The organism is Nocardia sp. AB354, assembly GCF_049538315.1.
In the GTDB taxonomy this organism is placed as follows: domain Bacteria; phylum Actinomycetota; class Actinomycetes; order Mycobacteriales; family Mycobacteriaceae; genus Nocardia; species Nocardia nova.
Genome location: NZ_JBMVFU010000006.1, coordinates 282,924 through 339,953, shown reverse-complemented (window position 1 = coordinate 339,953; position 57,030 = coordinate 282,924). Strand labels below are relative to the sequence as shown.

The 57,030-nt window shown below is 68.0% G+C and carries 54 protein-coding genes (2 of these 54 running past the window's edge); 30 read left to right on the top strand and 24 right to left on the bottom strand.

From position 1 onward, the window contains the following. Window positions 1–648, bottom strand: partial view of a sugar ABC transporter substrate-binding protein gene (locus ACPCUW_RS12015; protein ID WP_423424795.1) — the 5' portion only. Its footprint begins 384 nt before the window's first position; the window shows 648 of its 1,032 coding nt (coding positions 1–648); its start codon is at window positions 646–648; its stop codon lies beyond the left edge, outside the window. A gap of 151 nt (window positions 649–799) precedes the next feature. Between ACPCUW_RS12015 and ACPCUW_RS12010 the strand changes: the two genes are divergently transcribed. From ACPCUW_RS12010 to ACPCUW_RS11985, 6 genes are all read left to right on the top strand, one after another. After that, a complete protein-coding gene (locus ACPCUW_RS12010; protein WP_423424793.1) occupies window positions 800–1,291 on the top strand; it encodes a MarR family winged helix-turn-helix transcriptional regulator in 492 nt (163 codons plus the stop codon). A 94-nt stretch (window positions 1,292–1,385) separates the two neighbouring features. Continuing rightward, a complete protein-coding gene (locus tag ACPCUW_RS12005; protein ID WP_423424792.1) occupies window positions 1,386–1,946 on the top strand; it encodes a carboxymuconolactone decarboxylase family protein in 561 nt (186 codons plus the stop codon). A gap of 80 nt (window positions 1,947–2,026) precedes the next feature. Further along, complete coding sequence (locus ACPCUW_RS12000) at window positions 2,027–2,695, top strand: dihydrofolate reductase family protein (RefSeq protein WP_423424790.1); 669 nt, start codon at window positions 2,027–2,029, stop codon at window positions 2,693–2,695. A 33-nt stretch (window positions 2,696–2,728) separates the two neighbouring features. Next, on the top strand, window positions 2,729–3,145 hold the full coding sequence (locus ACPCUW_RS11995; protein WP_423424789.1) for a PPOX class F420-dependent oxidoreductase: 417 nt from the start codon (window positions 2,729–2,731) through the stop codon (window positions 3,143–3,145). Between the two features lie 91 nt (window positions 3,146–3,236). Beyond that, entirely contained in the window at window positions 3,237–3,512 is a 276-nt protein-coding gene (locus tag ACPCUW_RS11990; RefSeq protein ID WP_146098619.1) for a hypothetical protein, read from the top strand. Window positions 3,513–3,650: 138 nt separating this feature from the next. Next, window positions 3,651–3,968 (top strand): hypothetical protein, encoded by a 318-nt coding sequence (locus ACPCUW_RS11985; RefSeq protein ID WP_146098620.1) that lies wholly within the window; start codon window positions 3,651–3,653, stop codon window positions 3,966–3,968. A gap of 51 nt (window positions 3,969–4,019) precedes the next feature. Here ACPCUW_RS11985 and ACPCUW_RS11980 read toward each other — a convergent pair whose 3' ends face one another. After that, window positions 4,020–4,769, bottom strand: a complete 750-nt coding sequence (locus ACPCUW_RS11980; protein ID WP_305778891.1) for a TetR/AcrR family transcriptional regulator — start codon at window positions 4,767–4,769, stop codon at window positions 4,020–4,022. A gap of 103 nt (window positions 4,770–4,872) precedes the next feature. On the opposite strand from ACPCUW_RS11980, the gene ACPCUW_RS11975 reads away from it, so the two are divergent. After that, the gene (locus tag ACPCUW_RS11975) at window positions 4,873–5,559 is read left to right on the top strand and encodes a hypothetical protein (protein ID WP_423424786.1); all 687 of its coding nucleotides are present in this window, start codon (window positions 4,873–4,875) and stop codon (window positions 5,557–5,559) included. A 54-nt stretch (window positions 5,560–5,613) separates the two neighbouring features. Here the strand turns inward: ACPCUW_RS11975 and ACPCUW_RS11970 are convergent, their stop codons facing one another. Continuing rightward, window positions 5,614–6,108: a LysR substrate-binding domain-containing protein gene (locus ACPCUW_RS11970; protein ID WP_423424817.1), complete on the bottom strand. Its 495-nt coding sequence runs from the start codon at window positions 6,106–6,108 to the stop codon at window positions 5,614–5,616. Window positions 6,109–6,161: 53 nt separating this feature from the next. Here ACPCUW_RS11970 and ACPCUW_RS11965 point away from each other — a divergent pair, with 53 nt between their 5' ends. Together ACPCUW_RS11965 and ACPCUW_RS11960 are read left to right on the top strand one after the other, a co-directional pair. After that, window positions 6,162–6,431: a pyridoxamine 5'-phosphate oxidase family protein gene (locus ACPCUW_RS11965; RefSeq protein WP_423424785.1), complete on the top strand. Its 270-nt coding sequence runs from the start codon at window positions 6,162–6,164 to the stop codon at window positions 6,429–6,431. A 170-nt stretch (window positions 6,432–6,601) separates the two neighbouring features. After that, entirely contained in the window at window positions 6,602–8,119 is a 1,518-nt protein-coding gene (locus ACPCUW_RS11960; protein WP_423424783.1) for a DUF222 domain-containing protein, read from the top strand. Between the two features lie 388 nt (window positions 8,120–8,507). On the opposite strand, the gene ACPCUW_RS11955 is transcribed toward ACPCUW_RS11960, so the two are convergent. Further along, window positions 8,508–8,903, bottom strand: coding sequence for a hypothetical protein (locus ACPCUW_RS11955; protein ID WP_423424781.1), 396 nt, complete (start codon window positions 8,901–8,903; stop codon window positions 8,508–8,510). A 233-nt stretch (window positions 8,904–9,136) separates the two neighbouring features. On the opposite strand from ACPCUW_RS11955, the gene ACPCUW_RS11950 reads away from it, so the two are divergent. The 4 genes from ACPCUW_RS11950 (at window position 9,137) to ACPCUW_RS11935 (ending at window position 12,560) form a co-directional block, all read left to right on the top strand. Then, a complete protein-coding gene (locus tag ACPCUW_RS11950; protein ID WP_423424779.1) occupies window positions 9,137–10,486 on the top strand; it encodes a helix-turn-helix domain-containing protein in 1,350 nt (449 codons plus the stop codon). Then, entirely contained in the window at window positions 10,483–11,082 is a 600-nt protein-coding gene (locus ACPCUW_RS11945; RefSeq protein ID WP_423424778.1) for a GNAT family N-acetyltransferase, read from the top strand. Before ACPCUW_RS11950 ends, ACPCUW_RS11945 begins: the two co-directional genes overlap by 4 nt. A 108-nt stretch (window positions 11,083–11,190) precedes the next feature. Further along, window positions 11,191–12,081 (top strand): HNH endonuclease, encoded by an 891-nt coding sequence (locus tag ACPCUW_RS11940; protein WP_423424777.1) that lies wholly within the window; start codon window positions 11,191–11,193, stop codon window positions 12,079–12,081. A gap of 230 nt (window positions 12,082–12,311) precedes the next feature. Next, on the top strand, window positions 12,312–12,560 hold the full coding sequence (locus ACPCUW_RS11935) for a hypothetical protein (RefSeq protein WP_195074443.1): 249 nt from the start codon (window positions 12,312–12,314) through the stop codon (window positions 12,558–12,560). Window positions 12,561–12,586: 26 nt separating this feature from the next. Here the strand turns inward: ACPCUW_RS11935 and ACPCUW_RS11930 are convergent, their stop codons facing one another. Then, window positions 12,587–13,390 (bottom strand): DUF1460 domain-containing protein, encoded by an 804-nt coding sequence (locus tag ACPCUW_RS11930; RefSeq protein WP_423424776.1) that lies wholly within the window; start codon window positions 13,388–13,390, stop codon window positions 12,587–12,589. A 107-nt stretch (window positions 13,391–13,497) separates the two neighbouring features. After that, window positions 13,498–15,186, bottom strand: a complete 1,689-nt coding sequence (locus ACPCUW_RS11925) for an SEL1-like repeat protein (RefSeq protein ID WP_423424775.1) — start codon at window positions 15,184–15,186, stop codon at window positions 13,498–13,500. Window positions 15,187–15,426: 240 nt separating this feature from the next. Between ACPCUW_RS11925 and ACPCUW_RS11920 the strand changes: the two genes are divergently transcribed. After that, complete coding sequence (locus tag ACPCUW_RS11920) at window positions 15,427–16,197, top strand: SDR family NAD(P)-dependent oxidoreductase (protein ID WP_030512966.1); 771 nt, start codon at window positions 15,427–15,429, stop codon at window positions 16,195–16,197. A gap of 17 nt (window positions 16,198–16,214) precedes the next feature. Continuing rightward, the gene (locus ACPCUW_RS11915) at window positions 16,215–17,051 is read left to right on the top strand and encodes an enoyl-CoA hydratase/isomerase family protein (protein ID WP_423424773.1); all 837 of its coding nucleotides are present in this window, start codon (window positions 16,215–16,217) and stop codon (window positions 17,049–17,051) included. 8 nt (window positions 17,052–17,059) lie between these two features. Here ACPCUW_RS11915 and ACPCUW_RS11910 read toward each other — a convergent pair whose 3' ends face one another. Further along, the gene (locus tag ACPCUW_RS11910; protein WP_423424772.1) at window positions 17,060–17,806 is read right to left on the bottom strand and encodes an SDR family oxidoreductase; all 747 of its coding nucleotides are present in this window, start codon (window positions 17,804–17,806) and stop codon (window positions 17,060–17,062) included. Window positions 17,807–17,919: 113 nt separating this feature from the next. Between ACPCUW_RS11910 and ACPCUW_RS11905 the strand changes: the two genes are divergently transcribed. Then, window positions 17,920–18,525: a TetR/AcrR family transcriptional regulator gene (locus ACPCUW_RS11905; protein ID WP_423424770.1), complete on the top strand. Its 606-nt coding sequence runs from the start codon at window positions 17,920–17,922 to the stop codon at window positions 18,523–18,525. Here the strand turns inward: ACPCUW_RS11905 and ACPCUW_RS11900 are convergent. From ACPCUW_RS11900 to ACPCUW_RS11885, 4 genes are all read right to left on the bottom strand, one after another. Next, window positions 18,522–19,493: an acyl-CoA thioesterase gene (locus tag ACPCUW_RS11900; protein ID WP_423424816.1), complete on the bottom strand. Its 972-nt coding sequence runs from the start codon at window positions 19,491–19,493 to the stop codon at window positions 18,522–18,524. The two genes, ACPCUW_RS11905 and ACPCUW_RS11900, sit on opposite strands and share 4 nt — an antisense overlap. A 247-nt stretch (window positions 19,494–19,740) precedes the next feature. Then, on the bottom strand, window positions 19,741–21,102 hold the full coding sequence (locus tag ACPCUW_RS11895; RefSeq protein WP_423424769.1) for a DUF2252 domain-containing protein: 1,362 nt from the start codon (window positions 21,100–21,102) through the stop codon (window positions 19,741–19,743). A 127-nt stretch (window positions 21,103–21,229) separates the two neighbouring features. Continuing rightward, window positions 21,230–22,033: a hypothetical protein gene (locus ACPCUW_RS11890; protein ID WP_423424768.1), complete on the bottom strand. Its 804-nt coding sequence runs from the start codon at window positions 22,031–22,033 to the stop codon at window positions 21,230–21,232. A 17-nt stretch (window positions 22,034–22,050) separates the two neighbouring features. Further along, window positions 22,051–22,584: a lipoprotein LpqH gene (locus ACPCUW_RS11885; protein WP_423424767.1), complete on the bottom strand. Its 534-nt coding sequence runs from the start codon at window positions 22,582–22,584 to the stop codon at window positions 22,051–22,053. A gap of 148 nt (window positions 22,585–22,732) precedes the next feature. Here ACPCUW_RS11885 and ACPCUW_RS11880 point away from each other — a divergent pair, with 148 nt between their 5' ends. Genes ACPCUW_RS11880 through ACPCUW_RS11865 form a run of 4 tightly spaced genes read left to right on the top strand, consistent with a single transcriptional unit; the run spans window position 22,733 to window position 27,928 of the window. After that, window positions 22,733–24,130, top strand: coding sequence for a hypothetical protein (locus ACPCUW_RS11880; protein ID WP_423424814.1), 1,398 nt, complete (start codon window positions 22,733–22,735; stop codon window positions 24,128–24,130). After that, entirely contained in the window at window positions 24,127–25,137 is a 1,011-nt protein-coding gene (locus ACPCUW_RS11875; protein WP_423424765.1) for a hypothetical protein, read from the top strand. The genes ACPCUW_RS11880 and ACPCUW_RS11875 overlap by 4 nt, the downstream gene beginning before the upstream one ends. Beyond that, window positions 25,137–26,657, top strand: coding sequence for a tetratricopeptide repeat protein (locus tag ACPCUW_RS11870; protein ID WP_423424764.1), 1,521 nt, complete (start codon window positions 25,137–25,139; stop codon window positions 26,655–26,657). The genes ACPCUW_RS11875 and ACPCUW_RS11870 overlap by 1 nt, the downstream gene beginning before the upstream one ends. Continuing rightward, on the top strand, window positions 26,654–27,928 hold the full coding sequence (locus ACPCUW_RS11865; RefSeq protein WP_423424763.1) for a CHAT domain-containing protein: 1,275 nt from the start codon (window positions 26,654–26,656) through the stop codon (window positions 27,926–27,928). The genes ACPCUW_RS11870 and ACPCUW_RS11865 overlap by 4 nt, the downstream gene beginning before the upstream one ends. A 239-nt stretch (window positions 27,929–28,167) precedes the next feature. On the opposite strand, the gene ilvC is transcribed toward ACPCUW_RS11865, so the two are convergent. From ilvC to ACPCUW_RS11850, 3 genes are read right to left on the bottom strand one after another with little or no spacing between them, the layout of a single operon-like run. After that, window positions 28,168–29,169, bottom strand: coding sequence for a ketol-acid reductoisomerase (gene ilvC, locus ACPCUW_RS11860; protein ID WP_195023142.1), 1,002 nt, complete (start codon window positions 29,167–29,169; stop codon window positions 28,168–28,170). Window positions 29,170–29,219: 50 nt separating this feature from the next. Continuing rightward, on the bottom strand, window positions 29,220–29,723 hold the full coding sequence (gene ilvN, locus ACPCUW_RS11855; RefSeq protein ID WP_040720620.1) for an acetolactate synthase small subunit: 504 nt from the start codon (window positions 29,721–29,723) through the stop codon (window positions 29,220–29,222). Next, window positions 29,720–31,672, bottom strand: coding sequence for an acetolactate synthase large subunit (locus ACPCUW_RS11850; protein WP_423424761.1), 1,953 nt, complete (start codon window positions 31,670–31,672; stop codon window positions 29,720–29,722). The genes ilvN and ACPCUW_RS11850 overlap by 4 nt, the downstream gene beginning before the upstream one ends. A 350-nt stretch (window positions 31,673–32,022) precedes the next feature. On the opposite strand from ACPCUW_RS11850, the gene ACPCUW_RS11845 reads away from it, so the two are divergent. Beyond that, entirely contained in the window at window positions 32,023–32,595 is a 573-nt protein-coding gene (locus ACPCUW_RS11845) for a PH domain-containing protein (RefSeq protein WP_423424760.1), read from the top strand. Window positions 32,596–33,103: 508 nt separating this feature from the next. Beyond that, complete coding sequence (ilvD, locus tag ACPCUW_RS11840; protein ID WP_423424759.1) at window positions 33,104–34,945, top strand: dihydroxy-acid dehydratase; 1,842 nt, start codon at window positions 33,104–33,106, stop codon at window positions 34,943–34,945. A gap of 81 nt (window positions 34,946–35,026) precedes the next feature. On the opposite strand, the gene ACPCUW_RS11835 is transcribed toward ilvD, so the two are convergent. Further along, complete coding sequence (locus ACPCUW_RS11835) at window positions 35,027–35,467, bottom strand: nuclear transport factor 2 family protein (RefSeq protein WP_423424758.1); 441 nt, start codon at window positions 35,465–35,467, stop codon at window positions 35,027–35,029. Between the two features lie 3 nt (window positions 35,468–35,470). Then, entirely contained in the window at window positions 35,471–36,427 is a 957-nt protein-coding gene (locus tag ACPCUW_RS11830) for a DoxX family protein (RefSeq protein ID WP_423424756.1), read from the bottom strand. Window positions 36,428–36,605: 178 nt separating this feature from the next. Between ACPCUW_RS11830 and ACPCUW_RS11825 the strand changes: the two genes are divergently transcribed. After that, window positions 36,606–37,736 carry a PQQ-dependent sugar dehydrogenase gene (locus ACPCUW_RS11825; protein ID WP_423424755.1) on the top strand — a complete coding sequence of 377 codons (1,131 nt, stop codon included), beginning with the start codon at window positions 36,606–36,608 and terminating at the stop codon, window positions 37,734–37,736. A 55-nt stretch (window positions 37,737–37,791) separates the two neighbouring features. Here the strand turns inward: ACPCUW_RS11825 and gatB are convergent, their stop codons facing one another. The 4 genes from gatB to ACPCUW_RS11805 form a co-directional block, all read right to left on the bottom strand. Continuing rightward, complete coding sequence (gatB, locus tag ACPCUW_RS11820) at window positions 37,792–39,309, bottom strand: Asp-tRNA(Asn)/Glu-tRNA(Gln) amidotransferase subunit GatB (protein ID WP_423424753.1); 1,518 nt, start codon at window positions 39,307–39,309, stop codon at window positions 37,792–37,794. 93 nt (window positions 39,310–39,402) lie between these two features. Next, entirely contained in the window at window positions 39,403–41,895 is a 2,493-nt protein-coding gene (locus ACPCUW_RS11815) for an FtsX-like permease family protein (RefSeq protein WP_423424751.1), read from the bottom strand. Continuing rightward, a complete protein-coding gene (locus ACPCUW_RS11810) occupies window positions 41,892–42,614 on the bottom strand; it encodes an ABC transporter ATP-binding protein (protein WP_423424749.1) in 723 nt (240 codons plus the stop codon). Before ACPCUW_RS11810 ends, ACPCUW_RS11815 begins: the two co-directional genes overlap by 4 nt. A gap of 82 nt (window positions 42,615–42,696) precedes the next feature. Next, window positions 42,697–43,017, bottom strand: a complete 321-nt coding sequence (locus ACPCUW_RS11805) for a hypothetical protein (protein ID WP_051755193.1) — start codon at window positions 43,015–43,017, stop codon at window positions 42,697–42,699. 183 nt (window positions 43,018–43,200) lie between these two features. On the opposite strand from ACPCUW_RS11805, the gene ACPCUW_RS11800 reads away from it, so the two are divergent. From ACPCUW_RS11800 to ACPCUW_RS11775, 6 genes are all read left to right on the top strand, one after another. After that, entirely contained in the window at window positions 43,201–44,553 is a 1,353-nt protein-coding gene (locus ACPCUW_RS11800) for a sensor histidine kinase (protein WP_423424748.1), read from the top strand. A gap of 172 nt (window positions 44,554–44,725) precedes the next feature. Further along, window positions 44,726–45,379, top strand: coding sequence for a response regulator transcription factor (locus tag ACPCUW_RS11795; protein ID WP_423424812.1), 654 nt, complete (start codon window positions 44,726–44,728; stop codon window positions 45,377–45,379). Window positions 45,380–45,445: 66 nt separating this feature from the next. Then, a complete protein-coding gene (locus tag ACPCUW_RS11790) occupies window positions 45,446–48,040 on the top strand; it encodes a protein kinase domain-containing protein (protein ID WP_423424747.1) in 2,595 nt (864 codons plus the stop codon). Further along, window positions 48,030–48,950, top strand: coding sequence for a hypothetical protein (locus ACPCUW_RS11785; RefSeq protein ID WP_051755103.1), 921 nt, complete (start codon window positions 48,030–48,032; stop codon window positions 48,948–48,950). The genes ACPCUW_RS11790 and ACPCUW_RS11785 overlap by 11 nt, the downstream gene beginning before the upstream one ends. A gap of 163 nt (window positions 48,951–49,113) precedes the next feature. Then, a complete protein-coding gene (locus ACPCUW_RS11780) occupies window positions 49,114–49,989 on the top strand; it encodes a hypothetical protein (RefSeq protein ID WP_063018705.1) in 876 nt (291 codons plus the stop codon). A gap of 156 nt (window positions 49,990–50,145) precedes the next feature. Next, a complete protein-coding gene (locus ACPCUW_RS11775) occupies window positions 50,146–51,177 on the top strand; it encodes an ATP-dependent 6-phosphofructokinase (protein WP_030512937.1) in 1,032 nt (343 codons plus the stop codon). A 25-nt stretch (window positions 51,178–51,202) separates the two neighbouring features. Here the strand turns inward: ACPCUW_RS11775 and ACPCUW_RS11770 are convergent, their stop codons facing one another. From ACPCUW_RS11770 to ACPCUW_RS11755, 4 genes are read right to left on the bottom strand one after another with little or no spacing between them, the layout of a single operon-like run. After that, window positions 51,203–53,026: a protein kinase domain-containing protein gene (locus ACPCUW_RS11770; protein ID WP_423424744.1), complete on the bottom strand. Its 1,824-nt coding sequence runs from the start codon at window positions 53,024–53,026 to the stop codon at window positions 51,203–51,205. Between the two features lie 51 nt (window positions 53,027–53,077). Next, the gene (locus ACPCUW_RS11765; protein WP_036503935.1) at window positions 53,078–53,737 is read right to left on the bottom strand and encodes a response regulator; all 660 of its coding nucleotides are present in this window, start codon (window positions 53,735–53,737) and stop codon (window positions 53,078–53,080) included. A gap of 7 nt (window positions 53,738–53,744) precedes the next feature. Further along, entirely contained in the window at window positions 53,745–54,695 is a 951-nt protein-coding gene (locus tag ACPCUW_RS11760) for an undecaprenyl-diphosphate phosphatase (protein WP_030512934.1), read from the bottom strand. 28 nt (window positions 54,696–54,723) lie between these two features. Beyond that, window positions 54,724–55,971, bottom strand: coding sequence for a sensor histidine kinase (locus ACPCUW_RS11755; protein WP_423424743.1), 1,248 nt, complete (start codon window positions 55,969–55,971; stop codon window positions 54,724–54,726). A 347-nt stretch (window positions 55,972–56,318) separates the two neighbouring features. On the opposite strand from ACPCUW_RS11755, the gene ACPCUW_RS11750 reads away from it, so the two are divergent. Further along, window positions 56,319–57,030 carry the beginning of an alpha/beta-hydrolase family protein gene (locus tag ACPCUW_RS11750; RefSeq protein ID WP_423424741.1) on the top strand. Its footprint extends 1,982 nt past the window's final position, so the window shows 712 of its 2,694 coding nt (coding positions 1–712); it begins with the start codon at window positions 56,319–56,321; its stop codon lies beyond the right edge, outside the window.

The window sequence follows — 57,030 nt, the reverse complement described above, 5'->3', positions numbered from 1 at the left end:
CTGCAAGGTGGTGGCGTTTCCGCCGAATCCGTCGATCGCGCCGGCGCAGCGGTCGTTGGCGCCGATATTGCCGGCCTCGTGGATGACGCAGAGCATCCTGGCCCGGCCGGCCTCACGCAGGCGTTTGCCGGCGGCCGTTCCCGCCTGTCGCTCACTCTGGCCGACATGCCCGATCGCACCGGCAGCCGCGCTCTCGGCTTCGCCGGAGTTGATCGTGACGACCGGAATTCCCGCCGCGACGGCGTGCTCGACGGACGGGCGCAGCGCCTGCGGATTGGCCATCGACACCACCAACCCGTCCACATGCTGGGCCACCGCGTTGTCCACCAGCTTGGCCTGCTCCCCCGGATCCCCCGAGGAGTTGTATTCGACCCGGATGCCCAGATCCTTACCGGCCGCCTCGGCGCCGTTTTTCACCACATTCCAGAACGCGTCGCCGGGGCTGCCGTGCGTGACCACCGCGACCGAGTTCAGCGGAGCCGTCGAAACCGTTGCGGGAGTGTGTGATTCGGAGACATCGGCGCCAGGTCCGCTGCACGCCGCGAGGATCGCGGTGAGAGCCAGCCCTGGCGCGAGCCGGCGTGCGAGGCCGCGAGCATGTCGCGGCGCGGGAGGGCGGGCGGGAATCCGCTGTGGCCGTGTGGTCATCGCGCCTCCGGGCATTCGGCAGAACAAGGTGGGTACTCGTTCCGGAGCACTCCAGGTGTATTGAACACCACCGGACCGGCCGCGACCGGTGACACGCGCCCACGGGTGGCGCCTCGCGTCGGCCTCCGTCACGGCGACTACCCTCGTCAACATGGTTGTCGGAAAACGCGGGAGGGCCCCGGTCGACAGCCCCGGGTTCGAGCTGCCGCTGTTGCTGTTCGCCGGGTTCCGCTCGCTCATCGACGAATTGCATGCCGAGCTGGCGGAGCGGGGGCATCCCGATATGCGCCCGGCCCACGGATTCGCGATGCAGGCGATCGGAGTGCAGGGGGCGACGGCCAGCGATATCGGCCGGAAGCTGGGCGTCACCAAGCAGGCGGCGGGCAAGACGGTCGAGAAGCTGACCGCGCTGGGCTATGCCGAACGTGTCGAGGATCCCGACGACGCCCGGCGCAAGATCGTCTGCCTGACCCCGCGCGGAATCGACGCGTTGCGGCAGTCGGCCGAGATCTTCGAGCGGTTGCGACGCCGGTGGGTGCACGAGCTGGGCACCCAGCGCGTGCGGGATATGGAGGCCGCGTTGCGCACGATGGTCCCGCCGGAATCGTTCCGGCTCGATGTCGCGGGGTGGTTCGGGAGCTGACCGGCTCCGCCCGGCGGCCGTCCAGGCTTGCTCAATTCGACAACCCGGTTTACTGTTTAGACAACTTGGTTGTCTAACTCGAACGGATCGACGCATGCACTTCCCCACCCACACCCTCGACTCCGCACCCACCGAGGCCCGTCGCACGATGACCGCGACCGCCGCGCACTTCGGCTACCTCCCCGCCGCGGTGGGGAAAATGGCGACGTCGCCACGACTGCTCGACGGCTTCATGAAACTCAACGCGCTCTTCGAAGGCAGCACCCTCGACCAACTGTCGCGCGAGGTGCTGGTCATGACCATGGCCACGCGCAACGAATGTCACCTGTGCGTCGCCATGCACACCGCGAAGCTGACCGAGATCGGCGCCGACCCGGAACTGATCACCGCGCTGCGCGAACAGCGCCCCCTCCCCGATCCCCGCCTGGCCGCACTCCAGGAGTTCACCCTCACCGTCGTCGAAACCGCCGGCAAAGTCCCCGACGAACGAGCGAGCGATTTCCTCTCGCACGGCTACACCACCGAACAGGCCCTCGAGGTGGTGCTGGGAATCGGCACCTACACGCTGTCCACACTGGGCAATCGGCTCACCGAGGCGCCACTCGACCCCACGCTCACCGCATTCGCCTGGTCGGCGGGCCTGCACACGGCCTGACAACTGATTGCAATTGACAAGCACCGGCGATAGAGTGCAGGGCAATTGCAATCGGCAAGCACTCCGTGAGAGGACCCGCCATGCCCCGTCTCCGTGTCCACAATCTCTCGATCTCACTGGACGGGTACGTCGCGGGTCCCGACCAAGGTCCGGACCATCCGCTCGGCGTCGGCGGCGAACGCCTGCACGAATGGGTTTTCGTCACCCGCACCGGCCGGCGGATGATCGGCCAGGACGGCGGCAGCACCGGAATCGACGACGAACAGCTCGCCGCCGGTGAAACGAATGTCGGCGCGACCATCATGGGCCGCAACATGTTCGGGCCCGTTCGCGGGGAATGGCCCGATGATTTGTGGACCGGCTGGTGGGGCCCCAACCCGCCCTATCACCACCCGGTCTTCGTCCTCACCCACCACCCGCGCCCGGCGCTCGAGATGGACGGCGGCACCACCTTCCACTTCGTCGACGACACCCCCGAAAACGTGCTGGCACGAGCCTTCTCCGCCGCCGGAGGCAAGGACGTCCGCCTCGGCGGCGGAGCCGCGACCGTCCGCCGCTTCCTGCGGGCCGGGCTCGTCGATGACCTCCACCTGGCTCTCGTCCCCACTCTCCTCGGCGCCGGCGAACGCCTCTACGACGGCCTCGGCAGCCTTCCTGGCTACACCGCGTCCCCAGCCCGCCAAGGCGACAACGTCACCCACTTCCATCTCACGAAAGTGGCCGACCGACCGAACCCGCACACCGCTTGACCTCAACCGCACTCGAGCTCTTAGCGTGGCGGCATGACTTTCACCGCGGCCGAGCGCACCTATCTGACCTCCCAGTCGCTGGGCCGGCTGGCCACTGTGACGGCGGACGGGCGGCCACAGCTGGTACCGGTGGGATTTCGGGTGAACGACGACGGCACGATCGATATCGGCGGACCGAGTCCGAGCGCGCAGCGCTACCGCAATGTGCGGGGTAATCCGAATGTGAGCCTGGTCGTCGACGATATGACGCCGGACGATCCAGCCGAGGTGAAGCCCGGCTGGGGGCGCGGAGTGGAGATCCGTGGCGTCGGCGAGATCCTCGATGTCGATACGCCTCCGGTGGCGCCGGACTGGTTCGCGCACACCATCATTCGCATTCATCCGCGGCGGATCCGTAGCTGGCACATCGATCCCGCGAATCCGGACGGCGGGGCGCGTGATGTGAGCTGAGTCTCTTCTCAGCCCTGGGCGTATCGCGGCCGTGACGTTCGCGCCGAAATCGGCGAGGGTTGCGGGACAAGCGAGTTGAAAGGGGCTGGTCGTGTTCGCGACTGCCACGTCCGTCCGGGTACGCCGAATCCTGGCGAGGACGGCGATAGCGGGCTTGATTCTGATCGGCATGGTCACCGCGACCGCCGGGCAGGGTTCGGCGCAGGCGCCGGTGAGCGAGCCGAGTTCGGTCGGCTGGTACTACCCGGAGGTGACACCGTTCGATCCGATACCGCTGGACTATCTGTACGGCTGGAATTCGTGGTATCGGCCGTACTACTCCTGGTATAGGCCCGTTTACCCGCCGGGGTGGTTCGGCAGCAGCTGAATCGCAGGACTGAGGGTCAACCCTGAGTCCCCGTCATCCTCGCGGCCGATTCCGCCCTGAACCTCGTGCCACCACCCGTGACGCGGTGTCCGATTTGCGAGAGACTGCGTGCGGTGTAACTGATTGGAAGGATTCACCGTGATTGCCAGAACCGAACATCGCACCAAGCGCACGGCGGCGCGCATCGCCGTTGCCGGCGCCATCGTGGCCGCGCCGCTTGCCGCGCTTGCCATTCCGGCCCAGGCCGAGGTCGTGAGCGCCCCGGCGGCCACCGAGATCGCACATCCGGGTCGCGGGCACGGCCCGTGGGACGGCCGGGACCGTGGCGACTGGGACCACCGCGGCGATTGGGACCGCCACCACCGCGGCGACGACTGCAACCCGTGGGACCGGCACGGCAACGGCTGGAACGGTTTCCGTCAGGTCGTTCCGCCGGGATGGTTCGGCAGCAGCTGATCGGCAGCTGATTCGCGGCCCGGCGCCTCCACGGCGCCGGGCCGTTTGTCGTTACCGGCTGTTCGCGGCGATCGTCGCCGCCACGCCGTCGAGGATCAGGTCGAGACCGAAAGTGAAGTCGGAGGCGGGGTCGGCCTCGGCGGGCTGGATGGCGTCGAACAGTCCCGAGTCCAGCAGTGCGGCCATATCGGGCAGCCGCTCTCGATCCACCAGTGCGCGCAGATTACGGCTGTAGTCGTGCAAGGCGCCGGCCGGGTCGAGATCGGCTGCCGCCATGGCGTGTTCGAGTTGGCGGGCGGTGACGAACGCCTCGCGGACGTATCCGCTGACCACCATGATGGCCCCGACCTTCGCCGGCCAGTCCAGCACGGTGTCGCGCAGTGCGCGCAGCCCGGCGTCCATCCAGGCCACAGTGTTCGGTCCACTCGGCGGTCCGGTGATCGGCAGCTCGGTGAGCCAGGGACGGGCGCGGTGCCGCTCGAGTTGAGCGAACGCCCAGGCGCGCAGCATCGAACGCCATGAGCCGCTGGGCAATTCGGGTGGCGCACCCATTCCGGCATCGGACATCAAGCCCAGCAGTTCGTCCTTCGATCCGATGTGGCGGTAGAGCGACATCGGCGTAACACCGAGAGCCGCAGCGATTTTCGGCAGCGTCGCGGCGGCGAGACCGTCTCGGTCGGCCAGGTGGATCGCCGTCGCCACCACCCGGTCCACATCGAGTGCGGCCGGACGGCCGAGCTTGGTGTCCACCGGCAGCCGCCACAGCCGGGCCAGATGGTCGGGCACCTCCCGATCGGTCATCAGCGCGCATCCCGTCGTCGAATAATCATCCTTCCGGAGTTTAGTATGGTCGATATAGTATAAGGCATATACTTACTATTGCCGCCGATCGGAAGGACGCTCCGTGCACACCGAAACCCTCCGCCGCACGGCGGGTATCGCCGCTGTCTGCGGCGCCGCGCTCATGCTCGTCGAACTGCCGCTCTACTTCGTCTACGAGGGCCCGCCCCCGGACTGGAACATCCTGACCCGCGGCCTGATCGGCCTCGTCGGACTCCTCGGCGTGGTGGTGTTCATGTCCACTTTCGCCCACCTGGTGAAGGCCGCCGATCGACGCTACGAATGGCTCGGCTCACTGGCCTCGACCGCCGGTTTGATGTGGGCCACAGTCGCTTTCGTCTCCATGGGCCTCGAGATCGGCGCCACGATCCAGGCAACCGAACCGATCGATCCCACCGTCACCGTGTCCGGCACCTATGTGCTGTACGGAACGGTCAGCCGGCTCCTGACCGCCCTGTTCATGATCACGGCCGCCGTCACGATTCTGCGCACGCGGATTCTGCCCGCGTGGGCGGGGCGGTCGGCCGCGGTCCTGGCAGTGGTGAACGTGGCGTTCGCACCGTCGATGTTCTTCGGGAACACTCCGGCGAACTTCTACGCGGCGAACGGATGGGGCACTACCGCAACGGTTTCCGGTTTCACGATCATCTGGTTGCTCGCGGTGGGAATCGCGTTGCTCACCTCGGCATCGCCGAAAGCCGTTCTCGCCGCGGACGGCTCGCGGACGGTGGCACCGCAGTTGATCGACTGACGAAGCCGCCCGGGCTCGGCTTCCAACACGGAAACCCCTGCGAGTGAATTCTTTTCACTGTCGAAGATAGTCGGCCGCCGCCATGCCGATCGTCTGCGCGACCAGCCCGAGGGCCGGCACGTCCAACTTCCACTGCTGCCAGTAGAGCGGCACATCGACCCATTGCTCCGGTGCGAAATTCCGTAAGGCGTCCGCACGTAGCAGTGGGTCGGCGTGCGTTTCGGGGACCAATCCCCACCCGAGCCCCGCGACGATGGTGTCGCGAAAGCCTTCCGAGGTGGGTACGTAATGCCGGAGCCGGCTCGCACCCGCCTTGCCGGAGGTGACGGTGCGGACGTAGCGATCCTGCAACTCGTCCCGGCGATCGAAAACGATGACCGGCGCCTCGGGAAGCCGCTGCTCCAGAGGCCCTGTCGCGAAATGACGCTCGACGAATTCCGGGCTCGCGACCGGCAGGTACCGCGCCAGACCCAAGAGCCGTGCCGTACATCCGGTCACCGGTTCGGCCAGCGATGTCACCGCCGCCATCACCGTGCCCTCCCGCAGCAGTGCGGCGGTGTGGGATTCGTCCTCGCGATGATTCCCTTCCTCGCGTGGTGCCGGTGCATCCTGTTCTACACCCCGGCCGACTGCACGTGCCCGCGCCCGGCAGCCATACCCGGGACAACGTCGCGGCCCGCCCGGCGGTCAGCCTGGTGTGGGCGCCGCGAGAACCGACGGGATACTCGTTGATCGTCGACGGTCTCGGCACACTGGAAGACGACCGGCTCGTCATTGCGCCCACGCGGGCGATCCTGCACCGCGTCGCCGCACCCGGGCAGGCATCCGCCGAGGGCGATTGCGGCAACGACTGCCGAATTGTTCCGCTCTGAGACGTGGGTTGGGATCACTGGGCGTTGTCGATGCCTTCGAGCCCTTGCGCCCCTGCGCGGGCGAATCCAGCTGCGACACAACCCCTTTCGGTCACTTGTTCAGAATGAGTTCCGAAATCCACACAGACCGAAGGGATGCACATCCCACCCCTACTTGATAGAATTCGAACATGCATTCGAACGCCGGGGAGGACGTCGAGCAGGTCGCGAGACCGCTGCTCGCTGCGGTTTCCCAGCTGTCCGAACAATCACTGATACCGCTGTCGGATGAACAACTGATACAGGCGATGCGGGATGTGGAGAGTTGCGCGCGCCGACTGGCAGCGATACACCATCGCCTGCTGATCGAAGCCGAGGAGCGATCCCTGCCGTCCCGGACCGGCGCGAAGACGGTGAAGCGGTTCCTGATGGAGACGCTGCGGATATCCAGCGCCGACGCCGGCAGCCGCGTCAACGCGGCGCGCTGGGTAGGAACCTTCCACGATCTCGACGGACAGGTGCGAGACCCGCAATTGCCATGCACCGCAGCAGCTTTGACACACGGTCAGATCTCCGCCGATCACGTGCGCGGGATCGCGCAGGTCATGAACCGAGTGCCCCGAGGCGTAGCCGACGCGGACCGCGAAGCCGCAGAACACCTGTTGGCGGAGTTCGCGCGATCCGGCTCGCCGGACGACATCGGCAAGGTCGGCGACCGAATCCTGGCCCACCTGGACCCCGACGGCCGCCTCACCACCGACCACGACCGCGCACGAATGCGAGGCATCGTCGTGGGCCGGCAACGCCCCGACGGCATGTCCCCCGTGCGCGGCGACATCGACCCGGTGCTGCGTGCCCTACTGGACCCACTGCTGGCCAAGTACGCACGCCCCGGCGTCTGCAACCCGGAGGACCCGAACAGCCCCGCCGTCGAGATCGACACCGCCGACCCGGCGATGCTTGCCGAGGCAGCGCGATCCGATCACCGCAGCGCCGCCCAACGCAACCACGACGCACTCACCGCGATCCTGCGCTCCGGCTTGATCGCCGAAGACCTCGGCCGCCACCGCGGCATGCCAGTGACGACGGTGCTGACGATGAAACTCGAAGACCTGGAGAAGGATTCGGGCTCCGCGACCACAGCCACCGGCGGCGTCGTGCCGATCCGCGAGGCGCTGCGACTGGCCGAACGATCCCGCCCCTACCTGGCGATCTTCGACCACGCCGAACTCCCCCTGCACCTCGGCCGCATGAAACGACTCGCCTCCCCGACCCAACGCCTGGCCTTGATCGCCGCCCTGCGCAGCTGCTCCCGCCCCGGCTGCGACGCCCCCGCAAGCCTCTGCGCCGTCCACCACATCCGCGACTACGCCAAAGGCGGCCCCACCGACATCACCAACCTCGTCCTGGCCTGCGACGCCTGCCACGCCCTGATCCACGACGGGCCCGGCGGCTGGAAAACCGTTGCACAGAACGAGCTTTCCCCGTTCCCGGGCCGCACCGCCTGGATCGCACCCGAACACATCGACCCCAGTCGGACACCCCGCATCAACCACCGCCATCACCCCGATGAACTCCTGGCAGCGATACTCACGCGCATCCACCTACGCGACGAACAGGAACGACTGCAACGCCGACAACGCGAACGCGAACAGCACGAGCGCTGGTTGCAGTCGCGCCTGCGTCCACCCGACACCAGCGCGGCCTGACACCCGACCACCGGCCGGGCGCACCGCCGTGCGCGAAGAAGGCTCCGACTCTCACAGCCGCCGGGATCGGTCCGGCCGCACCCGCCCGGCGGCCACGAGAGTCCTCATCGCTACCGCCTTCGCAGCGCATAAGCCGGGATCACATTCCACGTGCAGCTGCATATCCTCGTGCGCCTCCGCAACTGTCGGCACCGATGACCGGGCGGCATGTGTCAAGGAGACCCACAGGATATCCGGCCGCACAACAGCTTTCATAACAGGACGTGCGGCTTCGCCGAACCCCTGATCGCCCCCGACACCCGGCCAAGCACAGCAGACACCTGCCACCGCCAACGCCGCCACACCGACAACCGTCACCACCGATGCGACCAACCCCCAGCCGGACATCTCAATCACCCGACTCGACCCTCGAATCACGCGGAGCCGGCTCCGAAGGAATAGTGGGGCGCGCCCGCGCATAGGTAACCTCCGGCTCGACCGCCTCCACATCGCATGCCGCGCACACAATTCGGAGCCGCTCCCCGAGATGCTCCACGCTCGGAACCACGACCGCCGCAATGTTGTATCCACCGATCCGATCGAGCAGCCGCATGATCGGATCATCGATATCCCCAGCCGTCCGAAACACCACCCGCACCAACGCGTACCCCAACTTCACCGCATGCGCGAGCACCAGCTGCTCATTCGCCGGCCATCCCGGCAAGGTCCGGTCGATATAGCCCAGAGCGCGAGGCGGCCCCTCCGGCAGTTCACCCGACGCAACATAAGCGGTAGGAAGCGTCATACCGACCTCCCCATGGTCACAATGAGATACATTCAGCTCCTTCGGTTTTCGTTGGCAAGCACCCGCCGCCGAGGATCACCGCCGGTTGTGGATGGCGTCACAGATATCCGGACATCGACCCGGCGGCGGGGCCGATTCGAGCTTCACGGAGAAACGCCACAAACCGAAGGCATGGAACCGCACCGAAGTAATACGCTTCCGCTACTGGCCGTTGAGGGTGTCGATCGGGGGCAATGATGATCGTCAGCACATGGACCGGCGCGGAGGTACGTGCTCTTCGCACGGTCGCACTTCGACTCACACAGGAACAGTTCGCGGAACGGCTGGGGTTTCAACCGCCGACCATTCGCAAGTGGGAGAGGGCAACTCATGAGCGTCCGGTGCGCGGCGATTCGGCCGCAGCGCTGGATGTGGAGTTGTCTCGGCTCACCGATGAGCAACGGGATCGCTTCACCGTCGCCGTTGCACCTGACGAACTCCCGCATCGTGTTCGCGACACCGCGATTCCGACCCGCACAACCGATAACCTGGGTGAGCACGATGAGCTGAGCACCTACGGAATCGAGGACGAGGTGAAGCGGCGCGAATTCGGAGTGTTCATGGGTGTCGCCGCCCTGACAGCAGCCGCCGACACGCCACGCTTTTCCCACACTGTTGGGGTAGGCGACGCCCGCCGGTTGGCCGAACGCGTGACTGAACTCGCTCGGCGCGAGCAGGCTGTCGGCGGCACCCCTCTTGTGATGACCGGCCTCCGAGACCTCGCGATCGCCAAGCGGCTGCTCGAAACCGGCGCCTTTTCCGATCGGGCTGGATGCCTGTTCATGAGTGCCGCCGGCGAATTGGCAACGATCACCGGTTGGATGGCCTATGACGCCGACCTCCACCCACTCGCCCGCCAGTGCTACGCCGACGCGTTCGCACTGGCCAATCAGGCCGGTGACAACGATCTGACAGTCCACGTATGCCTCAACGCCGCACATCAATCGATTGCACTCAGCCGAACCGGGGATGGCAGCCCGCACCGTGCACTCGCCCATCTGGAGCGCGCACGCCAACTCACCCGTGGCCGACCGCCCGGCCGAATTCACGCCCTGATCGCGATCCGCGAAGCACTGGCCCACGCAATCCTGCGCGACAAGATGGCATTCGATCGTGCAGTTGCGACCGCGTGGCGCGAACTGGACGCCGCCATCGCCCACGAACCACTTTCCGAATGCCCGCGATGGCTACGATTCGTGAACGCGAGCGAGATTCGGTCACAAGAATCCCGCGGGCTGGGCGACCTCGGCGAGCCCGAGAAGGCATTGGCCCTGCTGGTCGCCGACGAAGACACAGCGGAGACCGGAATCCGCAACCGCGCCAATTACCGCGCGGGTTTGGCCGCAGCACTCGGCAGGACGGGCGACATCAACAGTGCCGTGGCCCACGGCCTTTCCGTCCTGACCGAACTGGAGAGCACCATATCCTCCACACGCACCCTACGATTGCTGGCCCCGGTCCGCGCGACCGCGGACATCATCCCCGATGACGAATTCGCCAGGCGCTACGACAATCTTCAGCGCCAAGCGATAGGCGTCTCATGAGTGCCGACCCACCTTCGATCGCCGGCCTGACTTTCCAGCACTACACGGCCGCCGAAGCACGAGCGGTCCGAGACCAAGTCGAGCAGATCTTCCGAGATTCCTACATCGACACCATCGAATCCGGCGAAGAATTCGAAGCGCCCGAAGCATTCATGCACCGCTTCGACACCTACACCGACCCGAGCCGAACGGGCTTCGAACTCGTAATGGCGCGTACAGCCGACGAGCCCGTCGGCCAGGCGTGGGGATGGCCTCTGGGAGGCAACAGCAAGTGGTGGTCGGGACTGCAACTGGACGAGGGCGATGCAGAGGCCTTCACCTACGAAACCGGGAGCCGGACGTTCGCGTTGAGCGAGCTCATGGTGCGTAAGAAATTCACGGGCAAGGGGATTGCCCGCTCGCTGCACGATGAACTTCTTCACAATCGGGCCGAAGCCCGCGCAACTTTGCTCGTACGCCCCGACAACACCCGAGCTTACGAGACGTACCTACAATGGGGTTGGAAGAAGGTTGGGGCCCTTCGGCCGGACTGGCCTTCGGCACCTCGGTTCGACGTCCTCATCTACGAACGGAACGAGCAACGAGTCGTCTCGTGACGTCCAACAGCGCAAATCGTCGAGATTCCCTGTGCCCAAACAGGTCTGGCACAGACTCGTGACCAACGACGACCAACGCCGGCGAACCGAACATGGCACACTTCACACATGACAAGCGACGTCGAGAGGCAACTTCGCCAGATGGTGTTCGATCACCTCAACAAAGCCATCGAGGCTAAGGGGGATCGGGCCTTCACCCGGCAAGAGTTGAACTCCTTCTGGGTTGGCGACCACCATCGGCGGCTAATCGACGTTGCAAAGGGTATTTGGAATCCCAGGGACCTGCTGGCGACGCTTGCCATCGTGTCCGATCCTACCGGCCGCCGATATGCCGACCAGGAGATCAGCGACTCTCTGCTCTCGTACGACTACCAACAAGACGCAGTGGAGGGCGACAACACGAAGCTACGCCGAGCGCTCGATCTCGGCTTACCGCTCATTTTCTTCCGCAAGATCCGTCCGAGCGTGTACATGCCCGTATTCCCTGTGTACGTCATTGCTGACGACAGGCCGAATAGAAGGTTCCTAATCGCAATCGACGAAGAAATTCGCCGATTCGATGACCCCTTCGACCTGAAGCCGGACGAGCGCCGTTATGTAGACAGAGTAACCAAGCAGCGGCTTCATCAACCTGAGTTTCGCAGCCGCGTACTGACGGCATACAAAAACCAATGTGCTGTGTGCAGCCTCAAGAGGATCAAGCTGCTCGACGCCGCCCACATCACTGCTGATGGCCAGCCTAACGGGACGGCCACCGTGGATAATGGACTCACTCTATGCAAGATTCACCATGCAGCGTATGACGTCAACTACCTCGGTATATCGCCTGATTACCTGGTGCACATCAACAGTGACTTGCTGAACGAAACTGATGGGCCCATGTTGAAGCACGGGCTGCAGGAGATGCACCGACGGCAGTTGATAGTTCCGGCCCACCGAGACGAAAGACCCTCGAAAGAGCGCCTCGCCGAGCGCTTTGCGGCATTCCGGGCGGCATAGCACCGCGGAAGACTGTCCTGATGCGCCTACCTCGTGGAATAACTGGCTTCCGGCAGGTCGGAGAACTACCGTTGGATCGGTTGGATGAGAGCGAGTTCCGCAATGCTTGCTACGCGGTGGCACGAATAGCCGGAGGGGTTGTCTCTCCACCGCCTTCCACTAGCCTGTCCGGCAACTTCTTTCGGTGCACCATCGCCTACTCGGGTACTGAACGAACCGTAGTATGCAACATGTATGCGCCGCTGGTCGCGATCGCCGAGCCGATGCCTTCCTATGAGCTGACGCTGACCTTCTCCGACGATCCTGACCTTGCCGGCGCGTTCAAGTCCCTCTCCCGGTTCGAGGTGTTGTCACGACATGAATTAGGCCGGCTGCTAACGGATTTCGATCTCTCGGAGCTGGGACCAGCCGAACTCGAACAAGTCCGGTATTGGAACCCGCATACCCTCGGGCAAGCCATCTTCAACTGGTGGGACTGACTGCGTCCAACGGAGCCGTTGGCGATCTACGCCGGTCGTGGGCGCAACACCACTATCCCGGGAACACTTTGCAAATACTCGCCTAGCGGGGTGTCCACCACCTTGTTGTTGACCGCGAGGGAGGACGCGTTTCGGAAGACCGGGCCGGTCGGTGTGTTGATGAGGATTCCGACGTGGGTGACGTCGAGGCCGGGTTGGTCGGCGTAGGCGCCGATGTAGTCGCCGGTTCGGAGCCCGCTGAGGACGCCCTCGTCGACCGCTACGCTGGGGATGTAGGTGATGGCGCGGTCGACTACTGGGATGCCTGGCAAATAGACACCTCCGTCGCCCTTTGCGTTGAGGTGTTTGGGCACCGTGATTGCGGCGGGTGACAAACTCCCGGTGTTGTCGGTGGCGGCGACATCGGCAACCTGCGCCCAGTCCGTGAAGAAGTGCTTGCGGTGGGTGTAGTCGACTCGAGCGCCCGCGTAGCGGGTGTCGATCAGGTTGGCTTCGAAGCGGTTTCGGTCGGTGGTTCGGCTCAGGGCCTCCACGTAGTCGAGGAAGGTGAAGCAGTCCACCCGGCGGAAGTCGGCGACGAGTTGTTCGGGCTGGGTTGCCGAGCCGATGAGGGTGTTCGCGGCGTAGGGGGTGCCCAGGAATTGTCGGGACAGCAGGTCGAGTAGTTCGCCTTTGCTCGCTCCGGTCGCGCCGGCGCGCAATGCGACGAGTTCGTCGATGCGGTGGGAGGTGATGTCGTCGATGGCGGCGTCGGCGCTTGCGCGCGTAGGCAGCAGGAGTGCCGCGGCTACCAGAACGAGCAGGACCGGCAGTATGCGGGTGGAGTGCAAGACACCTCCCGGGTGACGAGTGGAATGGCCGGTATCCACCGTAGACCAGGTGGCGGCCGCTCCGGACTGCTGTTCTCATCAGGGGATGCCGAGCGGAACGGGGCTCGTCACCGCATGGGAGTAGCGCCGAGCTCGTCCGCGGCGGCGGCTCTGCGCCTCCAGGTTTCGGCGGCGTCGACACGGCCGGCCATCGCGAATAGGTAGGCCAGACCGGACATCGCGCCGGGGTGGCCGGCGTCGGCCGCCCTGCGCCACCATGTTTCGGCCTCGTCGGTTCGTCCTCGCTGTTCGAGGACGCCGCCGAGGAGAAACATCGCTCTGGGATGACCGGTCTCGGCGGCGCGGCGGTACCACGTTTCGGCTTCCGTCATACGGCCGGTCCTCTCCATCGCGACCGCCAAGTTGCACATGGCGACGGGACGTCCCGCCTCGGCGGCTTTGCGGTACCACCACTCGCCCTCCTCGGACCGGCCCGATTCCATCAGCAGTGCGCCCAGGTTGGTCATCGCAACGGCTTCGCCCGCCTCGGCGGCTTTGCGGTACCACGACTCGGCCTCCCCCACTTCGCCGAAGGCTTCGAGTAACAAGCCCAAGTCGAACATCGCTGCCACGTTCCCGGCATCGGCGGCCTTTCGATACCAGGTCTCGGCCTCGCGTTGCCTACCCGTCTGCCGCAATGTGCAGGCCAGGTTAAGCACTGAGGCCGGATGTCCGGCTTCGCCGGCCCGCCGATACCAGGTTTCGGCGTCCTCCGGCCTGCCCGTCTCCTCCAACGTGATCGCCAGGTTGAACATCGCCTTGGGGTGACCGGCGTCGGCGGCCTTGCGCCACCAGGTTTCTGCCTCTTGTGTCCGGCCCGAGTCGTCCGCGAGCACGCCCAGGTTGAACATGGCAGTGACATGGCCGGCGTCGGCAGCGCGGCGGATCCACAGCTCGGCGGGCTCGGCCTTGCCGGCGTCTTCGAGAAGCAACCCGAGGTTGAACATCGCGTTGGGCTCGCCGGTGTCGGCGGCTCGGCGGTACCAGACCTCGCCTTCCTCGATCTGTCCTTGCTTCTCCAGCAGAACGCCCAGCGTGGTCATCGCGCCGGTGTGCCCGGCGTCGGCTGCCTTGCGGAACCACTCGTCGGCACATTCGGGACGTTCCGTCGCCTCGAAGAGTAGGGCAAGGTTGTTCATCGCCGTCACGTGGCCGAGGTCTGCGGCGCGGCGAAACCATCTTTCGGCTTCCGCCACCTGCCCGGCATCACGCAACCTCACCGCCAGGTTCGACATGGCATTGGCGTTCCCGAGGTCTGCGGCGCGGCGAAACCACCCCTCGGCTTCGGGCGACCGACCCGTATCTTCCAGAAGCAGCCCAAGGTTGTTCATCGCGCCGGGATGCTCATTGTCGGCGGCGCGTCGGTACAGGGCTTCAGCCTCCTGCATACGCCCCGTGTCTTCAGCCGCGACGGCCCCGCCGAACAGGGCGGCGGATCTTGTCGACTCCTCCGCTCCGGCAGGCGCTGCGTCCGGAAGCCCCAGGACCGCCGCGTCCACTCCGCGCAGAACGCACTGGGCCGCTGCCTCCAACGCACGATCATCCGCCGCACCGGCATCGTAGAGATCCTCGGCCAGCGACGCCTTCTTGGCTTCGGAATGTGGCTTCCGCTCCAGCGCCGAAACGTCCACGTCCGGATATCTATCGCTGATCAGTCGCTTCAACTCGCCGTAAGCGTCCGTAACCTGTTGTGCCACAACATCTTCAGCGCTTCCCGACGCTATCGCCGAGGCCACGAGCGTAATAACGAAGTTCATGTCGAGTCCTCCCGCCTCTCCCCACGATCAGTATTGCGGAGCCCACCGACAACTCCGCGGGAGCGAGTCGCCCGACGTCGGTGTGCCGACGGTGCACGGAACCTCGGACGGGCGACAGGACGTGGACCTGCGCGGCGAGCCCCGCCGTTCGGAACACGCCGCGCGACTCGCCTGATAGAACTGGCTGCGACCGTCGTCAGTTCTGCTCGGCAGAGCGACATCAGCAGAGAGGCTCATCCCGTGGACCGCGACTCATTCCAGAAACTTTTCGACCTCAGCGGGCGGACCGCGATCGTCACCGGCGGTACTCGGGGTATCGGGCTCGCGCTGGCCGAGGGGTTGGCTTGTGCGGGGGCGAATGTCGTTGTCGCCAGCCGGAAGCCGGAGGCTTGTGAGAAGGCGGTGGAGCGGCTGCGGGAGTTGGGGGCCGAGGCTATCGGGGTGCCGACTCATCTGGGAGAGGTCGAGGGGGTGCAGGCGTTGGTCGCGCAGACGGTGGAGAGGTTCGGCGGGGTCGACATCGTGATCAACAATGCCGCGAATGCGCTGGCTCAGCCGTTGGCGGTGATGCAGAAGGCGGCGGTGGACAAGTCGTTCGCGGTGAATGTGCAGGGGCCGTTGTTCCTGGTGCAGGCCGCGCTGCCGTATCTGCGGGAAAGCGAACATGCGGCGGTGTTGAACTTCGCGTCGATCGGGGCGTTCGGGTTCTCCGGCGGGCTGGCGATGTACTCGGCGGGAAAGGCGGCGTTGTTGTCGTTCACTCGCTCGATGGCCGCCGAATTCGCCGCCGACGGGATTCGGGTGAACGCGATCGCGCCGGGTGCGGTGGATACCGATATGGTCCGCAACAATCCGCAGGAAGTGGTGGACGCGATGGCCGCGGCACCGTTGCTGCGGCGGCTCGGTGAGCCGGACGAGCTGGTCGGGCCCGCGCTGCTGTTGTGTTCGGACGCGGGCAGTTTCATCACGGGACAGACGTTCGTCATCGACGGCGGCACCGTTCCGCGCTGAACGCGAAGGAGGCAGGCATGTCCGCGCTGAATATCGAATACCGGTCCTCGGGTGTCGTGGTGTTGACCATCGACCGGCCGCACCGGCGCAATGCGCTGGACAACCAGACCGTCGCCGAACTGCATCGGGTACTCGACGAGGTGAACGGGAAGCCGGAGGTGCGGGCGCTGGTCATCACCGGCGCGGGAGCGGGGTTTTCCTCCGGAGCGGATCTGAAGTCGAAGCCGGAGGATTTCACGGCCACCGATGCGAGTCCGACCGCGGCGCTGCTGGGTGCGGCGCAGTCGCCGGTCGCGCAGATCTACGCGAGCCAGGAGTTGATGGCCTCGGCGTTCGAGAAGATCCACCGGCTGCGGCAGCCGGTGATTGCGGCGGTGAACGGGGCCGCGGTCGGTGGTGGGTTCGCGCTCGCGCTGGCCTGCGATATCCGGTACGCGAGTCGTAGTGCCCGGTTCGGCGCGGTGTTCATCCGGCACGGGATCTCGGCCTGCGATATGGGCACCAGCTATCACCTGCCGCGATTGGTGGGCGCGTCACGGTCGGCCGAATTGCTGCTCACCGGAAGGGTTTTCGACGCCGAGGAGGCCGAGCGGATCGGGCTGGTACTCGAGGTCGTCGACGAGGACGAACTACTGGGCCGGGCGATCGCCAAGGCGGAGGAGATCGCCGCCCATTCCCCGCTCGCGGTGTGGATGACCAAGGAGACGATGTGGCAGACGGTGGATGCGCCGAGTCTGCGCCACGCCCTCGACATCGAGAACCGGACTCAGGTGATGTGCAGCGCCACCGGAGAACTCGCGGAATCGTTCGGAGCGTTTCGCGAAGGGGCCGAGTTCGCTTGGGGGCCACTGTGATCGCGTAGCTAACTCTGCGCGGTCGGGCGGACGATCACTTCCCCCACATCGACATCGGCGGGCTGTTCGATCGCGAACGCCACCGCACGCGCGATCGCGGCCGGTGGCTGCGCGATTTCCTGAATCCGGGCGGCGTACTCGTCGTCGATCGAACCCGAACGCACTCCTTCGGTATTCGTCATGCCCGGCGACACGACCGTGACGCGCAGGCCGGGACCGGCCTCCTGCCGCAACGCCTCCGACAGCACGCGGACCGCGGTCTTCGTCGCTGCGTATACGCCCTGCGTGGGAACGATCCGATGCGCCGAGGTCGACGCCATGTGCACGAAATGCCCCGCCCCCTGCGCACGGAACACGGGCAGGGCCGCACCGATCCCATTGAGCACTCCGGTCAGATTCGTGGCGACCATGTCGTCCCAGTCGTCCTGTCGCAGCTCGTCGAATTTGGAGATCGCCATGCTGCCGGCATTCGAGACGAGTACGTCGAGGCTCCCGTACCGCTGTTGCGCCGCCGCGACGAGCCGCGCGAGATCCTCCCTGCGACGCACATCCACACCGAGGCCGAATGCCATTCCGCCTCTCGCCTGGATGCGCGCGACCACTTCGGCGAGGCGGTCCTGGCGTCGCGCACCGAGCACGACGGCCGCGCCCCGTTCGGCCAAGTACTCGGCGATCGCCGCACCGATCCCACTGCTCGCTCCCGTGATCGCGACAATCTTGCCCTGGATGCCGCCGCCGGCGTGCGGTTCCGTCATGTGACCTCCCGGTACGATAAAACGGACAATTGTCCGGAACTGTCCTCGACAGTAGCGGACAACTGTCCGTTTCGCAATCGATATAGGGTTGTACCGAAACAGACGGAGCGGTGATGACGAAGGCGAGTCGACCAGAACAGGCGGCACACAACGCATCTCCCGTGCGCGCGGCGCGGTCGGGACGCCGGGACGCCGAACGCAACCGCGCACTGATCATCGAGGCCGCGCGAGCGGCGCTCGATGCCGACGGCGACGCTTCGATGCACGCGATCGCGAAGGCCGCAGGCGTCGGGCAAGGCACGCTGTATCGGCATTTTCCCACCCGCGAAGCGCTCGTCATGACCGTGCACAGAAATGACGTCCGAGAACTCGTCGACGCCGCTCCACAGCTTCTCACCGAGCACCCGCCCGCAGTTGCGCTGCGCCTCTGGTTCGACCGGCTCGCGCGATACGGTCGCATCAAGCACGGACTCGCCGGCGCACTTCATACCGCGATGCACGCCGAACTCGCCGACGAGGGTTACGGACCGGTCGTCGCCGCGATCAGGTCGCTGCTCGATGCGGGTGTGCGTAACGGTTCGCTGCGCCGCGACGTCACCCCCGACGAGGTATTGCTCATGGTCGGGTTCCTGTGGCGGATCGATCTCGACGATATGTGGGATGACCGCACCCGGCGCATGCTCGACATCGTGATGGACGGCCTCCGGACGCCGTCCTAGTTCGGCGTGATCCGGAAATGGTTGGGCTCGGCGTCTTCCGGAACGGCGTCTGCGGGCGTGAAATCCTCGACCAGCGAACGCAACCCGATCAGGTGACGGGCGTGGGCGTCCAGGGCGACGTCCTCGTCGGAGGCCGGAATCCACTGCCGGATCGAGCGCGCTTTGGCATCCGGGTCCAGAGCCACGACGACGGCCAGTCCGTGGGCCGCCAGTTCCGGTTCGCCGGAATGCGGATCGGTGGAGGTGACGTGCACGCTGATGTGCATGCTGCGGGGTCCGGTGTGGATGAGCCGGGCCGTCGCCTCGACGGCGTGGCCGATGACGATCGGGCGGTAGAAGCGGATGCCGCCGAAGTACGAGGTGAGGACGTGCTGGCCGGCCCACTTCGCGCCGCAGACGTAGGCCGCTTCGTCGATCCACTGCATGGTGCGGCCGCCGTGGACCTTGCCGCCCCAGTTGATGTCGGAGGGGGCGGCGAGGAAGCGCAGGGTCGCGCTCGGCGCCGTCCCTTCGGCGGTGTAGCGCTGGGCGGCCATCGCGGCTTCGATTTCCTTGCGGACGACGATCCTGACCTTCGCCTGCCGGTGCCGCCGCAGTTCCAGAGCCGTGGTCGGATTCCATTGCGGCACTTCGACGGTGCGGCGCTCGTCGTCGACGGCGACGAAGATGGTCAGGCACTGGGCGCTCTGGACCGGCTTCACGCGGGTCGGGTCGGTCGAATAGACGGTGACCAGGATGTGCATGCTGGTGCGGCCGGTATGGACCAGAGTGGCGTGCAGTTCGACCAACTCGCCGACCTCGATGGGACGGTCGAGGTGGATATTGCCGACGTAGGCGGTGACGCAGTAGTGACCGCTCCACCGGGCGGCGCCCGCGTAGGCGACCTTGTCGATCCATTCGAGAAGCTTGCCGCCGTCCACCGTGCCGACAATGCCGGCGTCGGCCGGCTTGACGAGAAACCGGTGGATGACCTCGGCGCGAGATCCGGTCGAGTGGGCGGCGGGTTCGGTAGCGGTGAGTGTGTCGGGCACAGCGACAATTCCGTTCGGGGGACGTGCGGTCGATTCGCTGACACCGTTGTCCTGGAGCACAGTAGAGGCCGCATGCCATACGGGCGAGTAACCGACTTCCCAGGCGAAACACGCCCGGACTGCACACGTCAGTCGCGCCGAGACCCGAACCACCCTCGATCAACGGAGCCGGGCGCGCGCAGTCTCAATACGGGTTCGCCGCCGCTTGCACCCGTCCGGAGTCGATGGCGCGCAACAGTTCTCGATGGTCGGCGGCGGTCTGGTCGGCATAGGTGAGGGCGAATTCGCCCATCGCCTTGTCGAAGCTCTCTCCCCCGCCGAGATAGTCGGCGATCGCGATGCGGTCGCCGGATCTGGCGTGGGCCCGGGCGAGGGTGTAGCCGCACAGGGCGCTGTAATCGCGCAGGCCCGATCGGGTCATGTTCTCGATATCGGCGCTGCCCTTCATATCCCGCAACTGCCGGACGTAGAAGTAGCGGCCGCCGGGGCCTGCGGTCCAGCCGAGGAAGATGTCGCTCGCGGTCTGCAGCAGACGCTGGCCGTGGACCACCCGGTGACCTTCCTGGTGGAACGGTCCGGGCGCCAGATACGGTGCCAACACCGATGATTCGGCTTCTTTGACCTGGAGAAACAGCGGTCCACCGGTATCGCGGTCGACCAGCAGCAGCACGTAGCAGCGGGTGCCGACGCTGCCGACTCCGACGACCTTGCGCGCGAAATCCACGATGCGATAGCGGTTGACCAGCACGCGGCGTTCCTCGGGCAGCGTCCGGCAGTACTCGGCGAAGACCTTGTCGACGGCGCCGGCCTCGGGCGGGTCGAGGGCCACCAGCAGCGGCGGCTGGAATCGGATACGGGGCTCACCGCCGGGACCGGGCTCGGTCAGTTTGCGCAACGCCTGCAAGCTGGTGCGTTTGCGGGCGGCATCGAGAGATTTCGTTACGTCTTTGCGCTGCTTGGGGTTTCGCACCAAATCGGTCAAGGTGTCGGCCTCGACCCGTTCGTACCACACCTCGAGCGAATCGAGACCGGCCAGGCGGCGCATGCACTGCCGGTAGGCCGATGCGGCGGTGCGCGCGAGTTCGCGGGCGTCGCCGTCCTCGTAGCCGTTGGCACGGGCGGCCACGGCGATGCTGGCGACCAAGCGCTTCACATCCAATTCGAACGGCCCCGGCAGGGTTTCGTCGAAATCGTTGAGGTCGAACACCAGTGATCTTTCGGGTGACGCGAAGACCCCGAAGTTGGACAGGTGCGCGTCACCGCAGAGCTGGACGGTCAGACCGGTGTTGCGGGTGGTGGCCAGGTCGGCCGCCATGATCGCGGGAGCGCCGCGCAGGAACGGGAACTCGCCGGCCGCCATACGCGCATAGCGGATCGGGACGAGGTCGGGAAGCCGGGTTTCCGCTTGCCGCTGCAGGATCGCGACGGGATCGCGATCCGGTGCCGGACGGAATTCGGCGAGCGACGAGCGGGGGACGCCGGCTCGTACCGCACGTCCCACGGATAGGGATTCGCTGGGAACCGGGCCGGCCACCGTATTCGTCATCCACCAAGTTTTGCCCCGGAACGCGTTTGTGGCAACCATCTGGCGACCACCGTGATCCGCTTGCCGCCGACACGACCGTGCCGCCCTCCGCAGCACTGGTTCTGCGAAGGGCGGCACACCCCGCGGCTCATGCGTTGAGCGGGATCGCGATGACGACCTCCTGCTCGTTCTCCGGCAGGTAGTGCACCTGCACGATCCGCCCTACCTGCACATTCGAGACGCTCGTCGGCGGAAGGAACTTCTCCGCGTGGGTGCTGAAGGTGCTGCCGTCGGGCCGGGTGACCGCGAGACCGAGGTCGATTTTCGCGTAGCCGTTGCGGATTTCGCCGGGCACCGACAGCGACTGCACGACCGCCTGCGCGGCGACGCCGCGGCCGGCGATATCGAGCTTGGCCCGCGTGGTCACTCCCTTGCGGATCATCGATTCGTTCATCGCCTGCTGCGCCGAGGCGCTGTCGCCGGATCGGTCGACTTCCACCTTGTCGGTCCGTCCGGGCAGATAGCGCACCGGAAGCACGACGCCGGGGCGCAGCAGGGCCAGTTCGGCGAGGGGCACGATCATCTTGGCGGCCGAGTCGAAGATCTCGCCCCGGGCGCCCTCGACGCTGAACTCGATGCGCAGCTGCGGCTGATCGTTCACGCTCACCCCCGTCTCGCGAACCGACTTGACGGTTCCCAGGCCGAGTAGGCCATCGCGGAACTCCGCGCTGTTGCGACCCGTGAGCGCCGACAGCACGCCCTCGCCGGTGAACACGAAGACCATCACCACCGTGGTGAACGCGATGATCGGCAGTGCCAGAAAACCGTTGAGCCAAGCGGCGAAACCCGGTTCCCACGGACTGTCGGCTCGATAGGTGAGCCCGTGCCAGAGGTAGACGCCGACCGCGAAGACCTCGAATGCGACGGCCCCGGCTCGTGCTGTGGTGCGCATGACGATTCCTCCCCTGCTCAGCCGTTGACGATGGTGGAGCAGGCGAAGGTGAGCTCGAACTTCGCGGTGGCGGGCCCGGCCATCGGGTTGGTCATATCCGGGGCGGCGACGCCCTCACCGGTGATCTTGTACGTCTTGCCGTCCTTGCTGACGGTGGCCGAGCCGCCGGGCTGGCCGTTGCCGAAACCGACGGCATACGGCATACCGGAGGTGCCGCCCTTGCTGCCGCCGATGGCGACGGCCTGCACGGTGTCGCCGCCCGCGGTCAGCGTGGCGCTGACGGTCAGCCGGCCGTAGGTGGAGTTGGCGGCATCGTTCAGTGCCAGTGCGAGGGTTCCGGCGTGCTGGGCGCAGGTGGTGTCGAAGTTCGCGCTCAGCGCCTTGCCGTCGACGAGGGCCGCCGACTTACCGCCCGTGGGGGCCTGGGTCGCGGGCGCCGCGGTGGTCGATGCCGGGGCGGCGGTGCCGGAGTCGCCGCAGGCGCCGAGGGCCAGGGTGAGACCGGCGGCGGCGAGGGCGGCGGCGGCGATCCGGATCTGCTTGGTACGCATGGTGTTCGTTCCTTCGTTCTCGGTGAGTCCGGCCCTGTGATCGGGCCGTTGTTCACAAAGTAGGAACGGTTCGCCACCTACCGATCCCAGGTTTCGGGCCCGGGCAGCGGCGGTCGGTTAATCTGACCGAATGCGACGACCGCGCGCCATGGTGCTCGACGAGGTGTGGCGCGGTATCGAGGGCGTCGAGGCGCTCAGCGGCGCCCAGGGTGGACCGTTGCGCCGCACCGTGAAACTGATCCTCGACCCGCTGGTGATCCGGCCTGTCCAGCACCCCGCCTGCGCCGGCCCGATACTCACCGCGGACGGCGCCACGCTGCTCGCGGCCCGCGTCCATGCCGCCGCCGATGTCCTGCGCGCGACCGCGGCCTGGTTCACCCTGCTCAAGCAGGTCCGACGGGCATTGCGCATCACCGACGGCAATCCGCAGGACCTGTACTTCCAGCGCTGTTTCGAGCTGGCGACGGTGTCCGGGGCACCGGATCCGGTACGCGACCGGCCCACCGCCACAGCCACATTGCACGACATCCATCACCTCACAGCCGGGCGCACCACGCAGGCGTTGAAGGACCATCTCACCGATCGGTCCACGGCCGATGAACTCGCGGCGCTGATCGATACCGCGTGGCGCCGGCGACCGCATTCCGCGCCCGCGATCGCCGACCACACCACCGCGCTCGCAGCACTACTCGATTCGTGCGCCACCGCCCGAGCCGACGACGCCGCCCGGGAACTGCGAACCCTGATCACGGAGCGAGCAGGGACGCACACAGGAATTGCGCTGTGGCACAACACTTCCGGAGACTCGGCGCAGGAGCTGGGCCTGACCGCGCACCGCCTGCCGGTCGCCCCCGCGCTCGGCACCGGGGCATCGACCGCGACACTGGCGCTGCCGTTCGACCGCACCATCTACGAACGTGTCTTCACGGTGTTACAAGCCTCCACCGAGCGCTCGGACCTGCCCACGATCCCGGAACTGGTGACCGAGGAGATCGCCCGGAGTTGCGCGCCGTGGGCGTTGCTCGACGAATCACTTCGGGTGACAGCGGCAGCGGGAGTGGCACTGGCACGGGGCCTGGCACCTGTCACCGGAACCCGTGGGTCGCCCGAGAGCGAGCCGGTGGCCTCGAGCGGCGGCGACATGGTGTCGAAAAATTCTGCACGCCAAGGTGTTTCTGTTCTGCGCGGCAGCACCGCCGCGCATCGGGCGATCAACGGGAGGTGGCGCCGCGAGGCGTATGTACTGCAGGCACGCCGCCTCGCCGTGCACGACACCGGGGAGCCGTCCGATCCGCTCGCCGTGATCGCGGCCGAGCTTCGCCGTCCCTGGCGTTCGTATCTGCGGCGGCTGTGGGTTCGCCTGCACGGGCGCGATGTTCGCGGCGCATTCATGTCACCGACCGCGCCGGAGACAGCCGAGCTGTGGGATCTGCTCGACGGGGTCGCACGCTCGGTCATCCTCGATCACCGCGCCCGGGTACGGAAGGCACTGACCGCCAATTCCTTTGCAGGCATGGATGATTCGCTGGAATCGAGGGCCGGATGATGCCCGAGACCGTATTCCTGCACCGTGACGACGAGGTCGTCGTCATCTCACCGGCCGGTGCTCCCACCGTCCACGACGCGATGCCCGGACTCGATGCGCTGGTTCTCGAGGTGATCGGCGGTCATCTGTCGTGGGGTTTGCTGTCCGAGCAGACAGTTCCGGCGGCGGTGCTGCACGATCCGGATGCCGCACAGGAGTGGCTGTGGGCCGTGTACGGCGAACCGGTGGCACTCGCTGTCGCCGACGGCCGGTCGGGAGAGCTGCACGCGACACCGGCCCGTCCCGAATTAGCCGAGGCCGCAAGGCGACTCGGCTATGCGCATTGGGCCGCGCACTGGTGGCCCGCCTCCACCATCGACGGCATTCCCGCGCTCGATTCCGAGGTGCTCGGCGGGGACATCGCGTCTCTCACCGAAGTCTGCGAATCGATCGTCGACGGGGCCGACGCACAACCGTCGCCGGTGGCTCCCTCGTTCGATGCGACCGCGGCGCGCCGGCAGGACTATGCCTTGGCGGCCGGTCCCGCCGGCCCCGGGCGCACCGGATTGGTGCTGGCGACCGGCACCTCGGGCTGGGATTGGCGCCGGTGTCCCCCGGGCGTGCTGGATGCCTCGGAATTCGCCGTCTCGTGGCGTCTGACCAGAGAGTCCGGCAGTACGACGGTCGAGGTGCGCGCGACGGCGGCTCCGCACGTCGATGCCGGTCTGCCCGGGCATCTGTGGCCCCGGGCTCGCGTGGTGACCACCGCCGCGCCGACAGATTTCGGGCTGCAGCCGAACGGTGATACCTGGATCGGTGGGGCGCCCATCGACGCGGACAATGTTGTGCGCGTGGATATCTACGTGCCCGGCGTCGGGCCTGCCATCGGCGCGGCGGACAGTGGGTACGGCCCGGCACAGCGGCAGCGGATCAGGGAATTCGTCGTGGCGCGATTGCGCTCGCCCGATCGGTCCGAGCTGCTGCTCGAGGCCGAGCGCGTGGCCGCGGCATCGGATACGGACTTCTGATGGCCGACACTCCCCCGCCCGGCCTCGAACTGCTCCACGAGGGCGCCGCGGCCTATGCCCGCGGCGAGGTCACCGAGGCCCTGCGGATATTCGAGCACGCCGCACACACCACCACCGGCGGCGTCCGGGTCAGCGCGCTGGTCAATGCGGCGAGTATGCGCGACGAACTCGGCGACCACGCGGGTGCCATCACCGGATTCCGCGCCGCGCTCACCGAAATCCCCGGCGACGCGACGGAAAAGCGCGCATCCACGCTCGTCAACTATTCGCAGGCACTGCAACACGTGGGTGATCTCGACGCCGCGCACACGGCGTTGGAACAGGCGCGCGACCTCCTCACCGGCCACAGTGACCTGTCGACGTTGCGGGTGTCGTGCCTGGTCTCGCTCACCGCCGTCGCGATGCATCGCAGTCAGTGGGCGCGGGCGATCGAGCTGGCCACCGAATCACTGGAGTTCGCCACGCGCTTCGCGCCGCAGCTGCGCGGCTACCCGCTCGGCAATCTCGCGGCCGCCCACTTCGAATCCGGTCGCGGCGAGCTCGGGCTCGACTTCGCCCACCAGGCCCTCGCCGCATTCGAGGCCGCCGGCGACGGGAACGCGGCGGCCGAATCCCGGCAGACGCTCGCGATGATGTACGCCCGGCTGGGCCGCCCCGACGACGCCGAGCCGCATCTTCGTGCGGCCCAGCAGTATGTCGAGCGGGCCGGCCTCGGCTATCGCGCCGGACTGGGGCTACAGCTGATGGGCTATCTCGCCGAACGGCACGGCGACCTCGATCACGTCGAACAGCTGTATCGCCGGGCGCTGACATCGTTCGAGCGATCCGGGGCCGCGCTCGAAACCGCCGGCGTTCGAATCCGTTTGGCGACATTGGATTTCGCGCACGGCCGAGTCGATGAGGGACAGGCGCAGCTCGCGGCCGCGTACGAGATCTACGCCGTGCGCGGGCTCGGCCTGCAGTGCGCGCGGGTCGACTACTGGCATGCCGCGCTGTGGGAATCGCTCATCGGCGATATGGTCACGCCGCCGCCCGAGGAGGTACTCGCCCTCGCTCGGGATCTGGCCGTCACCTCCGCCATCGCCATCGACGCGGTGCGCTACAGCTTCACCAACGGAACCCAGCGGGAGCGGTGGAATCGTGAGATGGCCGCGCCCGCCGCGCGGCTGGCGTTCCGCTTCGCCTACCTGTGCGGTAACGGCGAGCTGATCGCCGATCTGGTCGAAACCGTATGCGCTGGAACTTCTTTCGACAGCCATACCGCCGCCGACAGCGGACCGCCGCGGCTTCCGTTCGACCCGATACCGGCACCCGGCGACGAACTCGACAGTCCCGGCGCCGGTTCCCTGCAGCTGGGCTCGGCGCTGGCCCAGGTTGCCGCCGCGGCCGGGTTGCCCGTTGCGCCACCGCCACGGCTGTCGGTATCCCCGGATGGTCACATCGCCTTGGACACCTACATCACCGCCGCCGAACACCGGTACGGCCGGACCGTCCGGGAAGATCGGGTACTGGCGATATGAACGAGGCACCCGGTGCGCGACCGACGGTGATCGTGCGGATGGCCGATGCGGGCGATCTGTACATGTCCTGGCGCTGGCTCGGGGATACCGCGAGCGCGGGTGTGGCCATGCTGCCCGGCGCCGACATCGACGCCGCGGTGCGCCGGCTCGCGGCGGCGCTGCCCGATCCCGCTCGTCCCGGCGGACTCGAACAAGCCCTCACCACCGGTGCTTTCGCCGATCGTGAATCGGAATACGCACTGGCGCAGGCACTCAGCCGTGCGTTGCTTCCGCAGGCGCTCGCGATCCAACTGCACGACCTGCTCGTGCGCGGAATTCGCCCGCGTATCCGGCTGCAGCCGTCACCGCGGGTCGCGCAGGTGCCGTGGGAGATCATCGCGCCCGATCCGGCCCTGCGGCTGATCGATATCGCGGATCTCGGCCTGCTCGCACCGGCGAGCATCGTCCACGCGCCCGGACGCACCGCGCGCCGATGGGCCGACGACCGCGATATGCCGGTGGTCGCGGTGCTCGATCCGCGTGTGCCCGGATTCCGGGCCGATTCCGAGCTCGGTTCGGTGCTCGGGCGGATGAATTCCAGCTCGCCTCTCACCGAGCGGGTATCCGAATATGTTGCGCGACAGCGATTCCGACCGCTGATCGACGACCCGCTGCACGCCTTCCGGCGCACCGATCTCGACCGGGCCCGCCTGAGCGCGCTACTGCGGGACGGGGCCGCCCGGCTGGTCTACGTCGGCCATGTCACCGCCGAACGTCCGGAATCCGGTCTGAGCGAGAACGCCGGACTGCACCTCGCCTGCACCGCCGACACCACCGGTTTCGCCCGGCCGCTGCGCACGCATCGCCCGCTGTCGGCCAAGGATCTGCTGCTGGGTACTCATACGCTCGAGCCCGAACCCGTTGCGGGACCGCAACTCTGGCCGATTCCGAGCCGAGTCGCGCTGATCGCGTGCGAGAGCGGCGGCGACCTGCGCTTCACCGAGGCACTGGGCTTGGTCGCCGCGATGATCCACGGCGGCGCCGAACTCGTCACCGCCACCCGCTGGCCGCTGCCCACCGACCTGGCATTCCAGCGGTTCGCCGGCGCCACCGACGCGACGCCGCTGCAGGATGTCATCTGCGCGGTCGATGCCGCGCACGAACAGGCCGAACCGGTTGCCGCCCTGGCGAAGTGGCAACGTGAACGACTTGCCGCCTGGCGTGAGACGGGTGCTGTGGCGGACTCACCGCTACTGTGGGCGGCATTCGCCACCGTCGACGCCGGGAGCTGAGCGGGCAATACGACACACCGCGTCGGGACTATCGATGCGGCGCCGCAATAGAACGTCATCTACTCGGTACGCGAAGAGGCCGATCCGCTTGCAGCCCTGGCGAATCGCAGCGCGCACGACGCACCGCCCGGCCTGTCCCGGCGTCGTCGAGCACGGAAACCGGCGCGGCCCGAGTGGCCCCCTGAACACGACGACCCGCCGGGCACACTGCCCGGCGGGTCGTCACGCAGCGTGAAACCTTACGCGGTTTCGGTGATCGGCCGGTCGACCCAGCTCATCAGGTCGCGCAGCTTCTTGCCGGTGACCTCGATCGGGTGCTCGGCGTTCTGCTTGCGCAGGCTCTCGAGCTCCTTGTTGCCGCCCTCGACGTTGGCGACCAGGCGCTTGACGAAGGTGCCGTCCTGGATGTCCTTCAGGATCGCCTTCATGCGCTCCTTGGTGTCGGCGTCGATGACCCGCGGGCCCGACAGGTAGCCACCGAACTCGGCGGTGTCGGAGACCGAGTAGTTCATGCGGGCGATGCCGCCCTCGTACATCAGGTCGACGATCAGCTTCAGCTCGTGCAGCACCTCGAAGTAGGCCATCTCCGGCGCGTAGCCGGCCTCGACCATAACCTCGAAACCGGTCTTGACCAGCTCTTCGGTACCACCGCAGAGGACGGCCTGCTCACCGAACAGGTCGGTCTCGGTCTCCTCCTTGAAGGTGGTCTTGATGACGCCGGCGCGGGTGCCGCCGATGCCCTTGGCGTAGGACAGCGCCAGGGCCTGGCCCTCACCCTTCGGGTCCTGGTCGATGGCGATCAGGGCCGGAACGCCCTTGCCGTCGACGAACTGGCGGCGCACCAGGTGGCCGGGGCCCTTGGGGGCGACCATGCCGATGGTGACGCCTGCCGGAGCCTTGATCAGGCCGAAGTGGATGTTGAGGCCATGGCCGAAGAACAGGGCGTCGCCGTCCTTCAGGTTCGGCTCGATGTCCTCGGTGAAGATCTTGGCCTGCGCGGTGTCGGGGGCGAGCAGCATGATGACGTCCGCCCACTCCGAGACCTCGGCGGGGGTGCCGACGGTCAGGCCGGCCTCTTCGGCCTTGGCCCGCGACTTGGAGCCTTCCTTGAGGCCGATGCGCACCTCGACGCCGGAGTCACGCAGGCTCAGCGAGTGTGCGTGGCCCTGGGAGCCGTAGCCGATCACGGCGACCTTGCGGCCCTGGATGATCGACAGGTCGGCGTCGTCGTCGTAGAACATCTCGACTGCCACTGTGGTTGTGTCCCTTCGTTGATTCTTCTGAATAAGTGTTAGCGGGTCGCGGTGATGGACTTCGGCCCGCGGCCGACGGCCACCACGCCGGACTGCACGATCTCACGGATGCCGTACGGTTCCAGCATCCGCAGCAGCGCCTCGAGCTTGGACCGGGTGCCGGTCGCCTCGATGGTCAGCGCGTCGGGCGACACGTCGATGACCTTAGCCCGGAACAGGTTGGCCGATTCGATCACCTGGGTGCGCACGCTGGCATCGGCGCGCACCTTCACCAGGATCAGCTCGCGGGCGACCGAGGCGTCGGCGTCCTGCTCCACGATCTTGATGACGTTCACCAACTTGTTGAGCTGCTTGGTCACCTGTTCCAGCGGCAGATCCTCCACGGTGACGACGATGGTCATCCGCGAGATGTCCGGAACTTCGGTGCCACCCACGGCCAGGGATTCGATATTGAATCCACGCCGGGAGAACAGACTCGCCACCCGGGCCAGCACGCCGGGTTTGTCCTCCACCAGCACGCTGAGGGTATGGGTCGTGCTCACAGGTTGGTCTCCTTCTGCGAGGCCCGTTCGTGCGCCGCCAGGGTCGCCTTGTCGTGGGACATGGCCTCATGGATGACGGCCGGCTCGGAGGCCTGCTCGTCCTCGTCGAACAGCGGGCGGATGCCGCGCGCTGCCATGATCTCGTCGTTGGAGGTGCCGGCGGCGACCATCGGCCACACCTGCGCGTCCTTGCCGACGATGAAGTCGATCACCACGGGACGGTCGTTGATCGACTGCGCCTCGCGGATCGCGGCCTCGACGTCCTCTTCCTTCTCCACCCGGATGCCGTGGCAGCCCAGCGCTTCGGCGAGCTTCACGAAATCGGGGATGCGCAGGGTGTGGGTGCCCAGGTCGGTGTTGGAGTAGCGCTTCTCGTAGAACAGGGTCTGCCACTGCCGGACCATGCCCAGGTTGCCGTTGTTGATCAGCGCGACCTTGATCGGCACGCCCTCGACGGCACAGGTCGCGAGCTCCTGGTTGGTCATCTGGAAGCAGCCGTCACCGTCGACCGCCCACACCTCTTTGTCCGGCGCGCCCATCTTGGCGCCCATCGCCGCGGGCACGGCGTAGCCCATGGTGCCCAGACCACCGGAGTTCAGCCAGGTGCGCGGCTTCTCGTACTTGACGAACTGCGCGGCCCACATCTGGTGCTGGCCGACACCGGCGACATAGATGGCATCGGGCCCGGCCAGTCGGCCCAGGGTCTCGATGACGTACTCCGGCGACAGCGAGCCGTCGGAGGTGGGGCCGTAGCCGAGCGGGTACTGCTTGCGCACACCGTCGAGGTAGGTCCACCAGGACTCCAGGTCCAGCAGCGGCGCCTCGGCGTTGGTGAAGGCCGGATCGGACTTCAGGGTCTCGATCAGTTCGGTGATGACCTCGCGGCAGTCACCCACGATCGGCACATCCGCGTGGCGGTTCTTGCCGATCTCGGCGGGGTCGATATCGGCGTGGATCACCTTCGCGTGCGGGGCGAAGGAGTCCAGCTGGCCGGTGACGCGGTCGTCGAAGCGGGCGCCGAGCGTGATCAGCAGGTCCGACTTCTGCAGGGCCGCAACGGCTCCCACGGTGCCGTGCATACCGGGCATACCCATGTTGAGGGTGTGGCTGTCGGGGAACGCGCCGCGCGCCATCAGGGTGGTGACCACCGGGATGCCGGTGAGCTCGGCCAGTTCCAGCAGCTCCGGAGAAGCATCGGCCTTGATCACGCCGCCGCCGACATAGAGCACGGGCGCCTTGGCCTCGGCGATCATCCGCGCGGCCTCGCGCACCTGCTTGCCGTGCGGCTTGGTCACCGGGCGGTAGCCGGGCAGCCGCATCTCCGGCGGCCAGCTGAAGGTGGTCTGCGCCTGCAGCACATCCTTCGGGATGTCGACCAGCACCGCGCCCGGACGGCCCGACGAGGCGAGGTGGAACGCCTCGGCGATGATGCGCGGGATGTCGATGGCGTCGTTGACCAGGAAGTTGTGCTTGGTGCACGCCATGGTGATGCCGGAGATGTCGGCTTCCTGGAAGGCGTCGGTACCGATCAGGCCGCGGCCGACCTGTCCGGTGATCGCCACCAGCGGCACCGAATCCATCTGCGCGTCCGCGATCGGGGTGACCAGGTTGGTCGCACCCGGACCGGATGTGGCCATACACACACCGACCTTGCCGGTGGCCTGCGCGTAACCGGTCGCCGCGTGACCGGCGCCCTGCTCGTGGCGGACCAGGACGTGACGCACGCGGGTGGAATCGAAGAGCGGGTCGTAGACGGGGAGAATCGCACCACCCGGAATGCCGAATACCGTGTCGACGCCGAGCTCCTCGAGGGAGCGGACGACGGACTGGGCGCCGGTCACCTTCTCGGGCGGGACCTGGCGGCGGTTTCCGATCGCGGGGGTCGGCTGGGAGGCCGAAGGCGCTGGCCTGCGGGCCGAGGGCCCGGGCCGTGCAGTTGGTGCGCTCACCGTCTTTTTCCTTACTGCTTGTCGTTCATCGCTTCGCTGTCACGCGGCGCCTGCGCGGCGCTCGAGCGACCTTCGAAGCCATGAACACAACTTGTCCGAACACAAAAAAGCCCCCGTCAGCCGATGGCTGAGCGAGGGTGGCGCGTCGCAGTTGCGAGCTGACGTAGTCGACCTCGAGTCGTCAGGCTCAGCGCTGGACGCGCCGGCCGATTACGAGAAGCTCGTTTCGATTCACGCGCTCGACGGTATGCGCGCGAGAGTCGATGAGTCAAATTACTTGACGTGCGGTGTCTCATTATGTGAGACGGGGCGGTTCGAGTGTCGCTTCACCATGATGCGAGGATGGGGGTGTGTCATCGCCGCAGCAGTCCGTGCCACCAGCTCAATCGTCCCACACCGCCGAGGACGGAACCGATACGGGGCGTGTGATCCGTATCCCCCGGCTCGCGCATCTCGGGGTGTTCATTCTGCTGTTCTGCGCGGCGTTCCCGTTCTTCGGCTGGCCCGCGGTGCTGTGGATCCTGTTTCTCATCCCGGCCGCGGTCGCGTGGTGGGTGGAGCGGTCCCGCACCACGGTATCGGCGAGCGGACTCGACCTGCGCACGACCTTCGGCTCCCGGCACCTCGACTGGTCGCAGATCCAGGGACTGCGGATCCCCAAGCGCGGCTGGGTGCGATCGCATCTGAGCGATGACTCCGAGGTGGCTCTGCCGGCGGTGAGCTACGACCGGCTGAAGGATCTGGTCGCGGCATCGGACGGGCGAATTCCGGATCCGTTCGCGCGGCCGGACAAGAGCGCGGCGGACATCGGCGACAAGAACGGCGATCAGGACGGCGTCGAGGCCGAGAGCGCGGAATCCGGCGCAGCGGACAGCCCGTCGGCCGAAGCTGCCGAGAAGCCGGACACCTCCACGGACGGCTGAGCGGGCTCCACTGCAGCTCCGCCACTTCGGCAGATTGTCGCAGCTCTCCCTCGAGTGGGATGTTTCACACTCTCCCGCCAACCTCGAACTCCGGGAACAAATCCGCGCTTTCGCGATGCTGCCCTGACTACGTCCCCACTCGGGGCGCAGTCGCCGCGATCATCGCGTCGCGGTGCGGGTCCGTGGTCGAGACCCCACCCGGTGACGGCCGCTCGGACCGGCTCGACGTGCGTCGTGCTGCCGCGCCACCCCGCAGCCGCACGACCACCCGCCTCCGGTGAGCACGCTCCGGTGGCGGGAGTAACGTTGAAGCGCCGAACAGACACTCTGCTCTTACGAACAGACACCTCTGCCGACGACACCACTCGCCGAAGAGACGCTCCGCACGGTGGCCGACCAGCCCTCGGCCCCGGCCCCGGCGACCCACCGGACGATGAGCACCGACGAGCAGAGCCCTGCCCGAGTAGAGCCGCTCCGGCCACCGCGCCGACCACCGAGGACCTAATTCATGCCACCGCTTCGCTCACGCACCACCACCGCCGGACGCAATGCCGCAGGCGCACGCGCACTCTGGCGGGCCACCGGCCTGACCGACTCCGATTTCGGTAAGCCGATCGTCGCGATCGCGAACTCCTACACCCAATTCGTGCCCGGCCACGTGCATCTGAAGGATGTCGGCGAGATCGTCGCCGACGCGGTGCGCGCCGCCGGTGGTGTGCCGCGCGAATTCCACACCATCGCCGTCGACGACGGGATCGCGATGGGTCACGGCGGCATGCTCTACTCGCTGCCCAGCCGCGAAATCATCGCGGACTCGGTCGAATACATGGTCAACGCGCACACCGCCGACGCGCTGGTGTGTATCTCCAACTGCGACAAGATCACTCCCGGCATGCTGAACGCCGCCATGCGGCTCGACATCCCGACCGTGTTCGTCTCCGGCGGTCCGATGGAGGCAGGCAAGGCCGTGGTCGTCGGCGGCGTGGCGCAGGCGCCCACCGATCTGATCACCGCGATCGCCGCCAGCGCCTCCACCGAGGTCAGCGACGAGGGGCTGAGCGAGGTCGAGCGCAGCGCCTGCCCGACCTGCGGTTCCTGTTCCGGCATGTTCACCGCGAACTCGATGAACTGCCTCACCGAGGCACTGGGCCTGGCCCTGCCCGGCAACGGTTCCACCCTCGCCACCCACGCGGCGCGGCGCGCGCTGTTCGAGCGGGCCGGCCGCACCGTCGTCGAGATCGCCAACCGCTGGTACCGCGACGACGACGAATCCGTCCTGCCGCGAAACGTGGCCAATGCCAAGGCCTTCCGCAACGCGATGGCCCTCGACGTCGCGATGGGCGGTTCCACCAACACGGTGCTGCACACCCTGGCCGCCGCCCAGGAGGGCGAGATCGATTTCGACCTCGCCACCATCGACGAGATCTCGCGCCGGGTGCCCTGCCTGTCGAAGGTCTCCCCCAACTCCGACTACCACATGGAAGATGTGCACCGCGCCGGTGGCATCCCCGCCATCCTGGGCGAACTGCGCCGCGGTGGACTGCTGGAAACCGATGTGACCACCGTGCACACCGCCTCCTTCGACGAGTGGCTCGACACCTGGGACATCCGCTCCGGCAAGGCTTCCGACGAAGCGATCGAACTGTTCCACGCCGCGCCCGGCGGAGTGCGGACCACGGTGCCGTTCTCCACCGAGAACCGCTGGTCCTCGCTGGACACCGATGCCGAGGGCGGGTGCATTCGCGATATCGCGCACGCCTACACCGTCGAGGGCGGGCTGTGCGTGCTGCGGGGCAATATCGCCCTCGACGGCGCCATTCTGAAAACCGCCGGTATCGACGAGGACCTGTTCACCTTCGAAGGACCGGCCGTGGTGCTGGAATCCCAGGAAGACGCGGTCTCGGCGATCCTGGGCAAAAAGATCACCCCCGGCGACGTCGTCGTGATCCGATACGAGGGCCCCGCCGGCGGCCCCGGTATGCAGGAGATGCTGCATCCCACCTCGTTCCTCAAGGGCCTCGGCCTGGGCAAGGTGTGCGCGCTGATCACCGACGGCCGCTTCTCCGGCGGCACCTCCGGCCTGTCCATCGGCCACATCTCCCCCGAGGCGGCCAGCGGCGGCGCCATCGGCCTGATCGAGAACGGCGATCGCATCCGCATCGACGTGCACACCCGCGCGCTCGAGCTGCTGGTCGACGACGAGGTGCTCGCCGAGCGCCGCGCCAAGATGGAGGCGCGGGAGCGGCCGTGGCAGCCGGTCCAGCGTGATCGGCCGATCACCACCGCGCTGCGTGCGTACGCCGCACTCGCGACCTCCGCCGACAAGGGCGCCGTGCGCCGCGTGCCCTAGCTTTTCAACTACGCCGGCAGACGAGAACGGCCGCTCCGATCGGAGCGGCCGTTTCCGTTCGAGGGTCAGTGGGGCGCGGAGTTATCTGCGCAGGTGGTGGCTGACGTCGCCGATGAGGTCCACAGTGACCGCGCGTTGCGCGAATGCCCACTGTCCGGCGGGGCGGTGGAAGCGGTCGTCGTAGCGGCCGCTGACGATGGGTTGCAGCGGTAGGTCGGGGGCGGCCTGCAGGACGGTGAAGTAGGACCTGCCGGTCGCGGTGTCCTCGGCCTCGTCGACCTCGATCACCAGGTTGGTGACCAGGTGTTTCGTGCGAGGAGTGCCGTCGTCGTAGCGGATCACGGTGCCGGACAGCATCTTTTCCACGGCGGCACTGCCCTCGATCATTCCGGTGCTGGACCCGAAGGAGCCCGTGACGAACAGGGCGCCGACACCTGCGAAATCGCCCTGGTCGACCAGGAGGGCGTAGTCGGCGATCAGGCGTTCGATCGCTCGGTAACTCGGTATTGCGGAATCAGGCACGGTTCAGAAGATTCCCACGAACGGGTTGCCGCCGTGCAGGAAAATCCACCCAGCGGCCGCTGCCCCGAGCGCCAGGACCAGGCAGACGAACGAACCCCACGACGGGCGGACGGCCCAGCCGCGGTTGCGGTCGAACGACAGGCGGCCGGGACCGGTGAGGATCAGCGACGCCGCCGCGCCGGCGAGGATCGACTCCAATTCGACCGGGCGGTACTGGAAGTCGGGAGCCATGCCCTGCTTCCACAGCCATGCGGTCGAGATCGAGGCCAAGACGGCGCCGGCCGCGAGCGGAGTGGCCAGACCGAGGATGATCAGCGCGCCGCCACCGACCTCGGACACGGTGAGCATCGCGGTGGACAGCTCGATGTGCTTCCAGCCGCCCTGCTCGAGCATGTGCCGGGTGCCGTCCAAACCGGGACCGTGGAACCAGCCCGCCAGCTTCTGCAGGCCGTGGTAGAGGAAGGTGAGGCCGACGGTCAGGCGCAAACCCAGCAGACCCAGATCCAGTGTGCCGCGGCGGTATTCGCGCGGGCGGCGCAGCCGCTCGGTTTCGCCGTTGGCTCGCGCGGGCGGGATGGTGGCGAAGGCGTAGGTGGGCGCTTCCGAGGCGGCCGGCTCGGCGCCGGGCGGCACGGTGTCAGGATGCTCGGTGCCGGCATGTTCGGTACCGGGTTGCTCGGTACCGGGGTGTGCTGCGCTCGCGGCGGTAGCTCCGGCGGCTGCGGCGCCGGTGGGCTGCGTCCTCTTCGTGGCGCCCGTGTGCTCGGCACCCGCGGACGGTACGTCCGGGTCCAGGCCGAGATCGTCCTCGGTCCGCGGAACATCCTTGCCCACCGCGGGTTTCACCGAGGGGAATTCGCCGGTCGGATTGTCGTAGGGGCTGCCCGCCGTCGGTCCTGAGCCCGACGGCCGCCCCGACGGCTGATTCGATTCCGGTGTTTGATTCGGCTTGTCCGTCACGGGCACAGAGTATGACGCCAAACGCGTGGGCGCGTGGTCTGTTCCCGGCGTGTCAGCCCCGCCCGGCCGGTCCCGCGGCGCGCCTCGCCAGCACGAACCGTAGCCGCCGGGACAGCCCGTGCGGTGTGGTCCGGACCCCTGCGAGCGCGCGCGGCGGTATTTCCGTAACGTTTGGGCAATGAGTGTGGTTGTCGTCGGCCGTGTCGCGTCGATCCTCGCCGTCACCGCCGGCCTGGTGGTCGGCTGTGCTCGCTTCGACGATTCCGCGTCCAAACCGTTCACTCCCGCGCCCACCATCGAACCCGAGGGGCAGGGCCCGACCAGCGAACCGAAGACTCCGCCGCCGACCGGGCAGCGTCCCACCGGGCCGTGTATCGATCCCGATCCCGCGGTCGTGGTGTCGTGCCTGGACACCACCGGCGGGCTGACGGTCCTGCCGGACGGGCAGCAGGCGCTGGTCACCGAACGCACCACCGGCCGCATCCTGAAGGTCACCGCCGTCGATCCGAGCCAGGCGCCACCGCAGCCGCTCGAGGTCACCCGCGTCGATGTCGACGCGGCCGGCGACGGCGGGCTCAGCGATGTCGCGCTCTCACCGAGCTACGGCGAGGACGGCCTGGTCTACGCCTACATCACCACCGCCTCGGACAATCGCGTCGTCCGTATCGGCGCGGGCGGCGATCCGAAGCCGATTCTCACCGGAATTCCCAAGGGCGCCAACGGAAACCACGGCTCGCTCGCTTTCGTCTCACCGACCAAACTGGCGGTGCTGACCGGCGACGCCGGCAATCCGGGTGCGGCGAACGACCCCGGATCGCTGGCGGGCAAATTGCTCGAGCTCGACGATCCGGCGCCGGGTAACGCGAATCCGAAGGTGGTCGCGTCCGGCATCGGCACCGCGGGCGGGGTGTGCCCCGACCACAAGGACACCATCTGGTTCACCGACCGCACCGCCACCGAGGACCGGCTGCAGCGCCTGGGACCCGACGGCGCCGTCGCCACGGCGTGGACCTGGCCGGACAAGCCGGGTGCGGGCGGCTGCGCGGCCGCCGTGGACGGCGTGGCGATCTCGATGTCGGGCGCCAAGGCGCTGGCCTTCGCCGACGCCGATCCGACCACGCATGCGGTAACCACCGCCCCGACGATGGTGGCGCAGGACAAATACGGCTCGCTCGGGGGCGCCGCGCTGGGCGGCGACGGTAACGTCTGGGTGGGTACGGTCAACAAACCCGCCGCCGCGGGACCGCTGGACGACCGCATCGTGCGCATCCCACCGCCCAAGGGCGGCGCGGGCGGCGGACCGGACTAGGCGCACACAGACGAATGCCCGGCCCCACCGGACCGGGCATTCGACACCGTCACACTCAGGCAACGCCGCAGGCGGCGAGCACCAGTTCGCGGACGCGGGCGGCGTCGGCCTGGCCCCGGGTGGCCTTCATGACGTCGCCGACGATCTTGCCAGCGGCCTGGACCTTGCCGGAGCGGATCTTGTCGGCGATGTCCGGGTTGGCGGCCAGAGCCTTGTCGACCTCGGTCTGCAGGGCGGAGTCGTCGGACACCATGCCCAGCCCCTTGGCCTCGACGATCTGTCCCGGATCGCCCTCACCGGCCAGCACGAAGTCGACGACCTGGCGGGCCACCTTGGAGTTGATGGTCTTCGCGTCGACCAGCGCGACCACCTCGGCGACCTGCTTCGGCGTGATCGGCAGATCCTCGAGCGCCACCTCGCGCTCCTTGGCCTGCTCGGTGAGGTAGTTGACCCACCAGGCGCGGGCGGCGTCGACCGTGGTGCCCGCGTCGACGGTGGCGATGATCAGATCCAGCGCACCGGCGTTGATCAGATCGCGGAACACCTCGTCGGACAGACCCCATTCGGCCTGGATGCGGGCGCGGCGCAGCCACGGGTATTCGGGGATGGTGCCGCGCAGCTTCTCGACCCAGTCGGCGTCCGGGGCGATCGGCTCGAGGTCCGGCTCGGGGAAGTAGCGGTAGTCCTCGGCGGTTTCCTTGACGCGGCCCGGGGAGGTGGAGCCGTCGCCCTCGTGGAAGTGGCGGGTCTCCTGGATCACGGTGCCGCCGGAGCTGAGCACCGCGCCCTGGCGGCGCATCTCGTAGCGCACCGCGACCTCGACGCTACGCAGCGAGTTCACGTTCTTGGTCTCGGTGCGCGTGCCGAATACCTCGGCGCCCTTGGCCATCAGCGACACGTTGGCGTCGCAGCGCAGCGAACCCTGCTCCATCTTGACGTCGGAGACGTCGAGCGCCTTCAGCAGATCGCGCAGTGCGGTGACGTAGGCGCGGGCCACCTCGGGGGCGCGTTCACCGGCGCCGGTGATCGGCTTGGTGACGATCTCGATCAGCGGCACGCCGGCCCGGTTGTAGTCCAGCAGCGAATGGCTCGCGCCGTGGATACGGCCGGTGGCGCCGCCCACGTGCAGGGACTTACCGGTGTCCTCCTCCATGTGGGCACGTTCGATGTCGACCCGGAAGACCGAGCCGTCGTCGAGCACCACATCGAGGTAGCCGTCGGTGGCGATCGGCTCGTCGTACTGGCTGATCTGGTAGTTCTTCGGCTGATCCGGGTAGAAGTAGTTCTTGCGCGCGAACCGGCCCCACGGGGTGATCGAGCAGTTCAGCGCCAGGCCGATGCGGATCGCCGACTCGACGGCCTGCTGGTTGACCACCGGCAGCGAACCCGGCAGACCGAGACAGACCGGGCAGACCTGGGTGTTCGGCTCGGCGCCGAAGGCCGTCGGGCACCCGCAGAACATCTTGGTTTCGGTGCCCAGTTCGACGTGCACCTCCATGCCCAGCACCGGCTCGTACCGGTCGATGACGTCGGCATAGTCCATCAAGTCCACCGTGGGTGCAGTCATGTCCATCAGTTTATGTAAGGGTGCCGACGACGCTGCGCCGACCCGGAATCGGAGCAGTCCCACGCGCCCGGCCGCGTGGGACTTCCCCTCCTGACACGATCAGTCGACGGCGATGGCCTCGACGATCGGCATGCGGGCCGCGCGCAGCGACGGCGGAATCGAGCCGAGCAGGGCCAGGACCAGCGCGGCGGCGGCGTAGACCAGCAGCATCGGGCTCGGGCGGTACACCACGTCGATGGTCATCGCGTGACCCATCGCCACGGTGGCCAGATACTGCACGGCCGCGCCGGTCACCAAACCCAATGCGGCACCGGCCAATCCGATACCGGCGGCCTCGGTCAGCACCGTGCGCAACAGGAATCGGCGGCTGGTGCCCATGGCGCGCAGCACGCCGAGTTCGCGGCGGCGTTCCAGGACCGACAGCATCAGCGTATTCAGCAGCGCAGCGGTCGAAACCAGCACCACGATCCACAGAATCGAGCCGGACAGCGACGTACCCTGCTGCACCCCTCGAGATACCGCCGCGAGCGCCTGAGCACCGGTGTCCACGTGCAGGGCGGGCGGCACCACCGCGCGGATCGCGTCGATCACCTGGGCTTTGTCGACGCCGGGCGCGAAGTTGACGCCGAGGATCGTCTCTCCCGGGCGGTCGTACCACTGCCGCAGGACGTCCAGATCCATGAGCACGATGCCCGACAGCGCCGAGAAGTACGGGATCACCCGCAGGACCCGCACGGAATGGACGCCCGTCGGCGTGGGCAGCTCGAGCTGCGCGCCCTCGCCGACATCCAGCGAGCGCGCCACGTCGCGCGAGAGCACGACGCCTTCGCCGGTCGACATCCGTTGCAACACATCGGGTCCCAGATCCGTGAGGACCGACGACCGGATATTGGGCTGATAGGCCTGCAGCATCACCCGATCGCTGCCGACGGTGGCGAAGGCCATCTGCGCCGACCCCACGTCGGCGACGCCGGGAACCCGGCGCACGGTTTCCTTCAGATCCGGCGGAAGGATCGGCCCCGTGGGGAATTCGGCCAGCGAGGTGGGGCTGATGTAGGCGTCGCGGCGACCCAGATCGGAGAACGAGTCCGTCGCCGAATCGACCAGATTGCTCGACGCCCCGCCCATCGCGACGGTCGCGGTGACGCCGATCATCACCGTCATCGCCGTGGCCCACACGCGTCGCGGAGCTCGTTCGATGGTGGTGGCTCCCAGGGCTCCGGGCGCGCCGAAGATCCGGGCGACCCCGGCCGCCAGGCGCACGATCGGCCCCATCGCGGCGAAACACAGGCCGACCGCGCCCGCGATGGACAGCGAGATCGCGGCGAGCGAGGCCCGGCCCAGATCGGCGCGCGCGATGACGACGGCGCCGCCGACCATGGCCAGGCCACCCACCAGCGCACCCCAGCGCAACCACGGACCGACCGAATCGGCCTTCGACACCCCCACCGGCGCCAGCGCCTCGATGGGCTGCACCTTGTAGACCTGGCGGGCGGCGATCGACGCGGCGGCGACGCTGGCCAGCACGCAGGCCGCGATCGCGAACGGAATCGCGTAGCCGGGCACCATGTATTCGGTGCGGGTGTCCACCGCCGCCACCATGGCCGAGGGAATCGTGTCGATCGACATACGCCCGGCGAAGATCCCGACCACCGAACCGATCGCACCGCCGATCAATCCGATGACGGCCGCTTCCACGACGAGATCACGCACCATCGGACGCCGCCGTCCGCCGATCGCGCGCAGCAGCGACAGCGTCGGGCGGCGTTGGGCCACCGCCATACTCATCGCGTTGTAGATCAGGAAGCCCGAAACGATCAGCGCCGCGGCCGAGGCCATCGTGGTGGAGAAGCGCACGAGCTGGATCGCGCCGCTCGCCTGCGCGGTGCGCAGGCTCGGATCGGCCACGACGGCACGGCCGTTCACCAGTGCGGTCAGCGCCGAACGCAGTTGCCCCACATCGGTTCCCGGCTTCGGCACGATCTGGACGGAATCGACCATGCCCGCCCGGCCGGCGAGTTGCTGGGCGACAGGCAGGGTGGCGATGACGATGTGCCCGCTGTTGAGTTTGTGTGAGGTAGCGTCGTCGAGCACTCCGGCCACGGTCACCTGCTGGTTGCCCAGCGTGAAGGTCTCGCCCTCGTGCCGGCCCAGCCCCGCGCCGACGAGGACTCCGCCCGGCACCGACAGCAGTTTCGCCGCCTGCCCGCTCAGCGCCCCGTTCAGATCGCTGCCGAGCGCCGATACCGACGCGTCGGCGCCGATGAGCAGCGTGCGGTCGGCAGGGTTGCCGACCCCGGTGCGGATCATCGGCACCGCGGCCTCGACTCCGGGGACCGCGCGCACCTGCGGCACCAGGTCCTGCCCGAATCCGCTCTCGGTGACGCCGGAGATCTCGAGTTGCGCCTTACCGCCCAGCGCCGAGGTCAGCCGGTCCACCGAGCCGGTCACCGAACCGGAGATGCTGAGCACCGCCACCAGCAGCCCCGCCGATACCCCCATGACCGCCATCGACATGGCGGTGCGGCCCTTGTGAGTGAACAGCTCTCCGATGTTGAACAGCCGCAACCGATCCCAGCCGGCTGTGATCACGCGCGCACCACCTCGTCGCCGTCGCGAACCTCGCCGCGGCGCGCGGACACCAGCTCGTTGGAACCGATTCGCCCGTCCCGCAGCGTGATCACGCGATCGCAGTATTCGACGGCACCCATGTCGTGGGTGACCATCACCACCGAATTGCCCGCGCCGCAGATGTCGCCGAGCAGTTCCAGAATGGCGGCGCCGGTCTTGGAATCCAGATTGCCGGTGGGCTCGTCGGCCAGGATCAGCGGCGGATCCATGATCAGCGCGCGAGCGACGGCCACCCGCTGCATCTGACCGCCGGACAGTTCCGCGGGGCGATGCTCGGCGCGATCGGCCAGGCCCACGCGGTCGAGCAGTTCCAGCGCCCGCGGCTTGGCCTTGCGCAATCCGTTGCCGTCCAGCAGTTTCGGCACCGCGACGTTCTCCCACGCCGAGAGCGTCGGCAGCAGGTTGAAGAACTGGAAGACGAAACCCACGCGGTGGCGGCGGAACTCGGATTGCCGGTTGTCGTCGAGGGAGCCGATCTCGTCGCCCTGGAAGGTGATGGAACCCGAATCCGGTGAATCCAATGCGCCGAGCAGATGCAGCAGGGTGCTCTTACCGGATCCGGACGGGCCGATGATCGAGGTGAATTCCCCCGCCTCGATGCGCAGACTGATGGTGTCGAGAGCGCGAACCCGCTGTTCACCCACCCGGTATTCCTTGACGACGTCGGTCAATTCCAACATGGCGGTCGTCCCACCCTCTTTCTGCTGTCGGTTGCGGTGACGGCGCGGGTTCGACTGCGCCGCAACCGGGTCGGATCGTCGCTCAGCGTGCCAGGGCCGGCTCGCGATGCCAATGCCGGACCTCGTGCGCGTCGAGTACGGCACGCAGTACGGGTTGTTCCGCGGCCAGTTCCAGATAGGCCTCGCCCGGCGACTGGCCCTGCAGCTGGGCCTGGTCGAGCTTGGCGTGCAGATGGTTGTCCCACCGATACCGCAGGGCGGCAAGCACTCCGGCGGGTCCGCCGAAGAGCCGATCGCAGTCGGGCAGGTCGTAGAACAGTCCCGGGGTGGCCGGATCGACGGCCGCGCGGGCGAGCACCTCGTGCAGGATGTCGGTACGAGCGTGCTGGTCTTGCCAAGTCATCGCACCCATCTCCTCGGGCCGGGTGTCCGGGCCTTTCGCCGGACACTGTGCGACTCACGCTACGGACGCCGCCCGGCGGATACGTCGTGCCGCAGACGAGACTTCGGGTCCTACCACGGTAGGAGCGCGGGCCCTTTCCGGGAACGATGCAGCGACCACCCGTCGGCGACTAGCCTGACTGTTATGGACCTGACCAGCGCAGACGACCGTGCGAAGGTATCGCCGCACGCGCCTCGGCGCCCGGGCCGGACCCGCCTGGCACTGGGGCGGGTCGCGCGTCGTCTCCTGGACCTCGTGCACGATCCGGCCGGTACGCTGCGGCGGCGGGTCGAGGAGATGTCCTACGGCTATCCCGTCTCGGTGGTCGTCACCGCGGATATCGCGGTCGTGGTGGCGGCGGTCGCGGCCGCGGCGCTGCGCAGCCAGTACTTCTCGACCGGGGTGCCCTTCCTCGCGGTGGCGCTGTTGTTCGCCTGCTATCCGCTGCTGTTCTTGTTCGACCTGCCGCCGAAACCGGCCGTGTTCGGCCTGTCCGCGCTCACCGCCCAGGCGCTGTTCCTGCTGCAGCCGGTCTCACCCGATTGTTCTCCGCTGGTGTTGACCGTGATGGTCGGGATGATCGGGGCGATCGCGCCGAAACGGGTCAGCCTGTTCTGGATGATCGCCGCCGTCGCGGAGATCGTCGTCTTCTACGCCCTGGGGTCCGCCGAGCTGGTGCAGGTGTACGTGGTCGCGATCGTGCTGGGCTGGATGGTCGGACTGATGCTGCAATTCCAGCGGCAGTCACTCGATCAGGAGCGCGAGAATCAGGCGATTCGCTCCGCGCAGGCGGCCGACGACGAACGCCGCCGGATCGCCCGCGAGGTCCACGACGTGATCGCCCACTCCCTCAGCGTCACACTGCTGCACCTGACCGCGGCCCGGCACGCACTGGAGACCGATCGCGATGTCGACGAGGCCATCGACGCACTCGGCGATGCCGAACGGCTCGGCCGCCAGGCGATGGCCGATATCCGGCACACCGTCGGCCTGCTCGATCAGCGCCCGTCCGCGATGACCCCCGAACCGGGTCTCGAGGACATCGCCGATCTGGTCGCCGATTTCGTCGGCGCCGGGCTGTCGGTGACCTACCACCTCACCGGCGACACCGCGGCGGTGTCCGCGTCGACGGGTCTGGCGCTGTACCGGATCAGTCAGGAATCGCTGTCGAATATCGCCAAGCACGCGCCGGGTGCGCAAGCGTCCCTCGATATCGCCGTGACTCCCGCCGAAGTGACCGTGCGCGTGCGCAATACGCTGCCGCAGGGCCCGGCGCCGCGCACCGGCCGCGGAATGGGGATCAACGGCATGCGTCAGCGCACGACGACCCTGAACGGCAATCTGTCGGCCGGCCGATCGGGCGAGTACTGGCAGGTGCGCGCCCGCATCCCGCTCGCTCCCGACGAGGTGTGCCCGGTGAGCGGACTCGACGATCCCCTGACGAAGGTGCGTGACGCGATCACCTCGCTCACCCGCAAACGCCAGGAGGAGCGGTGAGATATGCCGGCGCGTCCGCCAACCCGTCCGTCCGGGTGCGGGTGTCCCGCAGGGCACCGGGATCGGTGAGACATACCCGCGCCGACCGGGTGCGGGTGTCCCGTAGAACGCAGGAGGGCACGTGAATCCGGGTCAGAGTCCGCTCACCGACACCGATACCGCGACCACCACCGTGCTCGTCGTCGACGACCAGGAACTCGTGCGCGGTGGGCTGCGACGGATCCTGCGCCGCCGCGACGGCTTCGTGGTCACCGAATGCGGCGACGGTGACGAGGTGCCGGCCGCCTTGGCCGAATACCGGCCGGACGTGGTGCTGATGGATCTGCGGATGAAGCGGGTCGGCGGCATCGACGCGACCCGGCGGCTGCGGACCCGCGCGGACGCGCCGCCGGTGCTGGTGCTCACGACCTTCGACGACGACCATCTGCTCTCCGGTGCGCTGCGGGCAGGCGCGGCGGGCTTCATCCTCAAGGACTCCCCCGCCGAGGATCTGATCCGGGCGGTGCGCACCGTGGCCGAGGGCGGCTCCTGGCTCGATCCGTCCGTCACCGGCCGGGTGCTGTCGGCCTACCGGACGGCGCGGCCGGTCCCCACCAACACTCGCTCCCGCATGGCGGAGCTCACCGCTCGCGAACTCGAGGTGCTCAAACTGATCGGCCGCGGGCGGGTCAACTCCGAGATCGCCGGCGAACTCGGCATCTCCGAAGTAACGGTAAAGAGCCACGTCGGACACATTTTCGGCAAGCTAGGGTTACGAGACAGGGCGGCCGCGATCGTCTTCGCGTTTGACCACGGCGTGGTCGCACCCGGAGAATCGGCGTTCTGAGGGGCAGGCAACCCGGTGCGGCGCCGGGCAGGTTGGCCACCTTGCCCAGGAGTTGGAGGTTCACCGGTGGAAGTGCCGAGGTCACGGGTCGGCACCAGATTCGGCCCGTACGAGGTGCGCTCGCTGCTCGGTCGCGGTGGTATGGGCGAGGTGTACGAGGCGTTCGATACCGGTAGGGATCGCGTCGTCGCGCTCAAGATCCTGCCCGAACAGCTCGCGCAGGACGCGACGTATCAGGAACGCTTCCGCCGCGAATCGCAGGCGGCGGCCCGGCTGGCCGAACCGCACATCATCCCGATTCACGACTGGGGTGAGACCGGCGGCTCCCTGTTCCTGGATATGCGCCTGGTGCGCGGCGAGAACCTGCGCACGCTGCTGCGCCGGCAGGGAAAGCTCGATGCCGACCGCGCGGTGGCGATCGTCGAGCAAGTGGCCGCCGCGCTGGATGCGGCACACGCCGCGGGGCTGGTCCATCGGGATGTCAAGCCCGGCAACATCCTCGTCACCCCGGCCGATTTCGCGTATCTCACCGATTTCGGCATCGCCCGCGACGAGGGCGACAACCCGCACACCACGGGCAGCCACGCCGCCGGTTCCTACACCTATATGGCGCCGGAGCGATTCGACTCGGGGCCCGTGACCGCCCGTGCTGACATCTATTCGCTGGCCTGCGTCCTGCACGAATGCCTGACCGGCGCGACGCCCTTCCCGGCCGAGAGCGTCAGTGTGCTGATCCGGTCGCATCTGTCGGAACCACCGCCGCGCGCCAGCGCCGCGCGGGCCGGCGTGCCCGAGGCCATCGACGGGGTGATCGCGCGCGCGATGGCGAAGGCGCCGGCGGACCGGTATCAGACCGCCGGACAGTTCGCGGCCGCCGCGCGCGCCGCGCTGGGACTGGGCGGACGGATGCCCGCCGAGTCGAATACCGCGGGGACGCCGTTCGATTCCGGGACGCCGAAGGTCTTCGGCGCGGAATTGCTCGCGAACACCCCGCGCGGCGGGGACACGCCCTCCGGCCCCAGCCCGGTGGACGTGGCGGCGGCGCGGGACAACGACTACCGCCGCACGCCGGAACCGACGACGTTCCAGCCGTTCGGACCGGACGGACCGACGATTGCGGCAAACTTCCAGCCACGCGGCCCCGTCGCCGGTGACACCGCCTCGAGCGCAGCTGCTGACACGGCCGATGCCGGTGCCGCGCAGCCTGTTTCAGCAGCCGCATCGGCAGGCGCCCCGGCTCCGAACGACGCGGCCGGTGCGGACCGGGCCGCCGGCACCGACGCCCCCGCGGCCACGTCGCGCCCGTACGAGACAACGGGCACGCTGCGCATCATCCCGCCGCCGAGCAAGGACGAGCGCGATACGTCCGGCGATCTGCCGGTCATCCGCCCCGCCGATCCGACGCTGGTCGAACCGGGCGAGTTCCACTTCACGCTGACCGCCGAGACCCCTGCGGCGGAGCCGAAACCGACGACCTTGCCGAGCCTGCCGATGCGCAAGCCACCCGCGTCGGGCGCGGCAGGATCGGCACGGCCGGTCGCAGAACCAGTCGTGCCGCGCGCGGCCGAGCCGGCCCGGCGGTCCGCGGCCGTACCGACCCGCGCGTACGGCGTGCCCGGGAGCGAAGAGGTTCGCGACCGCGCCGACCACTCCGACGCCGAACATTCCGACGCCGAGCAGGATTCGGCACCGGGTTCCGAACACCGCACCCAACTGCTCGACCCGACGCAGTTCAGCACCCGTCCCGGGGCGGACGCGCGATCCGGCGCCGCCCTCTCCGATGCCGCCCTCTCCGATGCCGACCTGCAGCCCGGCGAGAAGACCGAACTGATCGACATCTCGCAGTTCCGCACCGGCGGCACCGATCGCACGCCCCGCGACGAGGACACCCGGTTCCTCGATGTCTCGCAGTTCGGCACCGCCGCGAAGGCAGCGGGCGATACGGAGTTCCTCGACGTCGCCGGAGACGAGGGCTACGACGACACCCGCTACGACGACGAGCTGCGCTACCGCGATGACCCTCGCTACGAGGAGGACGTCCGGTACGAGGACGACGGCTACGACGACGGCTATGCCGACGACGAGTACTTCGATGACGAATACGCCGTGGCGGCAACGGGTTCGCAGGATTCGCGCCCCGCGAAGCGCTCGCGATCGGTCGCGGTTCCGGTCGTCCTCGGTGTGCTGGGTGCGGCCGTCCTGGCAGGTATCGGCGTGGTCGGCTGGCAGGTCTTCGGCTCGTCGTCGAACAACGACCACCCGGCCACCGCGGCGGGCCCGGCCGCCCCGGCGGTGACCGCCCAGCAACCGGCGACCAGCTCCGCGCCGGCCACGACCGCGGCGCCGACCACGACCGGCACGCCGGCCAATCTTCCGGTCGGCGCGACCCCGTGCTCGCAGACCTCGACAACCCAGGGTTCGTTCGCCAAGACCGCGACCGGTTCCTCGGTGACCTCCTGCGGTTTCGCGGAAGCGGTGCGCAAGGCGTATGCGCAAGCGGCCGAATCCCACGGCGCGACCAGCGCGGCCACCGCCGAGGCCAGCACCTCGATCATCGCGGTGAGTCCGGTGACGGGCCGGTCCTATCCGATGACCTGCACCAGTTCGGGCAAGGTCGTCACCTGTACGGGCGGTGACAACGCGGTGGTCTATGTCTACTGACCCGACGCCCACCGGGCGCCAGGGTCGGCGGCGGTTGTTCTTGGCAGTTGTCCCACTTCTCGTTTCGGCGTGCGCGGCGCACGGTGCCGCGGTCAGTACCGAGCCGGGCCTGTCCCGGCCACCCGCCGACATGGTGCGTCCGGCGCCCGTTCCCGACTCGACGCCCAGCCTGCCCAGCGGTCTGGTGGCCGGCTTCGCCAACCTGCGCGCGCAGTTACCCGGCCGGATGGGCTTGGCGGTGATGGCCGTGGGCGGCGACCGCGTGATCACGCTCGGCGACTGGACCACGGGAGTCGCCTGGTCGACGATCAAGGTGCCACTCGCCCTCGCGGCGCTGCGCCGGGACCCGGTCGGGCTGGCCGATGTCGCACAGGCCGCCATCACCGCCTCGGACAACGATGCGGCCCAAGCACTCTGGATCGCGCTGGGTGGCGGTGAACCCGCGGCCGAAGCGGTCGAGGCGGTGCTGCGCGAGGCCGGCGACACCACCACCGATGTCGCCGACCGGCACAATCCGGATGCGCGCCAATCCATCGACGACCCCATGGTCTTCGGCGCCACCCAGTGGAGTCTGGTCGATCAGCTGCGCTTCGCCGCCCGGCTGCCGTGCCTGCACAATGCTTCGCGGGTGGTGGATCTGATGCAGCAGATCACCGACAGCCAGAGCTGGGGCCTGGGTTCGTTCGTCGGCGCCGAGTACAAGGGCGGCTGGGGACCCGACGACGACACCGGAGCGTATCTGGTCCGCCAGTTCGGACTGGTGCCGACGTGGTCCGGTCAGCTCGCGGTAGCCCTTGCGGCGCAACCGGATTCGGGCTCCTATGATGACGCGGTCGAAATGATGAACCGGATGTCGGCACTGCTGTCCGAACACGTGCACGAACTGCACGGCGGAGAATGCGAGCGGTGATTGCGCAGTCGTCTCATATGCGCCGTCGACGGTCGGCGCATTTGACCGGCGGGCCGCGACCGCACACAATTCCTCGTCTGACGGATGGTGCCGTGCGGGGCCATCCGCATGATGTGGAGGTGAACAGGTGCACGCACCACTCCGGCCGAGCACGAAGCGGGCCATGGCTTTTCGCGCTGTTCGCTGTGCGGCGGCACTGCTCGGAGCGGGCCTGTTACTGAGCCCGGTGGCCTGCTCGAACGCCTCCGAAACCAGCATGCCGACCACGACGACCCGGGCGAGCACCTCGTCCGCCCCCGTCACGATGTTCGCGCTGCCGGGTTCGCTGGCAGCCGATTTCACCGCGCTGCGGCCGAGTCTGGACGGGCACGCCGGTATGGCGATCATGGCGGTCGGTGGCCAGCGCACCGCGCAGATGGGCGATTGGACCACCGGACCCTCCTGGTCGACCATGAAAGTCCCACTGACACTTGCCGTTCTGCGCACCAACGGCAACACCAGCACCTATCAGATGTCGGCGGCCATCACCGAGTCCGACAACTCCGCCGCCGACGGACTGTGGCAGGCGCTGGGCGCCCCCGACGCGGCGGCCAAGGCGGTGCAGGCGGTGCTGCGTGAAGGGGGTGACACCACCACGACCGTCCCCGCGACCCGCTCACGCGCCGAGTACTCGGCGTTCGGCCAGGCCGACTGGTCGCTGGCCGACCAGGTGCGCTGGGCATCGCGACTGCCCTGTCTGCCCGACGCCGACACCGTGACCACGCTGATGGGCAAGGTGGTCTGGGGCCAGCAGTGGGGCCTCGGACATTTGGACAACACCCGTTTCAAAGGCGGCTGGGGCCCCGATCCGAGCGGCAACTACCTGGTCCGCCAATTCGGCCTGCTGACCACACCCAACGGCGATGTCGCCATTTCCCTTGCCGCACAGGCGACATCGGGCACCTTCGACGACGGCACCCAGATTCTCAACAAGATGGCGGGGCTGATTACGAAACATCTCGACGACCTTCCGGCCGGTCACTGCGCGCCCGCGCAGTGACGCCACCGCGCGGCTGCGCATTCACACCACCGTGCGGCCGCGCGACGACCTCACCGCGCGCCCGCAATGTCCGCTGTCTGTGGTAGCCGGTTGCTGTAACCGCCGGTTAACGGGGGCGGGGCTGCGCCGCGCGGCCGGGCGCGGCAAGATAGCGGCATGCGCATCGGAGTCTTGACCGGAGGCGGGGACTGCCCAGGCTTGAACGCGGTCATCCGAGCTGTCGTTCGCACTGCGAACGGCCGCTACGGTGACGCGATCGTCGGCTTCCAGGACGGTTGGCGCGGGTTACTGGAGGATCGCAAGATCCACATCCACAACGACGACCGCACCGACCGACTGCTGACCAAGGGCGGCACCATGCTCGGCACCGCCCGCACCAATCCCGACGTGCTGCTCGAGGGACTGGGGCGAATCAAACGCACCCTCGACGACAACGGCATCGACGCCCTCATCCCGATCGGCGGGGAGGGCACCCTCACCGCCGCCCACTGGCTCTCCGACGAAGGCGTGCCGGTGGTCGGCGTACCGAAGACCATCGACAACGACATCGATTGCACCGACACCACTTTCGGCCACGACACCGCCGTCACCATCGCCACCGACGCCATCGACCGGCTGCACACCACCGCGGAATCGCATCAGCGCGTCATGCTGGTGGAGGTGATGGGCCGCCACGCCGGCTGGATCGCGATGAATTCCGGCATCGCCTCCGGCGCCCACCTCACCCTCGTCCCCGAGGTGCCCTTCGACGTCGACGAGGTGTGCACCATGATCAAACGCCGCTTCCAGCGCGGTGATTCACACTTCATCTGCGTGGTCGCCGAGGGCGCGAAACCCGCCGAGGGCTCGTTCCACCTGCGCGAGGGCGGGGTCGACGAATACGGCCACGAGCGGTTCACCGGGGTGGCCCACCAGTTGGGCGTGGAGATCGAACGCCGCATCGGCAAGGAGGTCCGCACCACGGTGCTGGGCCACGTCCAGCGTGGCGGCAAGCCGACCGCCTACGACCGGGTGCTCGCGACGCGCTTCGGCCTGCACGCCGCCGAAGCGGTCCACGCCGGCCAGTTCGGTCAAATGGTGGCGCTGCACGGCACCGAGATCGGCCTGGTGTCGCTGGCGGAGGCCACCAAACAGCTCAAGCTGGTACCGACCGATCGGCACGGGGAGGCCGCCGCGTTCTTCGGGTGAGGGCGGCCGGCGCCGCGCCAGCCTCTCATTCCAGCGGCATCTTCCGCCACCACGCGGCGAATTCGGACTCGGTAAGGCCGTCCGCGGAATTCATGAACGAGGAATACCGGCTGCTCGCGATGACGAGACATCGGCCCCGCTCGGAATCCGGGCCGAAGGACAGCACGACCCACCGGTAGTACAGCGATGCGGAACTCGGCGGGTTGACGTGACTCGTATAACTGACGGTGCCGGTTCTACCGCTGCCCTGCGGTGAACCGGTCAGCTGAGCGACCATTGCCTGAGCATCGGCGGGCGACGCGTATTTGAGGACGGCATAACTCGGCGTGTAGTTCGTGTTCACGCAATCCCAGCCGATCGTCCACTTTCCCAGATTCAGATCGGTTCCCGTCAAAGCGAGCAGGTTCTGACCGTTCGGCTTTCGGACGCAGGACGCACCGTCGTATGCGCGCTCGGAGACCGCGAGTGCGGGAAACAGTTGGGTGATGGTGGCAGCCTGCTGGTCCATGGCCTGGGTAGCATGCAGCCAATCCTCGGCGCCCTTGCTCTCCTTCTTCTGCAGCACCACCACCACGATCGCGACGACGACGGCCACCACCACCAGCACGGCGACGATGATCGCGGCCACCATCGCGCCCGAGCGCTTCGGCGGCTGCGGCCGATATCCCTGGGCCGGCGGGTAGCCCGGCGGCGCGGAATAGCCTGCGGGAGAGGGTCTTGCGGGCGAAGGCACCCCAGGAGGCGGCCCTGCGGAAGAGTGGGTTGCGGCCGGCATGGGCACCCGGCTGGGCGCGGCGGACGGGGCATTCGACGGTCCAGCGGTCATCGTCGAATAGTGCTGTCCCCCAACGGGAACCACGGTCGGCACGCGAGCGCCGTTCGGCGGCGGGTAGCCCTGTGTAGGTGTGCCGGGAATCGGTCCGGCGGGAACCCGCGCCGAGTTCGGCGGGACGGGGGCCGGACCGCCGGGCCGGATCAGCGTCGGAGCCGCACCGCTCACCGTCGGCGCCCCCGCGGGCGCGGTCAGCGCGGCTCGCGCCGCGGCCGCGAATTCCGTACAGCTGCCGAATCTTTCGGAGGCTCGCTTGGCCATGGCGCGGGCGATCACCCCGTCCATCGCCGGGGACAGTCCGGCGCGCCGCGCACTGGCCGGCGGGACCGGCAGTTGCAGGTGGCCGCGAATGACCTCGGTGGGATGTTCGGAGTCGAACGGCCCGGTTCCGGTGAGCAGCCAGTACAGGGCACAGGCCAGCGAATACTGATCGGAGCGGTGGTCGAGTTCGACACCGGTCATCTGTTCCGGCGAGGCGTAGGCGAGGGTGGCGGTGAACATGCCGGCCTGGGTGAGGTGCGTGGAATCCTCACGCAGGCGGGCGATTCCGAAGTCGGTGAGGAAAACGCGTTCGCCCTTGCCGCTCACCGCCCGGGCCAGCAAGATGTTGGCGGGCTTCACATCTCGGTGCAGCACACCGTTGCCGTGTGCGTAATCCAATGCGTCGGCGACACCTTCGATGATCTGCACCGCGCGCTCGGGCGGCAGCGTCAGCGGATTCACCGTCGCGGCGTCGACGCCGTCCACATACTGCATGCAGATCCACAGCTGATCGTCCTCGACGCCGCGGTCGTAGACGGCGACGATGCCGGGATGATCGAGTTGTGCGCACAGATCGGCCTCGCGTTCGAAACGGGCGCGAATCTCGGCATCGGTGTACAGCTCACGATTCAGCAGTTTCAACGCGGTCAGCCGGGGCAGGCGCGGATGCCGCGCCAGATAGACCGATCCCATCCCTCCCTGACCGAGCAGTCGCTCCACGGTGAAGCCGGCGAACACGTCACCGTTGTTCAACACCTACGTTCCCCCTTCCGGCGACGTACCAGGTGGGGATCCTACCCGGATCGCTCAGCCCGGCGTGACCAGGCCGGATTCGTAGGCGATCACCACCGCTTGCGCGCGGTCACGCAGATCGAGTTTGGAAAACACCTTGGAGACATGGGTTTTCACGGTCTGCTCGGCGACGAAGAGCGCTTCGGCGATCTCGGTGTTGGACATGCCCTTGGCGATCAGCTCGAGGACCTCGCGTTCACGCGGGGTCAGCGCGTTCAGGGCGGGAGCGGGTTTCGGGCGCGCGCGGCGACGGGTGACATCGGCGATCAGGCGGCGGGTGACCGTCGGCGCCAGCAGCGCCTGTCCCTCGGCGACCACCCGCACCGCGCGGACCAGTTCGTCGGCGGGCGCGTCCTTGAGCAGGAATCCGCTGGCGCCCAGGCCCAACGCTTCGTACACGTAGTCGTCGATATCGAAGGTCGTCAGCATCAGCACGCGCACCGGCGGATCGAATCCGGCGGCCAGAATGGCGCGCGCCGCCTCGAGCCCGTTCATCTCCGGCATGCGCACATCCATCAGCACCACATCGGGTCGCAGCCGTTTGGCCTCGGCCACCGCGATCGCGCCGTTGGCCGCATCGCCGATGACGCTGATATCGGGCTGGGCGGCCAGCAGCGCGCCGAACCCCTGCCGGACCATCGCCTGATCGTCGGCGATCAATACGGTGATGGGCATACCCGCCTCAGATGAATCTGATGATCGACAGCAGCCCCGCCACCAAGCAGTAGACGGCGAACGGCAGCAGTGTGCGGGACTTGAAGAACCGCTCCAGGAATCGCACCGCGAGCCACGCCGCGATGCCGGCGACGATCGCCCCCACCAGCGCCTGTCCGTGGATGCCGGCGGCCTGCGGACCGGCCAGCTCCGGCAGCTTCAGCACGCCCGCGGCCAGGATGACCGGGGTGGCGAGCAGGAAGGCGAATTTCGCGGTGTCCTCGTGGTCGAGTCCGCGCAGCAGGCCGCCGACCATCGTGAGGCCGGAGCGGCTGAATCCGGCCAGCAGCGCACCGGATTGGGCCAGGCCGATGCCGAGCGCGTCCTTGACCGACAGCGCCGCCAGCCGTTCGTCGGAGGGGACCTCGAGATCCTCCTGGAGCGCCACACCGCGCGCCTGCGCGTCGGCGCGGGCCTCGTCCGCGGCGAAGCGGCGACCGTATTCGGCCAGCGACGGCGCGTTGCGCCGGCGCAGGCCCTCGCCGACGATCAGCACCACGCCGTTGAGGGTGAGGAAGATGCTCGCGTAGATCGGCGTCGCGAACATCGTGCGCAGCGGATGTTCCAGCAGCAGGCCGAGCACGCCCACGGGAATGGTCGCCAGCACGATCAGCCAGGCCAGCCGCTGCGACGAGGTCTCGATGCGCCGGGTGCGCAGCGTGGTCACGAAGCCGATGATGATGTCGCGCCAATCCCGCCAGTAGTAGCCCAGCAGTGCGAGCGCGGTCGCCACGTGCAAGGCGACCACGAAGGCCAGGTACGGGGTGCCGTTGTCGGAGTCGCCCTCGGTGACCAGCTTCTCCCAGCTGCCGCCCAGCCAAGCCGGCACCAGCACGGAATGGCCCAGGCTCGAGATGGGGAACAATTCGGTGACGCCCTGCAGCGCGCCGATCACGATGGCTTGGAAATAGGTGAGCATCGCCGCTAAGTCTTACACGACCGCGCACTCAGTTCCGCGCGCCCGGCAGGGCAGTCGCGGCGGGTGCCTCGGCGGTTCCTTCCGCGACGAGGAGCGGTAACCGCGCGTACACCTGGAAGCCACCTTCGGAGCGCGGGCCGGCGGCCAGCATGCCGCCGATGGATTCCGCCCGGGTCCGCATTCCGGAGATACCGCTGCCGTCCGAGCTCACCACCGGGGCCCCGCCCGTCCCGGCATCGTTGGCGACCAGCACCTCCACCGCCTGCGCCGCCACCGTCAACGTCACGGTGACCGCCGCGCCCGGCGCATGCCGCGAGACGTTCGACAGCGACTCCTGCACGATCCGGTAGAGCGCGAGGCCGACGGTATCGGGCACCGCGGCGAGCGGACCGTCGATGGTCCAGTCGATGCGCACACCCGCCCGGCGCACGCCGTCCAGAACCGACACCACGTCCGCGGCGACCGGTTGCGGCGCGTGTTCGGGCAGCTGACCGTCGCTGCGCAGGACGCCGAGCATGCTGCGGATCTCGTTGAGCGCCTCCCGGGCGGAAGCGCCGATGGAGTCGAACTCCGCACGGGCCGCCTCCGACACGTCCGGCACCCGATAGGGCGCGGTCTGTGCCTGCACCACGACCATCGACATGTGGTGGGCGACCACGTCGTGCAGATCGCGCGCGATGCGAGCCTTCTCCTCGAGGATCGCGCGGCGAGCCCGTTCCAGTTCGTTCTGTTCCTCCTGCCGCACCAGCGCCTGCCGCGACAGCACCAACCAGCGCACCAGCAGACCGAATCCGACCAGCCCGGTCATCGCCAGCGGCCAGCCGAAACCCGCCTCCGCGAACGAGCTGGTGCCCGCCATCGTGGTCGCGAACAGCAGTGACGAGGCGATCCACGCGATCAGCACGATCTGCATGGGCGCCCGCACCGCCACAGCGAACAGCAACGCGAACAACACCAGAATGTGCACGACCTGGTACGGCAGATCGTTGCCCGGCTGATGCTGGATGGCCAGCGCGATCAGCAATGCCGCACCGGCCGAGATGGCCCAGCCCAGCGCCGGGTTGACGCGGATCAACGCCAGCGGAAAGACCGCCAGCGCGGCGATGAACGGCTGTGCGGCGGCCGGCACCTGATGGGTGAGGTGCAGGGTCGGCCAGCCGACCGCGAACAGCGTTCCCACGACCACCACTGTCGCCATGTCGAACCACAGCCGCGCCCGGCCCGGAGTTCGCGCCGCCGCCCGCGCCTGCCGCGCCACTCGTATCGCCCGTCTCATGGTGACGAGCCTAGGAATTTCCCGGCGATCCGTCCTCACCCCCGGGATCGACATCTCGCCCCCTACCGGGGTATGAGACGGCCGGCCGCGCGCACCCCGGTAGCGGTGCCGAAATCGATCCGCAGCGTGAGGTGCGCGCCGGTTCCCGATTCCTACCTTCGACCGCCATGAGCGATATTGCGGATGGGCCGGGGCACGGGGCCGGCGGGACCACGGTCGACGCCGGGCCGGGACGCGACGGCCGACGTGCGCGGCGCGGGCACGACGGTACGCTGTCGGCCGCGATGCCAAGTCGGGGCGGGGCGCGCAGGTGCGGCGTAAAGCGTTGGCGGCGTGGGCCTTTGCGCGTGATCGCCGGATTCGTCTCCCTCGTCGCGGCGGTGATCGCGATTCTGGTGTCGTCATCGCCGGGGGCGGGGGCGGCCGAAGTCGGACCCGCGCCGGAGAATGCGGCCGCGCGCGATGCGGTGCGGGCGCTGACCGGTGACCGGCCGGAGATGGCGGTGATGCCCGCCGATTTCGCTGCGACACAGGGGTATCGGCCGGTTCAGCTGGCAGGTATGCCGGTCGATCCGTCCGGTGAGTGCTCCTCGCCGATTCCGTTGCCCACCGAATTCGACACCGCCTGCAAGGCCCACGACCTCGGCTACGACCTGCTGCGTTACGCCGCAGATCGCGGCCATCCCCTCGGCCCGTGGGCACGCCGAGCCGTCGACGACGCCCTCGAAACCCGGATGTTCGCCGCCTGCGATACGCGCGGCGATCTGCTCGCCCGCGCTCGCTGCACCACGATGGCATCCGTCGCCACCGCGGCGGTGGATTTGAACTCCCGCCGCCAGAACTACGCCGCGCCGATGCCCGAATACCTGTTCGGCCGGCAGCTGTCCGGAACGGAGCTCGGCCCGCAGATCGCCCACGTGCTCGCCCGGCTCGCCATGGTGCTGCTGATGGTGGCGGCGTTGTTCGCCATCGTGCGCCGAACCATCCGGCCGCGACGAGGAGGGCAACGTACAGCGGCACCGGCGAATCGGTGGTCGCCGTGGTCGGATTCGAATCGCG

What these genes read in the sequence shown, in the direction of transcription:
- ilvD (WP_423424759.1), top strand. Translation starts at nt 33,104, where the DNA reads ATGCCACCGCTTCGCTCACGCACCACCACCGCCGGACGCAATGCCGCA.
- ACPCUW_RS11905 (WP_423424770.1), top strand. Translation starts at nt 17,920, where the DNA reads ATGACGAAGGCGAGTCGACCAGAACAGGCGGCACACAACGCATCTCCC.
- ACPCUW_RS11785 (WP_051755103.1), top strand. Translation starts at nt 48,030, where the DNA reads ATGTCTACTGACCCGACGCCCACCGGGCGCCAGGGTCGGCGGCGGTTG.
- ACPCUW_RS11885 (WP_423424767.1), bottom strand. Translation starts at nt 22,584, where the DNA reads ATGCGTACCAAGCAGATCCGGATCGCCGCCGCCGCCCTCGCCGCCGCC.
- ACPCUW_RS11925 (WP_423424775.1), bottom strand. Translation starts at nt 15,186, where the DNA reads ATGAACTTCGTTATTACGCTCGTGGCCTCGGCGATAGCGTCGGGAAGC.
- ACPCUW_RS11755 (WP_423424743.1), bottom strand. Translation starts at nt 55,971, where the DNA reads ATGAGACGGGCGATACGAGTGGCGCGGCAGGCGCGGGCGGCGGCGCGA.
- ACPCUW_RS11870 (WP_423424764.1), top strand. Translation starts at nt 25,137, where the DNA reads ATGGCCGACACTCCCCCGCCCGGCCTCGAACTGCTCCACGAGGGCGCC.
- ACPCUW_RS11805 (WP_051755193.1), bottom strand. Translation starts at nt 43,017, where the DNA reads ATGACTTGGCAAGACCAGCACGCTCGTACCGACATCCTGCACGAGGTG.
- ACPCUW_RS12000 (WP_423424790.1), top strand. Translation starts at nt 2,027, where the DNA reads ATGCCCCGTCTCCGTGTCCACAATCTCTCGATCTCACTGGACGGGTAC.
- ACPCUW_RS11865 (WP_423424763.1), top strand. Translation starts at nt 26,654, where the DNA reads ATGAACGAGGCACCCGGTGCGCGACCGACGGTGATCGTGCGGATGGCC.
- ACPCUW_RS11760 (WP_030512934.1), bottom strand. Translation starts at nt 54,695, where the DNA reads ATGCTCACCTATTTCCAAGCCATCGTGATCGGCGCGCTGCAGGGCGTC.
- ACPCUW_RS11890 (WP_423424768.1), bottom strand. Translation starts at nt 22,033, where the DNA reads ATGCGCACCACAGCACGAGCCGGGGCCGTCGCATTCGAGGTCTTCGCG.
- ACPCUW_RS11915 (WP_423424773.1), top strand. Translation starts at nt 16,215, where the DNA reads ATGTCCGCGCTGAATATCGAATACCGGTCCTCGGGTGTCGTGGTGTTG.
- ACPCUW_RS11800 (WP_423424748.1), top strand. Translation starts at nt 43,201, where the DNA reads ATGGACCTGACCAGCGCAGACGACCGTGCGAAGGTATCGCCGCACGCG.
- ACPCUW_RS12005 (WP_423424792.1), top strand. Translation starts at nt 1,386, where the DNA reads ATGCACTTCCCCACCCACACCCTCGACTCCGCACCCACCGAGGCCCGT.
- ACPCUW_RS11775 (WP_030512937.1), top strand. Translation starts at nt 50,146, where the DNA reads ATGCGCATCGGAGTCTTGACCGGAGGCGGGGACTGCCCAGGCTTGAAC.
- ACPCUW_RS11810 (WP_423424749.1), bottom strand. Translation starts at nt 42,614, where the DNA reads ATGTTGGAATTGACCGACGTCGTCAAGGAATACCGGGTGGGTGAACAG.
- ACPCUW_RS11940 (WP_423424777.1), top strand. Translation starts at nt 11,191, where the DNA reads ATGACAAGCGACGTCGAGAGGCAACTTCGCCAGATGGTGTTCGATCAC.
- ACPCUW_RS11780 (WP_063018705.1), top strand. Translation starts at nt 49,114, where the DNA reads ATGGCTTTTCGCGCTGTTCGCTGTGCGGCGGCACTGCTCGGAGCGGGC.
- ACPCUW_RS11995 (WP_423424789.1), top strand. Translation starts at nt 2,729, where the DNA reads ATGACTTTCACCGCGGCCGAGCGCACCTATCTGACCTCCCAGTCGCTG.
- ACPCUW_RS11950 (WP_423424779.1), top strand. Translation starts at nt 9,137, where the DNA reads ATGATGATCGTCAGCACATGGACCGGCGCGGAGGTACGTGCTCTTCGC.
- ACPCUW_RS11935 (WP_195074443.1), top strand. Translation starts at nt 12,312, where the DNA reads ATGTATGCGCCGCTGGTCGCGATCGCCGAGCCGATGCCTTCCTATGAG.
- ACPCUW_RS11875 (WP_423424765.1), top strand. Translation starts at nt 24,127, where the DNA reads ATGATGCCCGAGACCGTATTCCTGCACCGTGACGACGAGGTCGTCGTC.
- ACPCUW_RS11960 (WP_423424783.1), top strand. Translation starts at nt 6,602, where the DNA reads ATGCATTCGAACGCCGGGGAGGACGTCGAGCAGGTCGCGAGACCGCTG.
- ACPCUW_RS11980 (WP_305778891.1), bottom strand. Translation starts at nt 4,769, where the DNA reads ATGACCGATCGGGAGGTGCCCGACCATCTGGCCCGGCTGTGGCGGCTG.
- ACPCUW_RS11765 (WP_036503935.1), bottom strand. Translation starts at nt 53,737, where the DNA reads ATGCCCATCACCGTATTGATCGCCGACGATCAGGCGATGGTCCGGCAG.
- ACPCUW_RS11895 (WP_423424769.1), bottom strand. Translation starts at nt 21,102, where the DNA reads ATGACGAATACGGTGGCCGGCCCGGTTCCCAGCGAATCCCTATCCGTG.
- ACPCUW_RS11825 (WP_423424755.1), top strand. Translation starts at nt 36,606, where the DNA reads ATGAGTGTGGTTGTCGTCGGCCGTGTCGCGTCGATCCTCGCCGTCACC.
- ACPCUW_RS11955 (WP_423424781.1), bottom strand. Translation starts at nt 8,903, where the DNA reads ATGACGCTTCCTACCGCTTATGTTGCGTCGGGTGAACTGCCGGAGGGG.
- ACPCUW_RS12010 (WP_423424793.1), top strand. Translation starts at nt 800, where the DNA reads ATGGTTGTCGGAAAACGCGGGAGGGCCCCGGTCGACAGCCCCGGGTTC.
- ilvC (WP_195023142.1), bottom strand. Translation starts at nt 29,169, where the DNA reads ATGTTCTACGACGACGACGCCGACCTGTCGATCATCCAGGGCCGCAAG.
- ACPCUW_RS11910 (WP_423424772.1), bottom strand. Translation starts at nt 17,806, where the DNA reads ATGACGGAACCGCACGCCGGCGGCGGCATCCAGGGCAAGATTGTCGCG.
- gatB (WP_423424753.1), bottom strand. Translation starts at nt 39,309, where the DNA reads ATGGACATGACTGCACCCACGGTGGACTTGATGGACTATGCCGACGTC.
- ACPCUW_RS11880 (WP_423424814.1), top strand. Translation starts at nt 22,733, where the DNA reads ATGGTGCTCGACGAGGTGTGGCGCGGTATCGAGGGCGTCGAGGCGCTC.
- ACPCUW_RS11945 (WP_423424778.1), top strand. Translation starts at nt 10,483, where the DNA reads ATGAGTGCCGACCCACCTTCGATCGCCGGCCTGACTTTCCAGCACTAC.